Genomic DNA, 55486 nt, shown 5'->3' on the forward strand with positions numbered 1-55486 from the left:
GTGCGGCTCACGAACATCACGTACTCTGGGTGCGTGGCGGTCGTTACCATGGTCGGATTGGATAGGGTCGCCTGGATGCTAGCCAGTCGTCCAACCACCTCAGGGTGGAAGGGTTGAATTTTCTCATTCCATGTGTTTTCCCACAGCGTCGCGCTCGGTACGGTGGGAAATGGCGTCTCGACGGTGAAAACCGCCTTGTGCCTAGGCCTTGCAGCCATTACTTGGACTTCTGGGTTGCAGCTCGGCGTTTCGTGGCTTGCTTCTTAGGCGCCACCTCAGTTGCCCTCATCTTCGTCTCAACGCGCTCAACGAATGAGGGATCGAGGCCGATTGAGCCCCAACGCTCTTCGTACTGCTTCACAGCATTCGCCAAAATGATGAGCAATTGCTTTGCTGCGGGTGGGCTCAAGCTGACGGCTGATGAGTACTCGGTTGCCGTTGCGATTTGCTTCCCCTCCTGATCGTACGCCTGCCGCGTTTGACCGAAGGCGATGGTCACATCCGTGTTGTTCATCGTCAATGCGAGCCGATTGGCAGCGGCTACCGGCGGGGCGGATGTTGCAGGCTGAGATGCTTGGTCGGACATGCCTTCCTCCTTGTTTGTCACAATATTTTACCAGTCCAGGAGGTAGCCGAGGGTTGGCGTTTTCCCCCGCCAATCCCAGGGCGCCACCGGCGCCTGATCGGCCCACAAGTCCGCGCATGATGCGCGTGCTACCTCAGCCGGCCGCGTGTTGGTAGTGCCGGGATAGTTAGTGACCCCGCGGCTTGGGCCGAGGCAGAAGGCGGCGCCGGGTGATTGAGCGCCTATTCCTTGATGAGCAAGCTCCAATCGTCATCGGTTGCTTCGACAACGATGTTGACGCCACATCCCTTCTGGCCATCGGCTCCCACCCAGTAGTTGAACAGGCGAGATCTGACACGGCCCTGGAAATTCGCGTAGTCGCCGTTGGCCGACATGATGTTCACGTAGTCCCCGACATTCGGGATCGGCGGCGGAGCGTCGTCTTCGCCCTCAATGCCGACGATGACCCCATCGTCGATGGGGCGCGACGCCCCCTTGGGCAGATACTGAAAATCGACTCCGTACTTCATGGACGCTCCCGGTGGGTTGATTGAGTCCGGAATGTAGCGGAGGTAGATGACCTCCCGCAGCGCCCCACCGTGCCGCGCAGCAGCAGGTGGGCCTGCTGCAGGTTGATCCGGTCGATCCTTTGCGTGGTCATGCGTAGCTTCAAACCTCGCTACGATGAAGAAAAAATTGCCCGCATAGCCAATATCGCCCATGACTGACAGATCCGACCCTCTCATCAATAGGATCGCTCGCTCCATGGGCGCAGCGGCTCGCACCCGCGAGGAGTTCGCTGCTTTTGTCGAAGGCAAGCAATTGCCTGAAATCAAGGCGCTACTGGCAAACGAGAAATTTTTCGGCGAAGCCAACACCGCAGCAATGCAATGGATTGCGGAGCAGGAGCACGCTACAGCGCGCGACGACTTCCACGCGATGCTCGACAGCTCTCGACGTGCAGCACAAGCCGCAGCTTCGTCTGCCCACTGGACAGCTTGCGCGGCAGTCGCTGCTGCCATCGGCGCGCTCGCAACAGCAGTGGGAGTACTTTTCCAGGTCTTTACCGTCGCACCCACACCGGCTGCGCCTACAGTCGCAACGTCTTCCCCGTCATCGCCTCCAGCAGTGTCTGCGCACTGCCCAGATGCTGCCGGATCTGCTTCAGGGATTAACCGTTTGCCTGCAACCAGCATCGAACCTCGTCGAAGCGCCATGCCGTGACCCGTGAACTGAGTTTGACCGGCTTCGGGAAGGCATCCTTGTTCACCCAGCGCCACAGCGTAGCGGGGGAGATTGGGAGCACCTCCAGTAAGCCGGCCTGCCGGATATACCCAGCCTGAGGCATTTCGACTTGCAGCGCCTGAAGCTTCTCAATCGGGGTGAGTGGCTTGTCAGTTTGGGCTGCGGCGGGGGTGCCCGCCAAGATGGCTTGCTTCAGTCGTTTCTGCATCATTGAGACTCCATGAGTTGAGGTGGAGCGGAGTCTCTTTGCAGTCATCGCGGGCGGAAACGAACCTGCTCCGCAGGTGCATCCATATGCGGCGCGACTGGGGCCATTTGCATGGCAGATGTGTGTCTATCCGGCTTTGCGCTTGTTTGCCGGCTTCCAGTTCGCAGCCTTCAACCATTCTTCGATTGCTCGACGGCTGAAGAAGGTGTTCTTAACCGGGTCTTGAACAAGGTTCTGCTCTATGTAGTCGATCGCAGCCCGCTTGGTTGCGAACGGCTGAGAGTTGGCCATATCGATCGCGGTTGCTCTCTTGTGCGCAATCGCGTCGTGTCTCGCCCGCGCTGCTGCCGTGCCGCGCCTTGAGCCTTCAAGCATTGACGCCCTCAGTGAATGTGCAATCTGTAGCGCTCGCGTCGCCTCTATCGCGTATCCGCCTGCATCGTTGTAGGCCAGTGCCTGAATGGGGAAGTCATCGATCTTGTCCAAGTATGCGAGGCACTCTCGCATTGAGAGTGCAGCGAACACTGCATAGCGCTCCCACCGAGCTGTCTTCGTACTGTGATGGTCCCAGTTCCACTGCGGCTCTCTCGCTGCAAACAGGCCAAGCTGGCTTGGCCTGTTGACGAGATAAGGGAATGGCGTTCCTTCCGACCGAGACGGGTTGTTCTGCAGAAGTAGACCTTGCCACTCCTCGTCGCTGGCGGAAGGGCTGGACTGGAGCAACTGCACGACCTGACCTGCCACGTCATTCAGCCAAGCCGCATCTTGGTGGCCTAGAAGTGACGCTATCTCAAGATGAACTTGGGATGCCCAGCCGAAGAAGGCGCCGGTGTAGGTTTTGGCGAGCGGTGCGCCGCTTTCAAAGGGAGTGCTGAATGCCATGGAGCCACATTGGCGTTGGCGCGCCACCACAACTTGCCGGCTCTAGACTGTCTCGCTAGGTCTTATGCGGGATGGCACCTGGGATGGTGCATTTTGGTTTGAACCCCGCTGGAAGCCGCATAAATGCTAGGGGGTTGGCGGAGAGGGCGGGATTCGAACCCGCGGTGGGGATTAACCCACACACGCTTTCCAGGCGTGCGACTTAAACCGCTCATCCACCTCTCCGCGAAGCGCGGGATTGTAGCTCACTCGCGCGCGGGCTCAGCCGGTGTGGCTGCCGTCCTCGGCCTTGCGCCAGGCGTGGCGTTGCAGCACCTCCAGCGAGACGTGCTGCAAGGCGTTCTGGTGCGTGGCCTCGAGCACCACGGGCGGGGCCACGCCGGCCTGCAGCGCCTCCAGCCAGCGGCTCACGCACAGGCACCAGCGGTCGCCAGCCTTGAGGCCCGCGAAGCGCTGCTCGGGCCGGGGCGTGGCGAGGTCGTTGCCACGCTGGCTGGAGAAGTCGAGGAACTCGCGCGTGACGCGCGCACAGACCACGTGCGTGCCTTCGTCGTCGGCGCCGGTGTGGCAGCAGCCGTCGCGGTAGAAGCCGGTCAGCGGGTCGAACGAGCAGGCTTGCAGCTCGCCGCCCAGCACGTTGTGCGCGAGGTCGTCCATGTCAGGCCCCTGTGGGCTTGCCCGTCTGCACCATCTTCATGGCCGAGCCGATCAGGGCCGAGACCTCGGTCATGTTGCTCGGCACGATGAGCGTGGTGGTGGCGTCGGCCGCCACGCTGGCGTAGGCCTCGACGGCCTTCTCGGCCACCTTCAGCTGCACGGCCTCCTGGCCGCCGGGCTGGCGGATGGCCTCGGCCACCTGCCGGATCGCGCCGGCCGTGGCCTCGGCCACGGCGAGGATGGCGGCCGCCTCGCCCTGGGCCTTGTTGATCTCGGCCTGTTTCTCGCCCTCGGAGCGCGCGATGAAGGCCTCGCGCTCGCCGGTGGCGATGTTGATCTGCTCCTGGCGGCGGCCTTCGGAGGCAGCGATCAGGGCGCGCTTCTCGCGCTCGGCCGTGATCTGGGCCTGCATGGCGCGCAGGATTTCGGCCGGCGGCGTCAGGTCCTTGATCTCGTAGCGCAGCACCTTCACGCCCCAGTTGAGCGCGGCCTCGTCGATGGCCGAGACCACCTGCGCGTTGATCATGTCGCGCTCCTCGAAGGTCTTGTCGAGTTCGAGCTTGCCGATGACCGAGCGCAGCGAGGTCTGCGCCAGCTGCGTGACCGCGACGATGTAGTTGGACGAGCCGTAGCTCGCGCGCATGGGATCGGTCACCTGGAAGTAGAGGATGCCGTCCACCTGGAGCTGGGTGTTGTCGCGCGTGATGCAGACCTGGCTGGGCACGTCCAACGGGATTTCCTTCAGGCTGTGCTTGTAGGCCACCTTGTCGATGAAGGGCACGATGATGTTCAGGCCGGGCGCGAGCGAGGCGTGGTACTTGCCCAGGCGTTCGATCACCCAGGCGGTCTGCTGCGGCACGATCTTGACGGCGCGCGTGACGAAGATCGCGGCGACGACGATGAGCAGGATGGCGATTTCCATGGTCGGGTCTTGTTCTTTCTATGGAGCGGTTGCAGGGCGGCCTGGACTCAGGCCTTCTCGACGAGCAGGCGGTTGCCCACGAGTTCGGTGACGCGGTAGGCGCCGGGTGTGGGCGCGTTGCCGGGTCGCTGGATCACGGTCCAGGCGGCGCCGCGGTATTTGACCGTGGCCGTGCCGTCGTTGTTCCACTGCTCGACGTGAATGACCTCGCCGATGTCGAGGTTGACGCTGCGCAGGCTGCGCACCGAAGGATCGCCGGGCCGGCGGCGCGAGTGCCAGTGCCATCCCGCCACCGCGGCCGCGCCCACCAGGGCGGCCACCACCAGCTGTCCCGTCAGGGGCAGCCCCAGGTGCGCGGCGATGGCGCCGGCCGCGGCGCCCAGCGCCAGCATGAGCAAGTAGAACGTGCCGGTGAGCAGCTCGGCGCCCACGAGCACGCCCGCCAGCAGCCACCACCAGGTCGAATCGGCCATGTGCCTTGTCCTCCATGTAGCGGTCCCCCGTCGGGACCGCTTCGCATTCTGCGCCAATCCAGGCCCGACAAGGCCGGACGGACATGCGTTTTCCGTACACTTGCGCGCTTCGCCAGGAGAGCCGCATGAAGTTCCGTTTCCCCATCGTCATCATCGACGAGGATTTCCGCTCCGAGAACACCTCGGGCCTGGGCATTCGCGCGCTCGCGCAGGCCATCGAAAGCGAGGGCATGGAGGTCGTGGGCGTCACGAGCTATGGCGACCTGTCGCAGTTCGCGCAGCAGCAAAGCCGCGCCAGCGCCTTCATTCTGTCCATCGACGACGAGGAGTTCAGCCAGGGGCCGGACCTCGACCCCGCGGTGCTGAACCTGCGCAACTTCATCGAAGAGGTGCGCCGCAAGAACGCCGACGTGCCGATCTATATCTACGGCGAGACCAAGACCAGCCGGCACCTGCCCAACGACGTGCTGCGCGAGCTCCACGGCTTCATCCACATGTTCGAGGACACGCCCGAGTTCGTGGCGCGCCACATCATCCGCGAGGCCAAGAGCTACCTCGAAGGTATTCAGCCGCCGTTCTTCAAGGCCCTGCTGGACTACGCCGAGGACGGCTCCTATTCCTGGCACTGCCCGGGCCATTCGGGTGGCGTGGCCTTCCTCAAGAGTCCCGTGGGCCAGATGTTCCACCAGTTCTTCGGCGAGAACATGCTGCGCTCGGACGTGTGCAACGCGGTCGAAGAGCTGGGCCAGCTGCTCGACCACAACGGCGCCATCGGCGCCAGCGAGCGCAACGCGGCGCGCATCTTCAACGCCGACCACTGCTTCTTCGTCACCAACGGCACCAGCACCAGCAACAAGATGGTCTGGCACCACACGGTGGCCCCGGGCGACGTGGTGGTGGTGGACCGCAACTGCCACAAGTCCATCCTCCACAGCATCATCATGACGGGCGCCGTCCCCGTCTTCCTCAAGCCCACGCGCAACCACTACGGCATCATCGGCCCGATCCCGCAGAGCGAGTTCGAGATCGAGGCCATCCAGGCCAAGATCCGCGCCAACCCGCTGCTCAAGGGCGTGGACGCCGCCGCCGTCAAGCCGCGCATCCTCACCCTCACGCAGAGCACCTACGACGGCGTGCTCTACAACACCGAGGCCATCAAGCAGATGCTGGACGGCTACGTCGGCAACCTGCACTTCGACGAAGCCTGGCTGCCGCACGCGGCCTTCCATCCCTTCTATGGCAACTACCACGCCATGGGCAAGAAGCGCGCGCGGCCCATGGAGTCGGTGGTGTACGCCACCCAGTCCATCCACAAGCTGCTGGCCGGCATCAGCCAGGCCAGCCATGTGCTGGTGCAGGACTCGCAGAACGTCAAGCTCGACCGGCACCTGTTCAATGAGTCCTACCTGATGCACACCAGCACCAGCCCGCAGTATGCGATCATCGCGAGTTGCGACGTGGCCGCGGCCATGATGGAGCCGCCCGGTGGCCGCGCGCTGGTCGAGGAAAGCCTGCTGGAGGCGCTGGACTTCCGCCGCGCCATGCGCAAGGTCGAGGACGACTTCGGCGCCGACGACTGGTGGTTCAAGGTCTGGGGCCCGGACCGCCTGGCCGACGAGGGCGTGGGCGAGGCCAAGGACTGGGTGCTCAACCGCCGCCGCGACGACGCCGCCGAGCACCACACCGAGCGCGACTGGCACGGCTTCGGCGACATGGCGCCGGGCTTCAACATGCTGGACCCGATCAAGGCCACCATCGTCACGCCCGGCCTCAACATGGACGGCAGCTTCGGCGAGACCGGCATCCCCGCGTCCATCGTCACCAAGTTCCTGGCCGAGCACGGCGTGGTGGTGGAGAAGACCGGCCTCTACAGCTTCTTCATCATGTTCACCATCGGCATCACCAAGGGCCGCTGGAACACGCTGCTCACGGCGCTGCAGCAATTCAAGGACGACTACGAGAAGAACCAGCCGATGTGGCGCATCATGCCGGAGTTCTGCGCCAAGCAGCCGCGCTACGAGCAGATGGGCCTGCGCGACCTGTGCCAGCACGTGCACGCGCTCTACGCCAAGTACGACATCGCGCGCCTGACCACCGAGATGTACCTGAGCGACCTCACGCCGGCCATGAAGCCCAGCGAGGCCTTCGCCCACATCGCCCAGCGCACCACCGAGCGTGTGCCCATCGACGAGCTGGAGGGCCGCATCACCACCAGCTTGGTGACGCCGTACCCGCCGGGCATCCCGCTGCTGATCCCGGGCGAGGTGTTCAACCGCAAGATCGTTGACTACCTCAAGTTCAACCGCGAGTTCGCGCGCGAGTGCCCGGGTTTCGAGACCGACATCCACGGCCTGGTGGAGACCGTGGGCGAGGACGGCCGCAAGGCCTATTTCGCGGACTGCGTGAAGGCCTGAGCGGCCCGCGCGCATCCAGCAAAAAGGCCCTGCGCTGCAGGGCCTTTTTTGTGGCTGAGGCCCGGGGGTCAGGCTTCGGCGTTGGCCGAGTCGCCCACCACGTGGCTGAAGCCGCCGTCGACGTAGATGATTTCGCCCGTGATGCCCGAGGACAGGTCGGACAACAGGAAGGCCGAGGCATTGCCTACGTCCTCGATGGTGACGTTGCGGCGCAGTGGCGACACGGTGGACACCAGGTTCATGAGCTTGCCGAAGCCCTTGATGCCGCTGGCGGCCAGGGTCTTGATGGGGCCGGCGCTCACGCCGTTGACGCGCATGCCCTTGGGCCCCAGGGATTCGGCCAGGTAGCGCACCGAGGCCTCCAGGCTGGCCTTGGCCAGGCCCATGGTGTTGTAGTTGGGCACGCAGCGCTCGGCGCCCAGGTAGCTCAGCGTGAGCAGGGCGGCGCGATCGTTGAGGTAGGGCAGGGCGGCCTTGGCCATGGCCGGGAAGCTGTAGGCGCTGATGTCGTGCGCGATCTTGAAGGCCTCGCGCGACAAACCCTCCAGGAAGTCGCCCGCGATGGCCTCGCGCGGCGCGAAACCGATGGCGTGCACGAAACCATCGAAGGTGGGCCAGGTCTGAGACAGGTCGCTGAACAGCTTCTCGATCTGGGCGTCGTCGCCCACGTCGCAGTCGAAGACCAGCGTGGAGCCGAAATCGGCGGCGAACTCGGTGATGCGGTCCTTGAAGCGCTCACCCACGTAACTGAAGGCCAGTTCAGCGCCTTGTTCGTGGCAGGCCTTGGCGATGCCGTAGGCGATGGAACGGTTGGACAGCACCCCAGTGATGAGCAGCTTCTTGCCAGCGAGAAAACCCATTGATCGGACTCCAGGAAAAAATCACGCAGAATTGTCGCATGCACGTCACGCCCCTTTCCTTGCTGCGCCGGCTGTGCCGCTGGGGCGTGGCGTGGACCCTGGGCCTGGCGGCGCCGGCGCTGTGGGCCGCGCACGGGTATGCGATCTGGGGCGAACTGAAGTACCCCGAGGGATTCACCCACTTCGATTACGTCAATCCGCAGGCGCCCAAGGGCGGCGAACTGCGCCTGGTGAGCAACCTGCGCGTCAGCAATTTCGACAAGTACAACCCGTTCACCCTGCGCGGTACCGCCCCGGCCTACCTCAGCGGCCTGATGTTCGATTCGCTGCTGACCGGGGCGCTGGACGAGACCGGGTCCGGCTACGGTCTGCTGGCCGATGACGTGCAGGCCGCGCCCGATGGCCTGTCCGTGGTGTTTCGGCTGCGCGACACGGCCAAGTTCCACAACGGCGACCCGGTGCTGGCCGCCGACGTGAAGTTCAGTTTCGACACCCTGTTGGGCCCTTACACCTCGCCGGCCTACAAGACCATCCTGGCGGACGTGGCGGGCCTGGACGTGCTCGGCGAGCGCACCGTGCGCTTCCGCTTCAAGCGGCCCAACCGCGAACTGCCGCTCACCGTCGGCGCCATACCCATCTTCAGCCGGCAGTGGGGCAATGAGACCGACCCCGCCACCGGCCAGCGCAAGACCTTCGACAAGGTCGTGATGGACCCGCCCATCGGCAGCGGCCCATACACCATCGGGCCGGTGAAGTTCGGACGCGACATCACCTATGTGCGCGACCCGGGCTACTGGGCACGCGACCTGCCGGTGCGCCGCGGCACGGCCAACTTCGACCGCATCTCGGTGAAGATCTACAAGGACAACACGGCGCGGCTGGAGGCGCTCAAGGCGGGCGAGTTCGACCTGATGCGCTTCTTCTCAGCCGGCGACTGGGCGCGCCGCGTCAATGGCCGCAAGTTCGACAGCGGCGAGCTGGTCAAGATCGAGCTGCCCCACAAGCTGCCCACGGGCTTCCAGAGCTACGTGCTCAATACCCGGCGCAAGCCGCTGGACGACATCCGCGTGCGCGAGGCCCTGGACCTGGCGGTGGACTACGAGTGGATGAACCGGCAGATGTTCTATGGCGCCTACCAGCGCGTGCGGGGCCTGTTCGGCAACACCGAGTGCGCGGCCGACGGCCCGCCCTCGCCCGAGGAGCTGGCGCTGCTCGAGCCCGGCCGCGCGCAGCTGCCGCCGGCCGTGTTCGGGCCCATGTATGCGCCGCCGCGCACCGACGGCGGGCAGTCGCTGCGCGACAACCTGCGAAAGGCCCAGGCGCTGTTGCGCGAGGCGGGCTGGACGGTACAGGACGGCGTGCTCAAGAACGCCCAGGGCGAGCCCTTGGTGCTGGAGTACCTCGACAGCAACGAGACCGGCGCGCGCGTGGTCTCGCCCTGGATCCGCAACCTGCAAAAGCTCGGCATCACGCTGCGCTTCCGGCCCGTCGACTTCGCGCTCTACCAGCAGCGCCTGCGCACCTTCGACTTCGACATCATTTCGATCGCCTTCCAGGGCACGACCAACCCCGGCGCCGAGTACGCCGACCTGTTCGGCAGCGAGGCCGCGAAAACGCCCGACACGGGCAACTACGCGGGCATCGCCAACCCGGTGGTGGACCGGCTCATCGGCCGCATGGTGGGCGCCAAGACCAAGCCCGATTTCCTCGCCGCCTGCCGCGCGCTGGACCGCGCGATCGCCCACAGCCACATCCTGATTCCGCAGTGGTCGGCGTCCACGCACCGCCTGGCCTACAACGCCTGGCGCCTTCAGCGCCCACCCGAAATGCCCCCGTACGCCACCGGCGAGGCCTGGGCCATCGACACCTGGTGGGCCAAACAATGAACACCCCCGCGCCGCGCTTCGCGCGTCACCCCCTCGAGAGGGCAACCGCTGCGGCCTGGCAAAGCCGGCGCCGCGGTGTTTCCCGCCTGGGCTTCTTCTGACGTCCTATGTGGGTCTACATCCTCAAACGCCTGCTGCTCATGCTGCCCACGCTGTTCGGCGTGCTGCTGATCACCTTCGTGGTGATCCAGTTCGTGCCCGGCGGCCCGGTGGAGCAGTACCTGGCCGAGGCCCGCGCCGCGGGCGGCACCGGCGCTGAAGGCGGGGCGCTGTACCGCGGCGGGCAGGGCGTGGACCCGCAGCGCATCGAGCAGATCAAGGCGCTCTATGGCTTCGACAAGCCCGCGCACCAGCGCTTCGTTGAGATGATCGGCCGCTTCGCGCGTTTCGACCTGGGCACCAGCTTCTTCCAGAACAAGCCGGTGTCCCAGCTCATCGCCGAGAAGCTGCCGGTGTCCATCAGCCTGGGGCTGTGGACCTTCCTCATCAGCTACGGCGTGGCCGTGCCGCTGGGCGTGGCCAAGGCGGTGCGCGCCGGCACGCGCTTCGACCTGGTCAGCACGCTGATCGTGCTCGTGGGCTACGCCATCCCGGGTTTCGTGCTGGGCGTGGCGCTGCTGGTCGTCTTCGGCGGACAGCTGCAATGGTTCCCGCTGCGCGGCCTCACCTCGGCCAACTGGGACGAACTGAGTTGGGGCGCGCGCATCGTGGACTACCTGTGGCACATCACCCTGCCGGTCACGGCCATGGTGCTGGGCAGCTTCGCCGTCATCGCCATGCTGACCAAGAACGCCTTCCTGGAAGAGATCCGCAAGCAGTACGTGATGACCGCCAGAGCCAAGGGCCTGGGCGAGCGCCAGGTGCTGTGGAAGCACGTGTTCCGCAATGCGCTGATCCCCATCGTCACGGGTTTCCCGGCCGCTTTCATCGGGGCCTTCTTCACCGGCGCGCTGCTCATCGAGACCCTGTTCTCGCTCGACGGCCTGGGCCTGCTGAGCTACGAGAGCGTGATCCGCCGCGACTACCCGGTGGTTCTGGGCACGCTGTTCCTGTTCACCCTGATCGGCCTGGTCACCAAGCTGATCTCCGACCTCTGCTACGTGTGGGTGGACCCGCGCGTGAAATATGACTAAGCCCCCCGCAACGCCCGCGCGCGGCGCGGACGTTTCCCCCCCTTCGGGGGGCGATGCGAGCGGCCCGGCCCAGCCGGTTGCGCCGCATCGCTCGCTGCCGCGGGCTTCTATCGGTCCCGGCCGGCGCGCCTGGCAGCGTTTCCGGCGCAACCGCCTGGGCTACTGGAGCCTGCTGGTGTTCTGCGCGCTGGTGGTGGCCAGCCTGTTCGCCGAGGTGCTGTCCAACGACCGGCCGCTGGTCGTGCGCTACGAGGGCAAGACATATTTCCCCATCGTGCAGGACCTGCCAGAGACCGTGTTCGGCGGCGACTTCCAGACCGCCACCGACTACCTCGACCCGTTCATCCGCGAGCAGATCACCCGGGACGGCAACTGGGCCCTCTACGCGCCCAACCCCTACGGCTCGCAGACCATCAACTACTTCGCGGAACAGCCCAATCCCTCGGGACCCAGCGCCGCCAACTGGCTGGGCACCGACGACCGCGGGCGCGACCTGCTGGCCCAGCTCATCTACGGTTTCCGCGTGAGCGTGCTGTTCGCGCTGGCGCTCACGGCCATCGGCGTGCTGCTGGGCGTGCTCACCGGCGCCATCCAGGGCTTCTTCGGCGGCAAGACGGACCTGGCCTTCCAGCGTTTCATCGAAATCTGGGGCGCCATGCCCGAGCTGTACCTGCTCATCATCTTCTCGGCCGTGTTCGCGCCCAGCGTGGGCCTGCTGCTGGTCCTGCTGAGCCTGTTCGGCTGGATGGGCCTGTCCGACTACGTGCGCGCCGAGTTCCTGCGCAACCGCCAGCTCGACTACGTGCGCGCCGCGCGGGCCATGGGCCTGAGCAACGTGCAGATCATGTGGCGCCACATCCTGCCCAACAGCCTGACGCCGGTGGTGACCTTCCTGCCATTTCGCATGAGCGCGGCCATCCTGGCGCTCACCTCGTTGGACTTCCTGGGCCTGGGCGTGCCGCCCGGCACGCCCTCGCTGGGCGAGCTGCTGAGCCAGGGCAAGAACAACATCGACGCCTGGTGGATCTCGCTGTCCACCTTCGGCGTGCTGGTGCTGACCCTGCTGCTGCTCACCTTCATGGGCGACGCGTTGCGCGATGCGCTCGATCCTCGAAAGGCCGACCGATGAGCGAACGACCGGCGCTGCTGGACGTGCAGGACCTGCGCATCGCCTTCGGCGGCCAGCCGGTGGTGCACGGCATTGGCTTTGCCATCGCCGAGGGCGAGAAGCTCGCGCTGGTGGGCGAGTCGGGTTCGGGCAAGACGGTGTCGGCGTTGTCGCTGCTCAGGCTGGTGGTCAACGCCGAGGTCTCGGGCCGGGCCCTGCTGGGTGGGCGCGACCTGCTCGCTCTGGGCGAGCGCGAGCTGCGCGGGGTGCGCGGCGACGAGGTGGCGGTCATCTTCCAGGAGCCCATGACCGCGCTCAACCCGCTCTACAGCGTGGGCAACCAGATCGGCGAGGTGCTGCAGCTCAAGCGCGGCCTGACGCCGCGCCAGGCGCGGGCCGGGGCGGTGGAGCTGCTGGCGTCCACCGGCATTCCCGAGCCCGAGCGCCGGGTCGACGCCTTTCCGCACCAGCTCAGCGGTGGCCAGCGCCAGCGCGCCATGATCGCCATGGCACTGGCCAGCCGGCCCAGGCTGCTGATCGCCGACGAACCCACCACCGCGCTGGACGTGAGCCTGCGCGGCCAGATCCTGGCGCTGCTGTCGGATCTGCAGCGCCAGCACGGCATGGCGGTGCTGCTCATCACGCACGACCTGCACCTGGTGCGCCGCTTCGCCGACCGCGTGGCGGTGATGGAGAAGGGCCATCTGGTGGAGCAGGGCGGCGTGACCGAGGTGTTTCAGCGCCCGCAGCACGCCTACACCCGCAAGCTGCTGGCCAGCCAGCCCGAGCGCGCCGTGGTCGAGCCCCCGGCCGGCGCCGCGCCGGTGATGCGCGCCGAGGGCCTGCGCGTGAGCTACCCCGTGCCCCTGCCGGGCTTCAAAGGCTGGTTCCGCAAGGGGGCGTTCACGGCGGTGCAGGGCGCCGACCTGGCCGTGCCCGCGGGTGGCACCCTTGGGGTGATTGGCGAATCGGGCTCGGGCAAGAGCACCCTGGCCCTGGCCGCGCTGGGCCTGCTGCCTTTCGAGGGCCGGCTGGATGTGGCCGGCAGCGACTGGGCCGAGGCCCGGCGCAACAAGCGCCTGCGCGAATTGCGCCAGCGCGTGCAGGTGGTGTTCCAGGACCCGTTCTCCTCGCTCTCGCCGCGACTCACCATCGAGCAGATCGTGGGCGAGGGGCTGGCGGTGCACCGGCCGGACCTGTCGGCCGCCGCGCGCCGCGAGCGCGTGAGCGCGCTGCTCGCCGAGGTGGGCCTGGTCGACGACCCGCAGCGCGGCGCCGATTGGCTGCAGCGTTACCCGCACGAGTTCTCTGGCGGCCAGCGCCAGCGCCTGGCCATCGCGCGCGCGCTCATCGTGGAGCCGCAGCTGCTGGTGCTCGACGAGCCCACCAGCGCGCTCGACGTGACCGTGCAGAAGCAGGTGCTGGCCCTGCTGCAGCGTCTGCAGCGCGACCGGGGCCTGAGCTTCCTGCTGATCACGCACGACGTGGACGTGATCCGCGCCATGGCGCACGAGGTCATCGTCATGAAGGACGGCGCCATCGTCGAGCGCAGCCCCGCACTGCAGGTGCTGGCCGCGCCCGCCCACCCCTACACGCGCCTGCTGGTGCAGGCCGCGGCTTGATCCAGGTCAGCCCCGCGCCGGCGCCCCCAGCCCAGAATCGCCCGCACGCCATGGCCGAGACGATCCCGCCCATCACCCCCCGTTCCTGCCTGCGCTGGCTCGCCCTGGGCTGGCGCGACCTCTGGGCCCAGCCGCTGCCGGGCCTGCTGCACGGCGCGCTGATCGCCGGCTTCGGCCTGCTGCTGCTGGCCCTGGCGCGCGACCGCTTCTGGCTGCTGGCGGGGGCGTTCTCGGGCTTCCTGATCGTCGCGCCCATCCTGGCCACCGGCCTGTACGTGGTGAGCCAGGCCCTGGCGGCCGGGCGCCGTGCTCCGCTGTCCGAGGTGCTGGGCCTGTGGCGCTCGGGCGATGGGCGGCTGGTGCGTTTCGGTCTGCTGCTGGCGCTGGCCGGCACCGGCTGGGTGCTCACCTCGGCCGGGCTGATCACCCTGGCCTCGCCGGTGCCGATCGAAAAACCCCTGGATTTCCTGCGTTACGTGGTGCTGGCGCCCGAGCCCGGGCTGTTCGAGGTCTGGCTGCTGCAGGGCGCCTTGCTGGCGGCGCCGGTCTATGCCAGCACCGTGGTGGCCCTGCCCATGCTGGTGGCCCGGCCGGTGCCGGTGCACACCGCCGTGGGCGCCAGCTGGCGCGCCGTGGCCAGCCACCCGCTCACGCTCACCCTGTGGGCGGTGCTGATTGCGGCGCTGGTGGCCCTGGGCATGGGGCTGGCCTTGCTCGGGCTGGTGGTGGCGATCCCCTGGCTGGCGCACGCCAGCTGGCACGCGGGGCGCGAGTTGCTGGCCGACGCGGAGCGTTGAGGCGCCATGGCCACCGGCACCCTGTGGGGCTTTACCGAGGCGCAGATCGCCCAGTTCGGCATGACCGTGGGCATCGGCGCCTTCATCCTCTACATGCTGTTCATCGTGTTCAACCTGGCCCGGGAGTCCAAGGCTGGGCGCTTCGGCACCTTCGTGCTGTTCATGGTGCTGTCCTTCGGCATGCTGGGTTTTCTGGCCAAGAGCGTGATCCAGTGGCTGCTGGGCATCTGAGCCTGGCTCGCAGCTTGCTAGGCCAGGTTTGGCGCGCTACAATGCGCGCTTCACGACCAAATGGGCGGGTACTTACCGGCCCTTTTTTTTTGGCCGGGCGGGAAACCGATGCCGGCCTGATGCATTTCAACCATGGGCTGGCAAGACACCGTCGCGCAAACCGTCACCGCGCTGGGCTTCGACCTGGTGGACCTGGAACGGTCCGCCGGCGGCCTGCTGCGCGTCACGGTGGATTGGCCCTGGCAGCCCCCGGCCGACGGCCAGCCCCGCCCGCCCGAGCGCTTCGTCACGGTGGAGGACTGCGAGCGCATCACCCGCCAGATGCAGTACGCGCTGGAGGTCGAGGGCACGGACTACCGGCGCCTGGAAGTCGGCTCGCCGGGCATCGACCGCCCGCTGCGCCATGAGAACGACTTCCTGCGCTTCGAAGGTCACGTGATCGACATCACGCTCAAGGCGCCGCTGGGCGCCAATGGCGCCGTGTCGGCCAACCGCAAGAAATTCCGCGGCACGCTGGAGCGCGCCGCCGACGGGCGCTGGCAGATCGTCTGGAGCGACGAGCCGCCGGTGAAGCCGGGCCAGCGCGTGAGCAAGAAGCGCGAGCCCGCGCCGCTGCAGGCGCTGGGCTTCACGCTCGACGAAATCGCTCAGGCGCGGCTGGCGCCGATCGTGAACTTCAAGGGCCGGGGCACTGCCGGCGAGGCGGGCGCCGAGCCGGCCGACAGAACATAACAACGGACCGTATTGGATTGGAAAGGTGGGCTGAACGATGAACCGCGAAATGTTGATGCTGATCGATGCCATCTCGCGCGAGAAGAACGTCGAGCGCGACGTGGTGCTCGGCGCGGTCGAGCAGGCGCTGGCTTCGGCCACCAAGAAGCTCTACAAGGGCGAGGTCGACATCCGCGTGGCGATGGACCCGGACACGGGCGCCTACGAAACCTTCCGCCGCTGGCTGGTGGTGCCCGATGAGGCCGGCCTGCAGAACCCCGACGCCGAGGAAATGCTGTCCGACGCGCGCGACGAGATCGCCGACATCGAAGAGGGCGACTACATCGAGAAGCCGGTGGAGAGCGTGCCCATCGGCCGCATCGGCGCCATGGCCGCCAAGCAGGTCATCCTGCAGAAGATCCGCGACGCCGAGCGCGAGATGCTGCTCAACGACTTCATGTCGCGCGGCGACAAGATCTTCGTCGGCACCGTCAAGCGCATGGACAAGGGCGACCTGATCGTCGAGAGCGGCCGCGTGGAAGGCCGCCTCAAGCGCGGCGAGATGATCCCCAAGGAGAACTTCCGCACCGGCGACCGCGTGCGCGCCATGATCATGGAAGTGGATCTCACGCTGCGCGGCGCGCCCATCCTGCTGTCGCGCTCGGCACCCGAGTTCATGATCGAGCTGTTCCGCCAGGAAGTGCCCGAGATCGAGCAGGGCCTGCTGGAGATCAAGAAGTGCGCCCGCGACGCCGGCTCGCGCGCCAAGATCGCCGTGCACAGCTTCGACAAGCGCATCGATCCCATCGGTACCTGCGTGGGCGTGCGCGGTTCGCGCGTCAACGCCGTCACCAACGAGCTCGCGGGCGAGCGCGTGGACATCGTGCTGTGGTCCGAGGACCCGGCACAGTTCGTGATCGGCGCGCTGGCGCCGGCCAACGTGGTCTCCATCGTGGTCGATGAAGAGCGCCACGCCATGGACGTGGTGGTGGACGAAGAGAACCTGGCCATCGCCATCGGCCGCGGCGGCCAGAACGTGCGCCTGGCCAGCGAGCTCACCGGCTGGCGCATCAACATCATGACGGCCGACGAATCGGCCCAGAAGCAGGCCGAGGAGGCCAGCTCGATCCGCACGCTGTTCATGTCCAAGCTGGACGTGGACCAGGAGATCGCCGACATCCTGATCGAGGAAGGTTTCACCAGCCTTGAGGAAGTGGCCTACGTGCCGCTGCAGGAGATGCTGGAGATCGAGTCCTTCGACGAAGACACGGTCAACGAGCTGCGCACCCGCGCCAAGGACGCGCTGCTGACCATGGAGATCGCCCGAGAGGAAAGCGTCGAGGAAGTCTCGCAGGACCTGCGCGACCTGAACGGCCTCACGCCCGAGCTGATCGCCAAGCTGGCCGAGGCCGGCATCCATACCCGCGACGACCTGGCCGATCTCGCGACGGACGAACTCACCGAGATCACGGGCCAGTCGGAAGCGCAAGCCACCGAGCTGATCATGCAGGCGCGCGCGCACTGGTTCACCGGTGACGAAACGCAGTCCCCGTCCTGATCACCCGGAGGCCCACGGAGCACAGAACACATGACCAGTAATACCGTCGCCGAATTCGCCGCCGAACTGAACAAGCCCGCCGCCGTGCTGCTGGAGCAGCTGGCGGCCGCCGGCGTGCGCAAGTCCACGCCATCCGACCCCATCACCGAGACGGACAAGCAGCAGCTGCTCGGCCACCTCAAGGCCGCGCACGGCACGGCCGGGGGCGAGCGCAAAAAAATCACGCTGGTCAAGAAGTCCACGTCCGAGATCAAGCAGGCCGACGCCATGGGCCGCGCGCGCACCATCCAGGTGGAGGTGCGCAAGAAGCGCACCTTCATCAAGCGCGACGATGAGCCGGCGGCCGCGCCCGCCGTGGCCGAGGAGCCGGCGGCACCCGCCGCCCCTGTGGTCGATGAAGGCGAACTGGCCCGCCGCGAGGAAGAAGCGCGCCGCCAGGCCGAGCTGATCCGCCGCCAGGAAGAAGAGCTGGCCGCCAAGCGCGCCGCGCGCGAGGCCGAGGAGGCCAAGGCCGCCGCCGAAGCCGCCGCCAAGCAGGAGCGTGAAGCGGCGGCCGCTGCTGCCGCAGCCGCCGCGGCGGCTCCGGCGGTCGAAGAAGCGGCCCCCGCCAAGCCCGCGACCACGGCCGTGAAGGTCAAGGGTCCGGACAAGGAGGCCGCCGCCAAGGCCGCCGCCGACAAGGCGGCCGAGGAACGCAAGGCCGAAGAGCTGCGCGCCGCCGACCTGCAGGAGCGCCGCCGCAAGGCCGAGGCCGAGGCCGCGAACATCCGCGCCATGATGGCCGCGCCGGCCAAGACCCTGGTGGCCAAGAAGCCCGAGCCCCCGGCCGACGCCAAGGCCGGCCTCAAGGGCACGCTGCACAAGCCCGCGGGCACCGCCGCCAAGGCCCCCGCCACTGCGGCGGCGGGTGCGGCCGCGGGTGCCGGCAAGAAAGAGGTCAAGTCCGAGAACCTGTCCTCCACCTGGAAGGACGACGCGGCCAAGAAGAAGGAAATCAAGACCCGTGGCGACACCAGCTCGGGCCGCGGCAACTGGCGCAGCGGCCCGCGCGGCGGTGGCCGCCGTGGCGACTCGCGCGATTCGCGCGACGGCCAGAGCAGCTTCCAGGCACCGGCCGAGTTCAAGCAGATCGAGGTGCACGTGCCCGAGACCATCACGGTCGCCGAGCTCGCGCACAAGATGGCGGTCAAGTCGTCCGAGCTGATCAAGCAACTGATGAAGCTCGGCCAGATGGTCACCATCAACCAGTCGCTGGACCAGGACACCGCGATGATCCTGGTCGAGGAACTGGGCCACAAGGCCGTGGTCGCCGCGCTGGACGACCCCGAGGCCTTCACCGACGAAGAGGTGTCGCAGCAGCAGGCCGAGGCCAAGCCGCGCGCGCCCGTGGTCACCGTCATGGGCCACGTGGACCACGGCAAGACCTCGCTGCTCGACTACATCCGCCGCAGCAAGGTGGCGGCGGGCGAGGCGGGCGGCATCACGCAGCACATCGGCGCCTACCACGTCGACACGCCGCGCGGCATGGTCACCTTCCTCGACACCCCGGGCCACGAGGCTTTCACGGCCATGCGCGCCCGTGGCGCCCAGGCCACCGACATCGTCATCCTGGTCTGCGCTGCCGACGACGGCGTGATGCCGCAGACCAAGGAAGCCATCAAGCACGCCAAGGCGGCCGAGGTGCCCATCGTGGTGGCCATGACCAAGGCCGACAAGCCCGAGGCCAACATCGAGCGCGTGAAGTCCGAGCTCGTGGCCGAGCAGGTCGTGCCCGAGGAGTTCGGCGGTGAGTCGCCCTTCGTGGCCGTGTCGGCCAAGACCGGCATGGGCATCGACGACCTGCTCGAGCAGGTGCTGCTGCAGGCCGAGGTGCTGGAACTCACCGCGCCGGTGGACGCCATGGCCAAGGGCCTGGTGATCGAGGCGCGTCTGGACAAGGGCCGCGGTGCCGTGGCCACGGTGCTGGTGCAGAGCGGCACGCTCAAGGTGGGCGACGTGGTGCTGGCGGGCCAGACCTCGGGCCGCGTGCGCGCCATGCTCGACGAGAACGGCAAGGCCACCAAGGAAGCCGGCCCCTCCATTCCGGTGGAGATCCAGGGCCTGGCCGAGGTGCCGCAGGCGGGCGACGAGTTCATGGTGATGGCCGACGAGCGCCGCGCGCGCGAGATCGCCACCTACCGCGCCGGCAAGTTCCGCAACACCAAGCTGGCCAAGCAGCAGGCCGCCAAGCTGGAGAACATGTTCGCGGACATGGCGGCCGGCGAGGTCAAGACCCTGCCCATCATCATCAAGGCCGACGTGCAGGGCTCGCAGGAAGCGCTGGCCGCTTCGCTGCTCAAGCTCTCCACCGACGAGGTGAAGGTGCAACTCGTGTACGCGGGCGTGGGTGGCATCAGCGAAAGCGACGTCAACCTGGCCATCGCGGCCGGCGCTGTGGTGATCGGCTTCAACGTGCGCGCCGATGCCGGCGCGCGCAAACTGGCCGAGGGCAACGACGTCGACCTGCGCTACTACAACATCATCTACGACGCGGTGGACGAGTTGAAGGCTGCCATGTCGGGCATGCTCGCGCCGGAGAAGCGCGAAGAGGTCATCGGCATGGCCGAGATCCGCACGGTGTTCGTGGCGTCCAAGATCGGCACGGTGGCGGGCTGCATGGTCACGCAGGGCATGGTCACGCGCAGCGCGCACTACCGCCTGCTGCGCGAGAACGTGGTGGTGCACACCGGCGAGCTGGAGTCGCTCAAGCGCCTCAAGGACGACGTGCGCGAGGTCAAGGAAGGCTTCGAGTGCGGTATCAAGCTGCGCAACTACAACGACATCAAAGAGGGCGACCAGCTGGAATTCTTTGAGGTCAAGGAAGTGGCGCGCACGCTGTAATCCACCCGAACCGACAGAGACACACCATGCCCCGCAAGGCCTCGTCCGTTCCCAACCGCGGCTACCGTGTGGCCGACCAGATCCAGCGCGATCTGGCCGAGCTGATCGCGCGCGAGTTGAAGGACCCGCGCGTGGGCATGGTCACGCTCAACGCGGTCGAGGTCACGCCCGACTACGCGCACGCCAAGGTGTTCTTCAGCCTGCTCACGGGCAACCCCGAGGAAACCGCCGAAGGCCTGAACGCCGCGGCGGGCTTCCTGCGCAACGCGCTGTTCAAGCGCCTGCACATCCACACCGTGCCCACGCTGCATTTCGTGTTCGACCGCACCACCGAGCGCGCGGCCGACATGAACGCCTTGATTTCCAAGGCGGTGGCTTCGCGTTCCAAGAACGAGGACTAGCCATGCAGCGCCAACGCACGAGGGTGCAACGGCGCCCCGTGCATGGGGTGCTGCTGCTCGACAAACCGCTGGGCCTGTCCAGCAACCAGGCCTTGCAGAAGGCCAAGTGGCTGCTGCGCGCTGAAAAAGCCGGCCACACCGGCACGCTCGACCCCCTGGCCACGGGCGTTCTGCCGCTGTGTTTTGGCGCGGCCACCAAGTTCAGCCAGCTGCACCTGGACGCCGACAAGACCTACGAAACCACCGTGCGACTGGGCGTGCGCACGCGCACGGCCGACGCCGAGGGCGAGGTCATCGACACCCGCCCCGTGTCGTGCTCCGCCGGCCAGGTGGTGGAGGTGCTGGACCGCTTCATGGGCGAGATCGACCAGGTGCCGCCCATGCACAGTGCGCTCAAGAAGGACGGCAAGGCCCTGTACGAATACGCGCGCGAAGGCGAGACCGTGGCGCGCGAGCCGCGCCGCGTGCGCATCCACGAGATCGAACTGCTCGACATGCGGCTGCAGGGCGAAGCCCCCCAGCTGCGCCTGCGCGTGGTCTGCAGCAAGGGCACCTACATCCGCACGCTCGGCGAAGACATCGGCGAGGCCCTGGGCTGCGGCGGCCACCTGATCGCGCTGCGCCGCGTGGCCACCGGGCCGTTCGGCGTGGCCGACGCCGTCACGCTCGACGCACTTGAGGCGATGGGCGAAGCCGAGCGGCTGGGCGCCCTGAAACCGGTCGAGGCCCTGCTCGAGGGCCATGAACGGATCGCGCTCGACGCCGAGCATGCCGGGCGCTTCCTGAGCGGCGTGCGCCGCCGTGGCGACTGGCCCAACCGCGAGCGCGTGGCCGTCTTCGGCCCTTCGCCCGCCAACCCCACGCCCACCGTCCTGCTGGGCACCGCCCACGTACAGGGCGGCGAACTCATCCCGGGGCGCCTGTTGAGCCCCACCGATATCCAGCAAATCCTCGAAACAGAGGCCCCCGCACCATGAGCAGACCCATCCGCAACATCGCCATCATCGCCCACGTCGACCACGGCAAGACCACCATGGTCGACCAGCTCCTGCGCCAGTCCGGCACCTTCGCCGAGCACGAGAAGGTCGTCGACACCGTGATGGACAACAACGCCATCGAACGCGAGCGTGGCATCACCATCCTGGCCAAGAACTGCGCCGTCAGTTGGAAGGGCACGCACATCAACATCGTCGACACCCCCGGCCACGCGGACTTCGGCGGCGAGGTCGAGCGCGCGCTGTCCATGGTCGATGGCGTGGTGCTGCTGATCGACGCCCAGGAAGGCCCGATGCCGCAGACGCGCTTCGTGACCAAGAAGGCGCTGGCCCTGGGCCTCAAGCCCATCGTGGTGGTGAACAAGGTGGACAAGCCCGGCGCCAATCCCGACAAGGTGATCAACGCCGCCTTCGACCTGTTCGACAAGCTCGGCGCCACCGACGAACAGCTCGACTTCCCCGTGGTCTACGCCTCGGGCATCAACGGCTGGTCCTCGCTGGAGGAAGGCCCGGCGGGTGAGCAATGGGGCCCGGACATGTCGGCCCTGTTCGAGACCGTGCTCAAGCACGTGCCCGCGCACGAAGGCGACCCCGATGCGCCGCTGCAACTGCAGATCTCGGCGCTGGACTACTCCAGCTTCGTGGGGCGCATCGGCGTGGGCCGCATCAACGCCGGCACGCTCAAGCCGTCCATGGACGTGCTGGTGATGGAAGGCCCCGATGGCAAGAGCTTCAAGGGGCGCGTCAACCAGGTGCTGACTTTCCAGGGCCTGGACCGCGTGCAGACCAGCGAGGCCCGCCCCGGCGACATCGTGCTCATCAACGGCATCGAGGACATCGGCATCGGCGTGACCCTGACCGACCCGGCCAATCCCGCGCCGCTGCCCATGCTCAAGGTCGACGAGCCCACGCTGACCATGAACTTCTGCGTCAACACCAGTCCGCTGGCCGGCCGCGAAGGCAAGTTCGTCACCAGCCGCCAGATCTGGGACCGCCTGCAGAAGGAACTGCAGAGCAACGTGGCCCTGCGCGTGAAGGACACCGATGAGGACGGCATCTTCGAGGTGTCGGGCCGCGGCGAACTGCACCTGACCATCCTGATCGAGAACATGCGCCGCGAGGGCTACGAACTGGCCGTGAGCAAGCCGCGCGTGGTGTTCAAGGAGATCAATGGCGAGCGCTACGAGCCCATCGAACTGGTGACGGCCGACGTGGAAGAGCAGCACCAGGGTGGCGTGATGCAGGCCCTGGGCGAGCGCAAGGGCGAGCTCATCAACATGGAGCCTGACGGCCGTGGCCGCGTGCGCCTGGAGTACCGCATCCCGGCGCGTGGCCTGATCGGCTTCAGCAACGAGTTCCTCAACCTCACGCGCGGCTCGGGCCTGATCGCCAACATCTTCGACGGCTACGAGCCGCACAAGGGGGAGGTCGCCGGCCGCAAGAACGGCGTGCTGATCAGCATGGACGACGGCGAGATCTTCAACTACGCCCTGGGCAAGCTCGACGACCGCGGCCGCATGTTCGTCAAGGCCAACGACCCGGTGTACGAAGGCATGATCGTCGGCATCCACAGCCGCGACAACGACCTGGTGGTGAACGCCACGCGCACCAAGCAGCTCACCAACTTCCGCGTCAGCGGCAAGGAAGACGCGATCAAGATCACGCCGCCGATCCAGCTCACGCTGGAGTACGGTGTCGAGTTCATCGAAGACGACGAACTGGTCGAGATCACGCCCAAGAGCATCCGTCTGCGCAAGCGCTTCCTCAAGGAGCACGAGCGCAAGCGCGCCAGCCGCGACAGCTGATCCCGCCATGCCCTTTCGCCTGCTCAGTCGCCTGACGCACACGCAGGCGGTGTTCCTGATGGTCGCGGTGACCTTGATGTGGTCCATCGCCGGCGTGGTCGCGCGCCAGCTCGAATCGGCCGCTCGCTTCGAGGTGACTTTCTGGCGCAGTGCCTTCACCGCGCTGTCGCTGCTGGTGATCTTGCCGCTGTGGCGCTCGGCCGACCGCGCGGCGGGCAGCCTCGAGGACGAACCAGGGCAGGGCCCATGGCAGCGCCACTGGGGCATGCAGCCGGGGTCCGGGGCATTCTGGATGAGCGGTGTGTGCTGGAGCGTGATGTTCACCGCCTTCATGCTGGCGCTGACCTTCACCACCGTGGCCAACGTGCTCGTCATCATGGCGGCGGGACCGCTGTTCACCGCGCTGCTGGCGCGCTTCACGATCGGCCAGACGCTGGCGCCACGGACATGGGCCGCCATCGTGGTCGCGGGCCTGGGCATTGTCTACATGTATGGCAGCCAGTTCCTGCTGGCCTTTGCCCGGCCCGACATCGACACCCGCGCGCTGGTGATCGGCTCGCTGGTGGCGCTGTGCGTGCCCATTGCCGGCGCCATCAACTGGACGGTGATGCAGCGTGGCAAGTCTCAGGGCCGTCACATCGATCTGGTGCCGTCGGTGCTGCTCGGCGGGCTCATCTCGTCCTTGTTCACGCTGCCCATGGCCTTGCCCTTCGAGGCCACGGGCCGCGACATTGCCTGGCTGGCACTGCTGGGCCTGGTGCAGCTGGCCATTCCCTGCGCGCTGGTCGTCGTCTGCTCGCGCGCCCTCAAGGCGCCCGAGGTGTCGCTGCTGGCCCTGTTGGAGGTGATCTTCGGCATCCTGCTCGCCTGGCTGGGTGCGGGAGAAGAGCCCGGTGCCGAGGTGCTGATCGGCGGCAGCCTGGTCATGGGCGCGCTGCTCACCAATGAACTGCTGGGCTGGCGCTCGCGCAGCGTCACCCCCCGCCTACAGACCCTGGACGCCCGCGACGCCCGCGACTCGCGCGGCGCCTGAGGAAGAACCACCATCGCCTGGAGCAACCGCATGTCTTCGACCGAACCGCTCGTGATCACCGAAGTGCAGGGCCGCGTGGGCCTGATCACGCTCCACCGTCCCAAGGCGCTGAACGCCCTGTCGCTGGAGATGATCCGCGCGCTCACGGCCGCGCTGCTGGCTTGGCGCGAGGACCCCGCGGTGCTGGCCGTGGCGATTCGCGGCGTCAACAAGGAAGGCCCCTTCGGCGCCTTCTGCGCGGGCGGCGACATCCGCTTCTTCCACCAGGCGGCGCTGGCCGGCAACCCCGAGCTCGAGGACTTCTTCACCGAGGAGTACGCGCTCAACCACCTGATCCACACCTACCCCAAGCCCTACATCGCCTTCATGGACGGCATCTGCATGGGCGGGGGCATGGGCATTAGCCAGGGCGCCAGCCTGCGCGTGGTGACCGAGCGCAGCAAGCTGGCGATGCCCGAAACCAACATCGGCCTGTTCCCCGACGTGGGTGGTGGCTACTTCCTGAGCCGTTGCGCGGGCCACCTGGGTGAGTACCTGGGCCTCACCGGCCGGATGCTGCAAGGCCGCGAAGCGCTGAGCGCGGGCCTGGCCGACGGCCACATCGAATCGCAGCGCCTGCCCAAGCTCTGGGACAGCCTGGGCGCCACGCCCTTCGAGAACGGCGAGGCCGTGCAGCGCTGGGTGGAAAGCCACCTGCAGGCGCAGGCGCCCGCCGCGCCCTGGCCGGTGGACGAGGTCAACACCGTCTTCGGCCTGGGCTCGGTGCCCGCCATGGTGGCCGCGCTGGGGGCCAGCGGCAGCGAGTGGGCCAAGGAGACGCTGCAGGTGCTGCGCCAGCGCTCACCGCTGATGCTGCACGTGGTGCTGGAGCAGATCCGCCGCGCGCGCCGGGTGGGCCTGGCCGAGGACCTGCGCATGGAGCGCGACCTGGTGCGCCACTGCTTCCACCTGCGCCCGGGCGCGGCGAGCGAAACCGTGGAAGGCGTGCGCGCGCTCGCCATCGACAAGGACCACGCGCCGAAGTGGAACCCGGCGCGCATCGAGGACGTTACGCCCGAACAGGTGGCGGCCTTCTTCGTCTCGCCCTGGCCGGCGCACGCGCACCCGCTGCGCTCGCTGGGCTGAAACCGGCGGACCCACGCGCCAGGCGCGGGGCCCGGCGCGCCCTCAGGGCGTGTAGCGTTCGGTCGAGTTGACCTCGGCCCCGGCGTCAAAGCCGCTCACCACCAGCACCTGGCCGTTGTCGAGTCGACTGGCCACGGCGGACTGACGCACATGGGCCATGGAGGCGGCGCTGGTCCAGACCTTGAGGTCCGGGTTGTAGATCTCGGCGGTGTTCTGGCCGGAGCCACCAGCCAGAAGGACGCGGCCATCGGCCAGCAGCGTCATGGTGGGCAGGCTCCGGCTGCTGTTTCGCGTGCTCGTGGTCCAGGTCGACGTGTGCGGGTCGAATCGCCACGCCGTGGTGCCGGCATCGCTCGTCACGAGCACGCTGCCATCGTCCAATGGCACCGACAGCATGACGTTGCCGCTGCCGCCAAAGGCGATCGGCGTGGTGCCGCTGCCGTCCACCGCGTAGAGCTCGGCCGAGGTGACAAAGCCCCCGCTATTGACCCCGCCCGCGACGAGCAGCGTGGTGCCGCCCGGCAGCAGCTGCGCCGCGTGCTGCGCCCGTGCGGTGGACAAGGGGGTGGGCAGCAAGGTCCAGGTGCCGGTGGCCGGGTCGTACACCTCGGCCGTGCTCGAGAAGCTGGTGGGCGCCGGGCTGCGGAATCCGCCGACGACCAGGACCTTGCCATCGGGCAACACGCTGGCGGTGGGCCGCGTGCGCGCTTCGTTCATGCTGCCCGTGGCCGTCCAGGTATTGGCCACCGGGTCATAGAGTTCGGCGCTGGCCAGTGTGCTGAAGCCGGCGGCATCGCCGCCGAAGACCAGGACACGGCCATTGGCCAGGACCACGGCCGCCGGATCCGCGCGCGCGACGAGCATGGGGGCCGCCGCGCTCCAGCTGCTGCTGGCGGGGTCGTAGATGTCGGCCTCGAAGGACGGGCCGCCGAGGGCATAACCGCCCGCCAGCAGCTGGCGGCCATCGGGCAGGCGCGACAGGGTCGCGTAGTGGCGGGGCGTCGGAACGGTCGCGACGGACGTCCACGCACCGCGCCCCGTGACGGTCAGGCGCAACTGCGTCTGGACCGAGCCCGCGGGGTGGTTGGCGCTGACCGTGTGGCTGGTCTCGCGCTGCAGCGCGGTGGGCGTGCCGGTGATCGCTCCAGTGATCGCGTCGAGGGTCAGCCCGCTGGGCAGGGCCGGCGAAACGGTGAATCCGTTGGCGGAGCCGCCGCTGAGCCGCGCGTGGTTGGTGGCAATGGACTCGCCCACCACGTACAGCGCCCTTGGGGTGTCGTAGGTCAGCGCAGTCGGGCTGGGTGTGCTGGAGTGATTGCCCCCGCAAGCGGCCAGCAGGGCCGCCGCCGACAAGGCCAGGGCCCGCAGCCAGGCCGCGGGCCCTGTTTGATGTTGCACTATGGAATTTGGAGCAATCGAATAGGCCATGGCCGAATCTACCATCGGCGGCCCGCGTGCCCCCATCGCTCGCGCACCAGCAACTGGCCGGCGTGTGCGGTCGACCCTTCGCGCGCTGGCGCCTTCAGGCGCTCGCCGCCAAGCGCCCGAACCGCCCGCTCTGGAAGTCGTGGAAGGCCTGCACGATCTCCTCGCGCGTGTTCATCACGAAGGGACCGTGGCCCACCACGGGTTCCTCGATCGGCTCGCCGCCCAGGAACAGCAGCTTGGCGTCGGTGTTGGCCTCGATCTCCAGCGCGTCGCCGTCGCGCTGGAACTGCACCAGTTGGGCCTCGCGGGCCACGGCCTCGCCGTTGACCAGCACGGTGCCCGCCAGCACCACCAGCGCGGCGGTGTGGCCTTTGATCAGCGGCAGGCGCGCGGTCTTGCCCTGGTTCAGTCGCACGTCCCACACGTCCATGGGCGTGTGCGTGCGCGCCGGGCCGGCGTGGCCGCCGTAGGCGCCCGCGATCACGCGCACGCGGCCCGCGCCCTCGGGCAGGTCCACGCCGGGGATCTGCGCGTCCAGGATGTTCTGGTAGCCGGGCGCTTCCATCTTGCTGCGCGCGGGCAGGTTCACCCACAGCTGCACCATCTCCAGCTGGCCCCCGCGCTGCGTGAACGCGGGCGAGTGGAACTCCTCGTGCAGGATGCCCGAGGCGGCGGTCATCCACTGCACGTCGCCGGGGCCGATGGTGCCGCCCGCGCCGGTGGAGTCGCGGTGCGCCACCTCGCCGTCGTAAACGATGGTCACGGTCTCGAAACCGCGGTGCGGGTGCACCCCCACGCCGCGCGGGCGATCGCTGGGCGGGAATTGCGCCGGGCCGGCGTAGTCGAGCAGCAGGAAGGGGCTGAGCTGGGCGCCGTGGTCACCGTAGCTGAACAGCGAGCGCACGGGAAAACCGTCGCCCACCCAGTGCGGGCGGGGCGCGCTGTAGACCCCTTGGATCGGCTTGAGCATGGATTTCTCCTGAGATCACCACCCCGGTGCAACGGGGAATGGTGAGAGGATATGTGTGGAACGATACCCTGGGTAGATGGCGATAATCGGTCGCAATGTTCTATAGGTGGAACGATGAAGCTGCCCGACCTGAACGACCTCTATTACTACGCCCAGGTGGTGGAGCACGGCGGCTTCGCGGCGGCCAGCCGCGCCCTGGGCGTCCCGAAGTCGCGCCTGAGCCGGCGCATCGCGCTGCTGGAAGAGCGCCTGGGGGCGCGGTTGATCCTGCGCTCCACGCGCAGCTTCTCCGTCACCGACGCGGGTCGCGGTTACTACACGCACTGCCGCGCCATGCTGACCGAGGCCGAGGCGGCCGAGGAGTCCATCGCCGTGGCGCGCGGCGAGCCGCGCGGCGTGGTGCGCATGAGCTGTCCGGTGGCGCTGCTGGCCACGCGCATGGGCGGCATGCTGGCCGACTTCCTGGCGCGCCACCCGCGCGTGGAGCTGCACCTGGAGGAGACCAACCGCCGCGTGGACGTGGTGGCAGAGGGCATCGACCTGGCCGTGCGCGTGCGCCCGCCGCCACTGGAGGACAGCGAACTGGCCATGCGCGTGCTGTCCGAGCGCAGCCAGTGCCTGGTGGCCAGCCCGGCGCTGATCGAGCGCCTGGGCAACCCGCAGGGGCCCGGCGACCTGGCGCGTTTTCCGAGCATGGACCTGGGCCAGCCGCAGGAGGTGCATCAGTGGGTGCTTGAGGGCCCGAACGGCGCACGCGCCGAGGTGCGGCACCAGCCGCGCTATGTCACGCGCGGCATGCTGGCGCTGCGCGCCGCGGCCGTGGCGGGCGTGGGCATCGTGCAGTTGCCGCGCATGATGCTGGCGGCCGAGTTCGGGCCGGGCGAGCTGGTGCCGGTGCTGCCGGGCTGGGCACCGCGGCGCGAGATCGTGCACGCGGTGTTCGCCTCGCGGCGCGGCCAGTTGCCCGCGGTGCGGCTCCTGATCGATCACCTGGCCGAGCGCTTCGCCGCGCTGAGCGAGGACTGAGCCACGAGCGAGCGACAAGAAGGCGGCGGCCTCAGGCCGACGCGGTGGCCCTCGCGGCCAGCCAGGCCTGCAGCGTGGTTGGCGCCAGCCAGGCGCCCGGGCCGGGCAGCAGCGAGTCGGCTTGGAGCGGTGCGCCGAAATAGCCCGCGCCCTCGTCCGTCACGACCTCGCGCCCATCGCCGCGCTGGCGCAGCAGGTCACGCAGCAGCTCGTCCATGGGCCAGGCCTGGGGGCCGGCGATCTCGGTGAGGCCATTCAGGGGTTCTGCCGTGGCGGCGCGCGCCACGGCCGCGGCCACGTCGGACGCGGCGATCGGCTGGATGCCCGCCGAGGGCGCGTGCACGCGCCCGTCCCGGGTGGCGGCGTCGGCGATGGCGCCGAGAAACTCGTGGAACTGCGTGGCGCGCACGATGGTGTGGGGCAGGGCGCCGCCGCGGATCATCTGTTCCTGCGCCAGCTTGGCGAGGAAATAGCCGCTGTCGCGCAGGCGATCGGTGCCGACGACGGACAGCGCCACGACATGGCGCACGCCGGCCGCGGTCGCTTCGTTCAGGAGCTGGCGCGTGGAGGTTTGGAAGAAGTGCATCACCGCCGCCGGCTCGAACGAGGGCGAGTTGCTCACGTCCACCACCACCCGCGCGCCCCGCAGCGCCTGGGGCAGGCCGTCGCCGGTGAGGGTGTTGACGCCGGTGGAGGGAGCGGCGGCCAGCACGTCGTGCCCGCCCTGGCGCAGCAGCGCGCCGACCTGTTGGCCGATGAGGCCAGTGCCTCCGATGATCACGACTTTCATAGGGGTCCTTTGTGTCTGGGGATGGCGAGGACCCGCGGTCTCGGCGCAGGCCGAAGCGGCGTCCTCAGCCCCAAGACGGCGCCGTTGCCCCGCTTGTGACCGGCGCAGCCGACCATCCGTCGGCGGGGCCTTCGCCGCCGGCCCGCATCACATCCAGAGCGCGCGCCACAGCAGCCGCGGCAGCTCGCTCTTGTCGACGGTGACCCGCTGGGCCCAGCTGCGGTGCTGGATGGCGGCGATGCGGTCGAGCACGCGCAGGCCGCCTTGCACCACGAGGCGCAGCTCCCAGCCCGCGCGACCGCCGACCTGGTGCACCAGCGGCGCGCCCATCTGCATCAGGCCGCGCGCCTGCGTGCACAGCTCGGCCACCACGGCCTGGCGCTCGCGCTCGCGTTCGCCGGCGCCGGGCAGGAAGTCCTCCACCGCCACGCCGTGGCGGCGCAGCGTGTCGGCCGGCAGGTACACGCGCTGGCGCGACAGGTCGACACCCAGGTCCTGCCAGAAGTTGATCAGCTGCAGGGCGCTGCAGATGCGGTCGCTGCGTTCCAGCGCGGCGGCGTCCGTCACGCCCCACAGGTGCAGCAGCAGCCGCCCCACCGGGTTGGCCGAGAGCCGGCAGTAGGCGAGCAGCTCGGCCGTGTCGGCGTAGCGGTGGCCGCTGGCGGTGTGGCGCACGTCCTGCTCGAAAGCGCTGATCAGGTCGCGCAGCAGGTCCGCGGGCCAGGCGTGGCGCTGCACGGCGGCGGCCAGGGGCGCGAAGACGGCCTGCCAGCGCGGTGGCACGGGGCGGCCAGCCAGGGCCTCGTCCAGCGCCGCGCGGTAGGCGGCCAGCTCGGCCAGGCGCGTGGTGGCGTCGGCATCGCCTTCGTCGGCGATGTCGTCGGCCGTGCGCGCGAAGCGGTAGAGCGCGGCCACCGCCGGGCGCAGCGGGGCGGGGCAGAGCCAGCTCGCCACCGGGAAGTTCTCGTAGTGCTCGACCGAGGCGCCGAAGGCGGCCGATGCCCCGGGCGGCGCGGTGGCGCCGGGCGCTCTCGCCGTGTCGGGCGCGGCCGTGTCCGTGTCCCCGCTGGGAGGGGCGGTGTCGGAGGGGTGGGGTGTTTGCACTAGAATTTCGGTTACTAACCGGTCAGTCATTAATATCTGGTGCCGCATCCGGCCCGAACGCGGGGGAACTCCATGAAAACGACGCTGATTGTCTGCGTATTGGCCAGCACCGCCGCGCTGGCCGCCTGCGCCCGGCCCGAGCCGGCGCCCGAGCCGGTGCGCGCCGTGAAGCTGCTCACCGTGGGTCCGTCGGTGCTGAACGCCAACAGCGAATACGCCGGCGAAGTTCGTGCCCGGGTCGAATCGCGCCTGGGGTTTCGCGTCGGCGGCAAGCTGGTGGAGCGCCCGGCCGAGGTGGGCCAGCGCGTGAGGGCGGGTCAGCTGCTGGCGCGGCTGGACGCGCAGGACCTGGCGCTGTCCGGCCAGGCCGCGCAGGCCGCGGCCACCGCCGCGCTCACCCAGCGCGACCTGGCGCGCGCCGACCTGGAGCGCTTCAAAGGCCTGCTGGCCCAGGGCTTCGTGAGCCAGGCCGAGATCGACCGTCGCCAGGCCGCGCTGGAAGCGGCCGAGGCCTCCTTGCGCCAGGCCCGCGCACACAGCGCGGTGCAGGGCAACCAGGCGGGCTACGCCCGCCTGCTGGCCGACGCGCCCGGCGTGGTGACGGCCGTGCCGGCCGACCCTGGCCAGGTGGTTCAGGCCGGCAGCCCGGTGGTGGTGCTGGCGCAGGACGGCGAGCGCGACGTGGTTTTCGCCGTGCCCGAGGACCGGCTGGCCCTGGTGCGCCCCGGCACGCGCGCGCGCGTGCGGCCCTGGGCCCATGCCGATGGCAAGGAACTGGAGGCCACCGTGCGCGAGGTGGCGGCCAGCGCCGACCCGGCCACGCGCACCTACCAGGTGAAGCTGGCGCTGCCGGCCGACGCGAAACTGCCGCTGGGCGCCACCGCCTACGTCACGCTGGCCACGGCGCACACCGGTCAGGCCGCCATCACCCTGCCCACCACGGCGGTGATGCAGTCGGCCGAGGGCGATCGCCGCGGCAGCGTGGTGTGGGTGTTCGACGAGGACAAGGGCACCGTGCAGCCGCGCCCCGTGCAGGTGGCCGGCGCCGACGGCAACCGCGTGGTGATCGCGGGCGGCCTGGAGCCGGGTGACGAGGTGGTGGCCACCGGCGGCCATGTGCTCAGCGCGGGCCAGAAGGTCGTGCGCTTCGTGGCGCAATAAGGGCGCGGGCGAATCAACATGCAAGAAACGCCACCTGGCCAGACAGGCCCGTTCTCGCGCTTCAACCTCTCTCGCTGGGCGCTGGACCACCCGGCCTTCACGCGCTACCTCATGGTGGTGCTGATGCTGTTCGGCATCGCCTCCTATTTCCAGCTCGGGCAGGACGAAGACCCGCCGTTCACCTTCCGCGCCATGGTGGTGCGCGTGTTCTGGCCCGGCGCCACCGCGCCGCAGGTGGCCGAACAGGTGGCCGACCGCATCGAGCGCACCCTGCAGGAAGTGCCCTACGCCGACAAGATCCGCAGCTACACCAAGCCGGGCGAGGCGCTGATCCTTCTGCAGCTGGACGACGCGTCGCCGCCGGGCGAAGTGCAGGACATCTGGTACACGGTGCGCAAGAAGGTGGGCGACATGCGCGGCGAGCTGCCGCAGGGCGTGATCGGCCCCTTCTTCAACGACGAGTTCGGCGACGTCTACGGCGTGATCTACGCCCTGCAGGGCGAGGGCTTTTCCGATGCCGAGCGCAAGGACGTGGCCGAGGCCGTGCGGCAGCAGCTGCTGCGCGTGAACGATGTCGCCAAGGTCGAGCTGTTCGGCGTGCAGGACCAGAAGATCTATGTGGAGGTCTCGCAGAAGCGCCTGGCCACGCTGGGGCTGAACCTCAACGCCGTGCTCGACCAGATGGGGCAGCAGAACGCCGTGGCCTCGGCTGGCGCGGTGCAGACGCCGCTGGACGTGGTGCAGGTGCGCGTGGACGGCGGGTTCAACTCGGTGGACGAGCTGCGCGCGATGCCGATCCGCTCGGCCGCCAGCGGGCGCACCATCCGGCTCGGCGACATCGCCGACATCGCGCGCGGCACCATCGACCCGCCCGAGGTGCTGGTGCGGCACGACGGCCAGGACAGCATCGCGCTGGGCATTTCCATGGCCAAGGGCGGCGACATCATCGCCCTCGGCCAGGCGCTGAAGGCGGCGGTGGCGGGCATCGGGCCCACGCTGCCCGCGGGCATGCACCTGGTGCAGGTGCAGGACCAGCCGGCCGCCGTGGCGGCCTCGGTCAACGAGTTCGTGAAGGTGCTGATCGAGGCCGTGGTGATCGTGCTCGCGGTGAGTTTCCTGGCGCTGGGCCTGCATCGGCGCCCCGGCGGCCGGGGCCTGCGCCGCTACGTGCTGGACATGCGGCCCGGCCTGGTGGTGTTCATCACCATCCCGCTGGTGCTGGCCATCACCTTCCTGGCGATGAACCACTACGGCATCGGCCTGCACAAGATCTCGCTGGGCTCGCTCATCATCGCCCTGGGCCTGCTGGTGGACGACGCCATCATCGCCGTCGAGATGATGGTGCGAAAGCTGGAGGAGGGCTACGACATGGTGCGCGCGGCCACCTTCACCTGGGACGCCACCGCCATGCCCATGCTCACGGGCACGCTGATCACGGCCGCGGGCTTTCTGCCCATCGGCCTGGCCCAGTCGGTCACGGGCGAATACACCTTCGCCATCTTCGCGGTCACGGTGATCGCGCTGCTCGTTTCCTGGGTGGTGGCGGTGCTGTTCGTGCCTTACCTGGGCGTGAAGCTGCTGAAGATCAAGCCCAAGGTGGAAGGAGAGCCGCACGAGGTCTTCGACGGCCCTTTCTACCAGCGCTTTCGCCGCGCCGTGGACTGGTGTGTCGAGCACCGCTGGCTGACCATCGGCGCCACGGTCCTCACCTTCGTGCTGGGCCTCGCGGGCATGGGCCAGGTGCAGCAGCAGTTCTTCCCCGATTCGAGCCGGCCCGAGATCCTGGTCGACATCTGGCTGCCGGAGGGCAGCAGCATCCGCGCCATGGACGAGGTGGCCGAGCGCGTGGAGCAGCGCCTGCTGAAAGAGACCGGCGTGAAGAGCGTGACCACCTGGGTGGGCTCGGGCGTGCCGCGCTTTTACCTGCCGCTGGACCAGATCTTTCCGCAGAGCAACGTGGCGCAGTTCATCGTGCTGCCCGCCGGCCTGAAGGAACGCGAACGCATCCGCCGCGACCTGCCGGCGCTGCTGGCCACCGAGTTCCCCGAGGTGCGTGGCCGCGTGAAGCTGCTGCCCAACGGGCCGCCGGTGCCGTATCCCGTGCAGTTCCGCGTGGTGGGCGACGATCCCGTGGTGCTGCGCGGCTTGGCCGACGAGGTCAAGCGCGCGGTGGCGCAGAACCCCCACGCGCGCGGCGTGAACGACAACTGGAACGAGGCCGTCAAGCAGATCCGCCTGGAGGTGGACCAGGCCAAGGCGCGCGCCCTGGGCGTGAGCAGCGCCAGCATCGCGCAGGCGGCGCGCACCATCCTCGTGGGCAGCACCGTCGGCCAGTACCGCGAGGGCGACGAGCTCATCGACATCGTGCTGCGCCAGCCGCTGGAAGAGCGCGACACCATCACCGACCTGGCCAACGCCTACCTGCCCACCGCGAGCGGGCAGGCTGTGCCCTTGCTGCAGGTGGTGCGGGTGAACTTCGGCTGGGAGCCGGGCGTGATGTGGCGCGAGAACCGCGAGTACGCCATCACCGTGCAGAGCGACGTGGTGGAGGGCCTGCAGGGCGCCACCGTCACCGCCCAGTTGCAGCCCCGGCTGCAGGAGATCCAGCGCCGCTGGCTGAGCGAAGGCCTGAGCGGCTACCGCATCGAGGTGGCCGGCGCGGTGGAGGAGAGCAGCAAGGGCTCGGCCTCCATCGCCGCGGGCGTGCCGCTGATGCTGTTCATCGTGTTCACGCTGCTCATGGTGCAGCTGCAGAGCTTCAGCCGCGCGATGCTGGTGTTCCTGACCGGCCCCATGGGCATGGCCGGCGTGGCCGGCGCGCTGCTGCTGCTCAACCGGCCTTTCGGCTTCGTGGCACTGCTGGGCGTGATCGCGCTCATGGGCATGATCCAGCGCAACTCGGTGATCCTCATCGACCAGATCGAGCAGGACCGCGCGCGCGGCGTGCCGGCCTGGGACGCGATCGTGGAGGCCGCCGTGCGCCGCATGCGGCCCATCGTGCTGACGGCCGCCGCGGCGGTGCTGGCCATGATCCCCCTGTCGCGCAGCGTGTTCTGGGGACCGATGGCCGTGGCCATCATGGGCGGCCTGATCGTGGCCACGGTGCTCACGCTGCTGGCGCTGCCGGCGATGTACGCGGCCTGGTTCCGGGTGAAGCGGCCGCGGGGAGCCTGACTTGACGGGCCGGCGTGCCGCGTCGATATTTTCCGATGTGAAAACCACCGAGGCCGCCATGCCCCTCCCGACGCTGCACTACCACCCGCTGTCCTCGTACTGTCACAAGCTGCTGATCGCGCTCGACGAGCTGGGCGTCGAGGTCGACAAGCGCCTGCTGAACCTGGGCGATCCCACGCAGCGCGAGGCCTTCTTGGCGCTCTGGCCCCTTGGCAAGATGCCGCTGCTGGAGGACCAGGGGCGGGTGATCGCCGAGACCAGCATCATCATCGAGCACCTGCAGCGCCGCCATGCGCCGCCCGGGCGGGCGCTCATCCCCGCCGACGCCGAGCAGGCGCTTGAGGTGCGTCTGTGGGACCGCCTGTTCGACCAGTACGTGATGACGCCCATGCAGGCGTTCACGGCCGACCTGCTGCGCCCCGAGGCCCAGCGCGACCCGCTGAACGTGGCCCAGGCCCGCGAAGCGCTGCTCAAGTCCTATGCGCTGATCGACAGGCACCTGCAGGGCCGCCAGTGGGTGGCCGCCGATGGCTTCAGCATGGCCGATTGCGCGGCGGCGCCGGCCCTGTTCTATGCGGTGACCTACGTGCCGCTGTCCGAAGACCAGCCCCGCCTGGCGGCCTACTTTGAACGCCTCATGGACCGCCCCTCGGTGGCGCGCACCGTGGAGCAGGCGCGGCCTTTCTTCAAGTTCTATCCGGGGCGCGCCGGCCTGGCGCGGCGCTTCTTCGAGCCGGAGGGGCGTTGAGAGGCGCGCGGCGAGCCGGCGTTGTTTGATCGCCCGCCCGTCGCACTGCAGACCGTGCGCGTGAACGCATGAACCGGGCCGAAGCCCCCTCCACCGCCCACGGCACCCCCGAGGCCATCGGGCTCACCGCGGCCGAGGCGGCGCGGCGGCTGGCGCAGGAGGGCCCCAACGCGCTGCCGGGCGGTGAGCGGCACACCCTGCTGGCGATCGCGCGGGAGACCTTGCGCGAGCCGATGTTCCTGTTGCTGCTGGCCGCGGGCCTGCTGTACCTGGCGCTCGGCAATCTGCAGGAGGGCCTGACGCTCCTGGGCTTTGTGGTCGTCACGCTGGCGCTGACCTTGTACCAGGAGGGCCGCACGGAACGCGCCATCGAGGCGCTGCGCGAGCTCACCAGCCCGCGCGCGCTGGTCATCCGCGACGGGCAGGCGCAGCGCATCGCGGGCCGCGAGGTGGTGCGCGGCGACCTGCTGGTGCTGAACGAGGGCGACCGCGTTTCCGCCGACGCCTGGCTGCTGACGGCCGACAGCGTGCAGGTCGATGAGTCGCTGCTCACGGGCGAATCCGTGCCGGTCGGCAAGCGCCAGGCCCGCGCCGAAGAAGGGGCCGATCCCGCCACGCCGGCGTCGGCGCGCACCGCCCCCGGTGGCGACGACCAGCCGATGGTGTATGCCGGCACGCTGATCGTGCAGGGGCACGCGATGGCGCGCGTCGCGGCGACCGGTGCGCGCAGCGCGATCGGCCGCATCGGCGAGGCGCTGGGCACGCTGGCCAGCGAGCGGACGCCGCTGCAGCGGCAGACGGACCGGCTGGTGCGCCGCCTGGCTCTGCTGGCCTTGCTGTTCAGCCTGGCGCTGGTGCTCATCCTGGGCGCGTCCAGCGGCGACTGGCTGCAGGCGCTGCTCGCCGGCATCGCGCTGGCCATGGCCATGCTGCCCGAGGAGTACCCCGTGGTGCTGACCGTGTTTCCCGCCCTGGGGGCGCGCCGCCTGTCGAAGGAGGGCGTGCTGACGCGGCGGCTCACCGCGATCGAGACGCTTGGGGCCACCACGGTGCTGTGCGTCGACAAGACCGGCACCCTGACCGAGAACCGCATGGCGGTGACGCACCTGGTGGCGGGCGGACCCGCGGTCAGTGAGCGCCTGGTGCTGGACCCGCTGGCCGACGGCGAGCTGCCGGAGGCGTTCCACGGCCTGGTCGAGGTCGCGATTCTGGCCAGCCAGATCGATCCCTTCGACCCGATGGAGAAGGCCTTCCACCGCCTGGGCCAGCGCTTCCTCGCCCACACCGAGCACCTGCACCGGGACTGGCGCTTGGTGCAGACCTACGCCCTGACACCGGCGCTGCGCGCCATGTCCCACGTTTGGGCCGATGGCCGCGACGGCGCCCGCACGGTGGTGGCCAAGGGCGCGCCGGAAGCGGTCGTCGACCTGTGCCACCTGGGCCCGGCGGACCGGCAGCGCATCGCCGCCGCGGTCGATGCGCTGGCCGCCCAGGGGCTGCGCGTGCTGGCGGCGGCCCGCGGTGTGGTCGCGGGCCACGAACTGCCCACCCACGAACACGGCTTCGACTTCGAGTTCGTGGGCTTGCTCGGCCTGGCCGATCCGGTGCGGGCCGAGGTGCCGGCCGCCGTGGCCGAGTGCCGCGCGGCCGGCATCCGTGTGGTGATGATCACCGGCGACTACCCGGTGACGGCGCGCGCCATCGCCCGCCAGGCCGGCCTGGACGACGGCGGCGCGGGCGTGCTGTCGGGCGATGAGATCGCCACGCTCAACGAGCCGGCCTTGCGTGAGCGCATGGCCGAGGTCAGCGTGTGCGCCCGCATTGCCCCCGAACAGAAGCTGCGCATCGTCCAGGCGCTCAAGGCGCGCGGCGAGGTGGTGGCGATGACCGGCGACGGCGTGAACGACGCGCCCGCCCTGCGGGCGGCGCACGTCGGCGTGGCCATGGGCGGGCGCGGCACCGACGTGGCGCGCGAGTCGGCGTCCCTGGTGCTGGTCGACGACAACTTCGCGGCCATCGTGCGCGCGGTGCGGCTCGGGCGCCGCATCTTCGACAACCTGCGCAAGGCCATGTCGTACATCCTCGCGGTGCACGTGCCGATCGCCGGCATGGCCCTGCTGCCGGGGCTGTTCGGCTGGCCGGCGCTGCTGTACCCGATGCACATCGCGCTGCTCGAACTCATCATCGACCCGGCCTGTTCCCTCGCGTTCGAGAACGAGCCGGCCGAGCGCCGGGTGATGCAGCGCCCCCCGCGGCGGCCCGAGGCGCCGCTGTTTGGGGGGGCGACGCTGTGGCTCGCGCTGCTGCAAGGCCTGGGCGTGTTGGCCGCGGTCCTGCTGGCCTTCGCCTGGGCCCGTGGGTCGATGGCGGAGGAGCAGGCGCGGGCCTTCGGATTCGCGACGCTCGTGACCGGCAATCTCGCGCTCATCCTGTCGAACCGCTCCGCCAGCGGCTCGTTGTGGGCCTCCCTGCGCACGCCGAACCGCACGCTGTGGTGGGTCATCGGCGCGGGGTTGGTGCTGCTGGCGCTGGCCTTGTACCTGCCCTGGGCGGCGGGCGTGCTGCGTTTTGCGCCGCTGGCCCCGCTCGAACTGGCCGCGGCCGTGGCTGGCGGCCTGGCGAGCGTGGTCTGGTTCGAGGTGGTCAAGTGGGTGCGCCGGCGCGCGCCCGACCCGGGCCAGCCCGAGCCCCGTAATGGACAGGGTGTCGCGCCGCCCGGGTGACGGCGCCCGGCGCAACTGCTATGGTTGCCGGGCTAGGAGGTTCATGCGTGAAGATCCTGATCGCGGCCGATGGCAGCGCTTGCACCAAGCGCATGCTGGCCTTCATCGCGGCCCACGGCGAATGGCTGGGCCCGCAGCACCGCTACACGGTGCTGCATTGCGTGCCGGCAATTCCCCACCGCGCGGCGGCTTTTGTGGGCAAACCGCAGGCGCAGGCCTTGTACCGGGACGATGCCGAGACGGTGCTGAGGCCGATACGGACCTTCCTGAATCGGCACCTGCAGGGCGTCACCTTTGTCCACCGGGTCGGCTCCCCCGGTTCGACCATCGCCAGGTTCGCCAGCGAGCGCCGGTTCGACCTGGTCATGATGGGCACCCACGGCCATGGCGCGATGGCCGGGCTGGTGATGGGGTCGGTGGCGACGAAGGTGCTGTCCTTGTGCCGCACGCCGGTGCTGCTGGTGCGGTAGCGCCGGGGCTCAAGCCCCGCCGATCACCAGCCGCTTGCGCCTGCCGCTCGCGCCCGTCTTGATGCCCACCTCGGCCTTGGCGCAGCCGAAGCGCCTGGCCACCAGCGCGATCAGCTCCTCGTTGGCCTTGCCGTCCACCGGCGGCGACTTCAAGCGGGCGGTCCAGTTGCCGTCGCCGTTGTCCACCAGCTCGCTCACGCGCGCGTTGGGTTTCACCTGCACCTCGATGATGCGAGTCGCCACGGGGCAGGCCGCTCCGTTCAGATCGTGCGGTTGCGCGCCAGCGGTGGGTTGGCCTCGAAGTACTTCACGATGCCGCGCAGCAGGGCGTCGGCCAGGTCGTCCTGGTACTTCGGGTCGCGCAGGCGGCGTTCTTCGTCGGGGTTGCTGATGAAGGCGGTTTCCACCAGCACGCTGGGAATGTCGGGCGCGCGCAGCACCGCGAAGTTGGCGTGCTCCACCTGCGGCTTGTGCAGCTTGCCCAGGCGGCCCACCTCGCCCAGCAGCTTGGTGCCGATCTTGCGGCTGTCGTTGATCTGGGCCGTGGTGCTCATGTCGAGCAAGGCGCGCTGGATGGTGGCGTCCTTGGCGCGCACGTTCAGGCCGCCCACCAAGTCGGCCTTGTTTTCCTTGTCGGCGATCCAGCGCGCCGCGGCCGAACTGGCGCCGCGCGTGCTCAGCGCGTAGACGCTGGCGCCCTGCGGCCGGGCGTTGTAGAAGGCGTCGGCGTGGATGCTGATGAACAGGTCGGCGCGCACGCGCTGGGCCTTGGCCACGCGGGTCTGCAGCGGCACGAAGAAGTCGGCGTCGCGCGTCATGAAGGCGCGCATGGGGTTGCCGTTGACGGTGGTGGCGTTGATGCGGTCGCGCAGCTTGCGCGCGATCTGCAGCACCACCTGCTTTTCCTGGGTGCCCTTGGGGCCGATGGCGCCGGGGTCTTCGCCGCCGTGGCCGGGGTCGAGCGCCACGATGATGAGGCGCTCGGTGGGCGCCTGCCTGGCTCCGCCACCGGGGCGCTGCTTGCTCGGGCCGGGCGGCAGGGGGGCCTTGGCCACGGGCGGCGGTGCGGACGGGGTGTCGGCCGGGGTCTCGGGCGGTGACGCCTCGCCGCGCTGGCTGCGTGCGATCAGATCGCCCAGCGGGTCGGGCTGGGTGCGGGCCAGGCCCTCGGTCTCCTTGCCCAGCAGGCGGGCGGCGCGCTCGCTGGCCGCCTTGTCGGCCTGGGACTGCTGCTCCACCAACTGCAGCAGCGGGTCGGGCGGGGCGCTGGGGTAGAGGTCGAAGACCAGGCGGTGCTGGTAGGCCGCCACGGGCTGCAGGTTGAAGATCTGCGGCTTGATCGGGTGCTTGAGGTCGATCACCAGGCGCACCACGTTGGGCGCGTTTTGGGCCACGCGCAGGCCGGCGATGTTGGGGTCGTCGGACTGGAGCTGGCCCACCAGCTCGCGCAGGCCGGGCAGCAGGTCCACGCCCTCGATGTCCACCGCCAGGCGCGGCGGGTCGTTGACCATGAAGGAGTTGGTCTTGAGCAGCGCGTCGCTTTCGATGGTGACGCGGGTGTAGTCCTCGGCCGGCCACATGCGCACGGCCACCACCTTGGCGCCGCGGGCGAGGTGGGCGGTGCCCAGCAGCAGCACCAGGGTGCCGGCCTGCAGCAGCCTGCGGCGGGGCAGGGGGGAGTGATGCATCGGCCCCGTCATTGGACTGCGGCCAGCAGCAGCTGGCCGGCGGGGGTTCGGGCCTCGGCGCGCACCTGGCGCGCGTCGTCGTGCTCGGGGTCGGTGTTCATCGGGTCGGGCGTGATGTACAGGTCCAGGTCGATGGGGGGCAGGAAGCCCGCGGCGCGTTCGGGCCATTCGACGAGCTTGAGGCCAGGACTGGCGAACAGTTCCCGAAAGCCCGCTTCCTCCCATTCGCGCGGGTCGTTGAAGCGGTAGAAGTCGAAGTGCCAGATGGACAGCGCCTCGCCCGGCGGCATGAGGGGGCAGTCGATGGCGCTGTGCGGTTCGATCACGGCGTAGGTGGGGCTCTTGATGCGGCCGTTGACGCCGAGCGCGCGCAGCAGGTGGCGCACGAAGGTGGTCTTGCCGGCGCCGAGGTCGCCGTGCAGGGCCAGGGTGGCGTGGGCGACGGCGGGGCACAGGGCCAGGCGCTGGGCGAAGGCCTGGGTGTCGGCCTCGTGGGCCCAGCGGCCCTGCCAGGTGGCGGGGGCCGTTGCTACCATCGGCGCCCCATGAAGGCTGTGTTGGATGCTGCTCAACTCGTCTCGCAGTTGCGTGCTTGGGGACGACAGCTCGGATTCTCCCAAATCGGGGTGGCCGGGGTGGATCTGAGCGCCGCAGAACCGGGATTGATGGCCTGGTTGTCGGCTGGATGCCACGGTGAGATGGCCTACATGGCCGCGCACGGCCTCAAACGCGCCCGTCCGGCCGAGCTGGTGCCCGGCACGCTGAGCGTGATCACCGCGCGCATGGACTACCTGCCGCGCGACACGGCGCCCGACTGGGTGGCGCAGGAATGGGCCCGCCTGCAGCGCCCCGGCGAGGCCATCGTCTCGGTCTACGCGCGGGGGCGGGACTACCACAAGGTGCTGCGATCGCGCCTGCAGCGGCTGTCCGAGCGCCTCGCCGAGGCCGTCGGCCCCTTCGGCCACCGCGTGTTCACCGACTCCGCCCCCGTGCTGGAGGTGGAGCTGGCGGCGCGCAGCGGCATCGGCTGGCGCGGCAAGCACACGCTGACGCTGCACCGCGAGGCGGGCTCCATGTTTTTCCTCGGCGAGATCTACGTGGACCTGGCCCTGCCACCCTCCGAGCCGGTGACGGAGCACTGCGGCAGCTGCAGCGCCTGCATCGACGTCTGCCCCACCCAGGCCATCACCGGCCCGCGCCGCGTGGACGCGCGCCGCTGCATCAGTTACCTCACCATCGAGCACGCCGGGCCCATCCCGCTCGAGCTTCGCCCGGCCATGGCCAATCGCATCTATGGCTGCGACGACTGCCAGCTGGCTTGCCCCTGGAACAAGTACGCCCAGCGCTCGCCGCTGCCGGACTTCGACCCGCGCGAGGGCCTGGGCGGCGCCACGCTGATCGAGCTGTTCACCTGGGGCGAGGCTGAGTTCCTGCGCCGCACCGAGGGCAGCGCGATCCGCCGCATCGGGCACGAGCGCTGGCTGCGCAACCTGGCGGTGGGCCTGGGCAACGCGCTGCGGGCCACCGGGGACGAGGCCGTGCGGCGGGCCTTGCGGGCGCGCGCCGACGACTCCAGCGCGCTGGTGCGTGAACACGTGGCCTGGGCGCTGGCGCAGGGCTGAAAACAGGGCCGGCAAGCGGTTAGCCACCGGGCAGGTTGTCCTGCAGCCGGTCGAGCAGGGCAAGCAGGGTGGCGCGCTCCTGCGCGCTGAGCCCGGCCGTCAGGGCCTTCTCGAAGCGGGCGCGGTGCTGCTGCAGGCGGCGCTGCAGGGCCTGGCCGGCGGGGGTCAGGCGCAGGCGCTGGACGCGACCATCGGCCGGGTCGGCCTGGCCCTGCAGCAGGCCGCGCTCGTGAAGGCCCTTCACCAGGCGCGCGATCTGCGCTTTGTCGCGCCCCGCGTGCTGCACCAGGTCGCTCTGCGTGTGGTCCTCGTGGAGCGCGAAGTAGTTGAGGCAGCGGGCCTCCATCGGGTTCAGGCCCTCGGCGTCCTCGCGCAGGGCCTGCTGCAGGTGGCGGCGAAGGCCGTGCATGACGGCGTGCAGCCGGTCGGTCACATCGGTGGTCGTGGGGCGGATCATGATGTCCACATGGTTGATGTGGTCAACCAGTTTGAGAAATGATGGTTGTCATTGTCAACCAAAACACCTTCATGAACACCAACACCCCTTCTTTCCTGAGCGTGGAGCGCGTGCGCCACGCGCTGAAAGTGCGCCGCCTGCGGGTGAGCGACATCCGGCGCCTGGGCGCGAACTTCCTGCGCCTGCGCTTCACGGGCGATGGGCTGGGCGATTTCGTCAGCGCCTCCTTCGACGACCACCTCAAGCTCATGCTGCCCGCGCGGGCTGGCGCGCCGCTGGTGCTGCCCGAGCCCGGCCCGGACGGCCTGGCCCTGCCGCCGGGCGCCGAGAAGCCCCGGATGCGCGACTACACGCCGCGCGCCTTCGACGCCGCCGCCGGCTGGCTGGACATTGAGTTCCTGCTGCACGGCGATGGCGCGGCCAGCGAATGGGCCGCCGGCGCCCGGGTGGGCGACGAGGTGGGCGTGGGCGGGCCACGCGGCTCATTCGTGGTGCCCACGGGGTTCGATTGGCACCTGCTGGTGGGCGACGAGACCGCCTTGCCGGCGATCTCGCGGCGCATCGAGGAGCTGCCCGAGGGCGCGCGCGTCCTGGTGGTGGCGCAGACCGCCGACGAAGCCGACCGCCGCGGCTTCGGGGACCGGGCGCTGGCCGAGGTTCATTGGGTCCGGGCCGGCGCCGCCGACGCGCTGGCGCGCGAGGTGGCCGCGCTCACGCTGCCCGCCGGCGCGGGCTTCGCCTGGGCCGCGGGCGAGGCCGCCAGCATGGCCGCCGTGCGCCAGGCCCTGGTGCAGGGCCATGGCCTGGACAAATCGCGCGTGCGCGCCTCGGCCTACTGGAAGCGCGGCAGCGCGGGCCACCACGAAACCCTGTGAGCGCGCGCCGGCGCGGGCGCGCGCTCAGCCCGTCGCGTAGCGCACCCGCAGCTCGCGTTTGAGCAGCTTGCCGCTGGGGTTCTTGGGCAGGGCGTCGGTGAACAGCACGCGCTTGGGGGCCTTGAAGCCGGCCATGTTCGCGCTGCAGTGCGCGATGACCTCGTCCTCGCTGAGCGACTGGCCGGCCTTGACCACCACCACCGCCGTCACGGCCTCCACCCACTTGGCGTCGGGCAGGCCGATCACCGCCACCTCGCTCACCGCGCCCAGGCGGTAGATCATTTCCTCGACCTCGCGGCTGGCCACGTTTTCGCCGCCGGTCTTGATCATGTCCTTCTTGCGGTCGACGATGGTGATGTAGCCCTCGGCGTCAATGGTGGCGAGGTCGCCGCTGTGGAACCAGTCGCCCGAGAAGCTGGCGGCGGTTTTTTCGGCGTCGTTGAAGTAGCCCAGCATCAGGTGCGGCGAGCGGTGCACCACCTCACCCACCTCACCGGGCATGACGTCTTCCATCAGTTCGTTGACGACGCGCGTCTCCACGTTGAGCACCGCCTTGCCGCAGGAGCCGGGCTTGCGCAGCTGGTCCTCGGGGCCGAGCATGGTGGCCAGCGGCGCGATCTCGGTCTGGCCGTACAGGTTCCACAGCCGCACCGCCGGCAGGCGCGCGGCCAGTTCCTTGAGCACCTCCACCGGCATGATGGACGCGCCGTAGTAGCCCTTGGCCAGGGTTGTCAGGCGCGCCGCGTCGAAGGCCGGCGAGCGCAGCAGGGCGATCCACACCGTGGGCGGGGCGAAGAAGCTGGTGATGCGGTGTTTCTCCAGCAGGTTCAGCAGGTGGTCGGGCACCGGCTTGCCGGTGATGACGTTGCTGCTGCCGATGTAGATGGCGGGGCCGAAGAACACGTCGAGCTGGGCGCAGTGGTACAGCGGCAGCGCGTGCAGGGCCACGTCGGCCTCGGCGATCTCGGCGTTGATGACGCAGCTCACGTACTGCCACAGCACGGCGTCGTGCGTGAGCATGGCGCCTTTGGGCATGGACTCGGTGCCGCTGGTGTAGACGATCTGCGCCAGGTCGGTGCTTTGCAGCCGCACCTCGGGCAGCGGGTCCGCGCAGGCCGCGAGGTGGTCGAAGCGGTGCATGGCGGCGTCGGGCTCGCTGGGGTCTTCGCTGGGCAGCCAGATGAAGCGCTCCACGGCGGTGTCCTGCGCGGCGGCGGCGCGCGCCAGCTCGGCCAGGCCGCTGTCGGTGGCCAGGGTCCTGGCGCCGGCGTGGCGCAGGATGTAGGCGACCTCGTCGGCCTTGAGCATGAAGTTGATGGGCACCAGCACCGCGCCCCGGCGCGCGATGGCGAAGCGCAGCGCCGCGAAGCCGTGCGAGTTGCGCGCCAGCACGGCCACGCGGTCGCCTTCCTCGACGCCGAGCTGGGCCAGGCCGGCCGCCAGGCGCGTGACCAGGGCGTTGAAGTCGGCGTAGCTCCAGCGGGTGTCGCCGCAGGCGATGGCGAGCTTGTCGGGCAGGCGCTGGGCGGTGCGGTGCAGCGCGTCGGCGATGGTCTGGCGGCGCACCACGGGTGCGATGGCGGTGGTCATTCTGGGTGTCTCCTGGGAAGGGGGCGGCGGCAACGGGCTTCGATTGGAGCGGCCGTGCGCATCTTGGCCATCGGCGTTTTCACCATGTTGTCGCCGGGGCGACCCGGGTTTTCTCAGCTTGAGACACGCGGGGCCGACACCGGCGCTGGCTATCATGCGCCGCATGCGTGGCATCACCTCCCATGTGGACCAGGGCTTCAAGCGCCAGACGCGGCTGCGCCGCGCCCAGCTGGTGGCCTGGTGGCACACGCTGCAGATGGGCGCGCAGATCACGGTGCTGATGCTCTCACCCAGCAGCTACACGGGCGGGCGCGCGCGCTCGGTGCTGTCGCACCTGGTGGTGGCGGTGCTGCCGCTGCTGCCGTGGTTCCTGGTGCTGTCGGCCCTCATCAGCCTGGTCATCATCCGCATCGTCACGGCCACGGCCGGCAGCTATGGGCTGTCTCAGTACGCGCTGGAGGTGCTGGTGCGCACCCTGGTGCTGGAGCTGATCCCGCTGTTCGCGGCCCTGTTCGTGGCGCTGCGCCACGCCATGCCGGGCGCCGAGCTGCTGCGCCACCAGCTGGACCAGCGCCAGCGCGCGGGCCGGCGCATCCCCGGCATCGCCGGCCTGGCCGGCACCCTGCTGCCGCGCGCCCTGGCCAGCGTGCACGCGGTGGTGCTGCTGGCCGCGCTGTCGGGCGTGGTGGCCCTGGTGCTCACCTACCTGACGGTGCACGGGCTGTCGCCCTGGGCGGTGCCGTCCTACACCTACGACGTCGGGCGCGTGTTCAACTCGGTGGTTTCGCTGATCTTCGTGCTCAAGACCGCGTTCTTCAGCCTGGCGGTGGCCGTGGTGCCGCTGGCCGCCGCGGCCGAACCCGACGAGCACGGCCGCTACGTGGCGCGCAGCGAAATGATGGAGTTCGCGCGGCTGTTCTCCGTGCTGTTGATGGTCGAGATCGGATCCCTGGTGGGCAACTACTACTGAGCGCATGAACGAACACGAGCGATCACCCGCGTCCGAGGAACCCCTGGTGCCCGAGCCGCCGCCCGTGCGCGGCCTGGAGTTCAAGGCCGCGCTGCTGATGGCGCTGACCCTGCTGCTGGTGGTGGGCTCGGCGCTGTACGTGATGTTCGCGCGCGGCGTGTTCGAGCCCACGCAGCGCGTGGTGCTGATCGCCGACGACGCCGAGGGCGTCACCGTGGGCATGGACATGACCTTCGCCGGCTTTCCCATCGGCCGCGTCACGCGCGTGGAACTGGCCGCCGACGGCAACGCGCGCATCCTGATCGACGTGCGCGAGCGCGACGCCAAGTGGCTGCGCACGTCCAGCATCTTCACCATGGAACGCAGCCTGGTGGGCGGCACGCGCATCCGCGCCTTCAGCGGCGTGCTCGACGACCCGGCGCTGCCCGACGGCGCCGAGCGCACCGTGTTGCGCGGCGACGCGGCGGCCGAGATCCCGCAGATCACGGCGGCGGCGCGCTCGCTGCTGGACAACCTCAACGCCATCACGCGCGAGGACGCGGCACTGCAAGGCACGCTGGCCAACCTGCGCGCCACCACCGAGAAGCTCAACGGTCCGCACGGCGCCATGGGCGTGCTGGTGGGCAACGAGGCGGACGCGAAACAACTCAGCCTGGCGATCGAACGCAGCAACGCGCTGATCGCGCGCGCCGACGCCCTGGCCGCCCGCCTGGACAGCCTGGTGGCCAACGCCGACCGGCAGGTCTTCGGCCAGGGCGCCAAGCCCGGCGAGGGCAGCGTGGTGGGCGATGTGCGCGCCACCGTGGTGCAGATGAACGGCCTGCTCGAGCAGGCGCGGGGCAGCCTGCAAAAACTCGACGCCGTGCTGGTGGAGGCCCAGGGCGTGGCCAGCAACGCGCGCGAGGCCACCACCGACCTGGGCCCGCTGCGCGCCGACGTGGAAAGCAGCCTGCGCAAGATCGACGGCCTGATCGACGACATCAACCGCAAGTGGCCCTTCGCGCGCGACACGGAGATCAAGCTGCCATGAGCCGGGCCGTCGTTTCCCTGCTGCTCGCGCTGGCGCTCGCGGCCTGTTCCAGCGGACCGCCCACCCCGGCCTGGCAGATGAGCGCGCGCAGCGGGCTCGACGCCGCCGCCCTGGCCTGGCTGGAAGGGCGCACCGCGACCGAGGCGGTGGAATTCACGCGCGCGCGCGCCGCCATCGCGCGCACCGGCCGCCTGGACCTGCTGGCGCGCGCCGAGCTGCACCGCTGCGCGCTGCGCACGGCGACGCTGGTGTTCGAGCCCTGCGCGGGCTTCGAGGCCCTGGCGGCCGACGCCTCGCCCGAGGACGCGGCCTACGCGCGCTACCTCGCCAACCGCCTGCGGCCGGGCGATGCCGAGCGCCTGCCGGCCGCGCACCGCGCCGCGCTCGCGGCGGCCGACCCGGCCAGCGCGCTGGCCGGCGTGCAGGACCCGGTGACGCAACTGGTGGCCGCCGGCGCCGCCCTGCAGCGTGCTCAGGCCAACCCGGCGCTGGTGCAGCTGGCGGTGGACACCGCCTCGGCCCAGGGCTGGGCCCGGCCGCTGCTGGCCTGGCTGCTGGTGCAGCAGCGCGCGGCCCAGGCCGCGGGCGACACGGCCAGCGCCGAGCGCCTGCAACGGCGCATCGACGCGGTGGCGCCGCGCGGGCGCTGAGCGCGGCGGATCGCCCGTTCGACCGGCCGCGCGGCGAACCGCTGCCCGGCCCTGTGCCCTTCAGTTCACCTTGCCGATGCGCTGCACCACGCTCTTCATGGCCGCGGCGTCGGCCTTGACGAAGGCGTCGAACTCGGCCGCGTCCTGGTACTGGAACTGCGTCCCGGCGGTGGTCATCACCTGGATGGTGCGCTCGTCGCGCGCCGCGGCGCGCGCGGCCTCGCGCAGCTTGTCGATCACCGGCTGTGGCGTGCCGGCCGGCGCGAACAGCCCGGCCCACTGCGAATAGCCGATGTTCACGCCCAACTCCTTGAAGCTGGGCACGTCCGGCAGCAGGGCCAGCCGGCCTTCGCCCCAGTGCGCCAGCGCGCGCATGCGCCCGCTCTTGATGTGGCCCACGATGCTGGCCGGCCCGCTGGCCAGCGCGTCCACCTGGCCGCCCAGCAGGCCCACGATGGCCGGGCCCGCGCCGGTGTAGGGCACGTGCAGCATGAAGCTGCCCGTGGCGGCCTTGAGCTGCTCCATCGGTACCTGCATGGTCCCGTAGTTGCCGGACGAGCCGAAGCTGACGCGTCCCGGGTTGGCCTTGGCGTAGGCGATGAACTCGGCGTAGGTCTTCCAGGGGCTGTCGGCGCGCACCACCAGCACGGTGGGGTCGGCCGTCATGCGCGCGATGGGGGCCAACTGGTTCACCTCGAACTGCGGCGGGCGGTTGAGGATGCGGTCGGCTTCGGGCAGCACCACCAGGGACGACAAGGCCATCAGCACGGTGTAGCCGTCGGCCGGGGCCTTGGCCACCTGCGCCATGCCGATGGCACCGCCCGCGCCGCCGCGGTTCACCACCACCACCGACTGGTTCAGGTGGCGCGCCATGGCCTCGGCCACCGGCCGGCCCACGGCGTCGGCCACGCCGCCGGGTGGGAAGGGCACCACCATGGTGATGGGCTTGCTCGGGAACGGGTCCTGCGCGAAGGCGGTGGCGGTGCCGCCCAGGCCGCCGAGGCCGAGGGCCGAGGCGCCCAGCAGGCGGTGGAAGTCGCGTCGTTGCATGCTGTCTGTCTCCTGTGGTTGTGGGGAAGGGCGCGGGCTCAGGCGAAGCGGTTTTCGATGAAGCCGATGCCGTCGATCTCGACCCGCACCACGTCGCCCGCCTTCAGGAACTGCGGCGGGCTCAGGCCCATGCCCACGCCGGCCGGCGTGCCGGTGGCGATCACGTCGCCCGGGTAGAGCGTGATGCCGCGCGAGACCGTCTCGATCAGCGTGGGGATGTCGAAGATCAGGTCTTCGGTGCGGCCGTCCTGGCGCTGCTCGCCGTTGACCCAGCAGCGCACGCGCGTGTGCTGGCCATCCAGCTCGTCGGCCGTGACGATCCAGGGGCCCATGGGGCAGAAGGTGTCGAAGCTCTTGCCCATGTCCCACTGCTGGTGGCGCATCTGCACGTCGCGCGCGGTCACGTCGTTGACGGCGGTGTAGCCCCAGACGTGCTTCATGGCATCGGACTTGGCGATGTTCTTGCCGCCGGTGCCGATGACCACCGCCAGTTCGGCCTCGTAGTCGATCTGCGACGAAATGGCCTCGCCGGGCAGGGTCACGGTGTCGGTGGGGCCGACCACGCACTCCGGCACCTTGGTGAAGACGATGGGCCACTGGGCCGGGTTGGCGTTGTTGTTCTTGAAGACCGAGCCCTGCAGTTCCTTGGCGTGCTCGTGGTAGTTGCGGCCCACGCACCAGAGGTTGCGCCGGGGCCGCGGGATAGGCGCCTCCAGCCGCACGGCCGACAGGGCGATGGGCTCGCCGCGGGTGGGCGGCAGGGCCAGTCCCTGGGCCTGGGCCTCGACCAGGGCGAGGGCGCCGCGCTGGGCCTCGGCGGGCGACAGGTCGAAGGGGGTCACGGACCGGGCGTCGGCCGAGACGAGGCCGACGCGGCGTTGGCCCTCATGGGCGAAGGTGGCGATGCGCACGAAATCTCCTGATGGTTCAGTTCAAAATACCAATAAATACCATTTGGTACCAGAGCGGCAATGGTAGGACGTCATAGAACGGATTGAGTGGGGGAATACCCTGGGGCCGGGTTGGGTCGATGAATTGGTCTGATTTGGTACAGTGCCGCGCATGAGCCTGTCCCACCAGTTGCACCAGAGCCTTCTCGATCAGGTCCAGAGCGGCCAGTGGCGCGCGGGCGATCGCCTGCCCACCGAGCGCGAGCTGTCCGAGCAGCACGGCGTGAGCCGCACCACGGTGCGCAAGGCGCTGCTGGCGCTCAAGCAGCAGGGCCTGATCGAGCAGACCGTGGGCAGCGGCACCTACGTCACCGAGCGGGCCGGCGAGCGCCTGGGGCACCGCGCCGCGCAGGACTCGTCGCGCACCACCAGCCCGGCCGAGCTGATGGAGGCGCGCCTGGCGATGGAGCCGGCCATCATCGACATGGCCATACGCAACGCCAACGCGGCCGACCTGCAGCGCATGGACCGCTGCTGCGACGAGGCCGAGCGCGCGACCACGCTGGAGGCCTTCGAGCACTGGGACGCCGAGCTGCACCAGGCCATCGCCGACGCCGCGCACAACAGCTTCGTGGCCAACGTCTTCGAGCTGATGAAGACCGTGCGCGCCCAGGGCGACTGGGGTCAGCTCAAGAAGAAGAGCGTGACGCCCGAGCGCCGCCTGGCCTACCAGGCCGAGCACCGCGAGATCGTGAACGCCCTGCGCGACCGCGACGCGGCGCGCGCGAAGGAGATGACGCGAGCGCACCTGCTGCGCGTGCGGCAGAACCTGCTGGGGCACTGAGCAGGGGCGAGGCCTCGGGGCGCGGGAATAATCCCGGCTTCTTCACGACGCCTTCGCTCATGGCAGATCCCGTCATCGTTCTCGGCGCCGGCATGGTCGGCGTGTGCACCGCGCTGCACCTGCGCCAACGCGGCCACGCCGTCACCCTGGTCGACCGGCGCGGGCCCGGCCGCGAAACCTCCTACGGCAACGCCGGCATCATCCAGCGCGAGGCGGTGGAGCCCTACGCCTTCCCGCGCGACTGGGCCATGCTCGCGCGCGTGGCCCTCAAGCGCGGCGCCGACGTCAACTACCACCTGGGCGCCTTGCCCGCGCTGGCGGGGCCGCTGGGCCGCTATTGGTGGAACTCGCGCCCCGCCAGCCACCAGCGCATCGCGCGGTCCTACGCGCGCCTGATCGAACACTGCCTGAGCGAGCATCAGGCGCTGATCGAGCGGGCTGGCGCGCAGGACCTGGTGCGCCGCGAAGGCTTTCGCGACGCGTTCCGCGAGGCCGGCTCGATGCGACAGGCCGTGGCCGACGCGCGCCGCGTGGCCGACGGGTACGGCGTGCGCTACGCCGTGCTCGACAGCGAGGCGCTCGCGCAGGCCGAGCCGGCGCTGCGCCGGCGCCTGGCCGGCGCCATCCACTGGCTGGACCCCTGGTCGGTGAACGACCCGGGCGAACTCGTGGCGCGCTACGCCGCGCTGCTGCGCCAGTCGGGCGGGCGCGTGCTGCGCGGCGACGCGGGCACGCTGCGCCAGGTGGGCGCGGGTTGGCGGGTGGGCACCGACGAGGGCGAGATCGACGCGGCGCACGCCGTGGTGGCACTGGGCCCCTGGTCCGACGGCCTGCTGCGCCCGCTGGGCTACCGCTACCCGCTGTTCGTCAAGCGCGGCTACCACCGCCACTACAGCGGCGGCGAGCCGCCGCGCCTGCCGATGCTCGACGCCGACGGCGGCCTGGTCATCGTGCCCATGCGCCAGGGCGTGCGCGTGACCACGGGGGCCGAGTTCGCGCGCCTGGACAGCCCGCCCACGCCGGTGCAGGTGCCGCGCGCGCACGCGCTGGCGAGCGAGTTGTTCGACCTGCCGCGGCCGGTGGAGGACCAGCCCTGGATGGGCTCGCGCCCCTGCACGGCCGACATGCTGCCCGTCATCGGCGCCGCGCCGTGCCACCGGGGGCTGTGGTTCAACTTCGGCCACGCGCACCAGGGCTTCACCCTGGGGCCGGTGAGCGGTCGGCTGCTGGCCGAGCTGCTGGGTGGCGAGACGCCGCTGGTGGAGCCGCGGCCGTACGCGCCGGCGCGCTTCGGCTGAGCCGGGTCTAGCGGCCTTGCGGCGTTGGGGGGCCGATGGCGAAGACCTGGTCCCTCAGCCAGGGCTTCAGCTTCAACCAGTTGGCGTCACGGTCATCGGTTGACGCGGCACACGCGATCAGGTGCGCGCCGTAGGCGACCGGGTGGGCGTCGGACAGTTCGGCGGTGGTGCCGTCGTTGTTGGGCGGTCTCGCGTCCGCCGCACCGTGCTCGCTCGGGATCTCGTCGCGGTAGTTGCGAAAGCCGGTGATGCGGCCCCGATCCTTCAGCCGTGCGGCCTGCGGATGCTCGCGGTTGGCGTGGCTGAGAGAGAACGAGTCCTGCACCGTGTGCAACAAGGCGCCCAGCGCGATCTGGCGGACGTGGTCGGGGTCGGGCGCGCCCTTGGTGCCCGCGAACAGGCGCCCGACGCTGGCCTTGCCGTAGCCGCTGAAGCCCAGGTTGTAGGCCTTCTGGCGACCGGGTTCCAGATAGGGCGGCACGGCGGTCAAGGCCGTGGTCGACGGGATGGTGCCGTTGGCCACCTTCATGGCGAACTCGGCCCAGGTCATCAGCTTGTGCTGGGTCACGCCTGGCGTCTCGGCATTGTTCTTGTTGGACCCGAAGCCCACCGATTTCATCGCGTGCAGGAACTGCTTGTGGTGGTAGTGGCTGCTGTAGTTCGCGTTGGCGTACCGGCGGTACCCCGGGTCCACCATCCAGGCCGCCCAGGCGGTGACGGTGTCGGGGCGGACCGACATATGGCAGGGGTCGTCGGGCCAGCGTGTGCCGGCGATCAGGGGTGCCAGGCGATCCGGGAAGTCCGTGTAGCGGACCCGGTCGACCACCCCGTTGCACCAGATCGATTTAGCGGTCGTGTCGCAGCAGACCCGGTTGCCGACGCGTGCCGCGTCAATCTTGCGCGCGAAGCGCTCGATGTCTTGCGCCGACACCTTGCACAGCAGTTCCCCGGGCCGCTGCCGGGCGAGCTTCAGCGAGGCCAGCGTCATGTCCTCGTGGATGGCATCGCCGAACTTGGAGCCCACGCCCTGGGTGCGTTCGTAAACGGTGTGTCCTTCGGCGTCCCGGCCGGCGATGGTGCGGTCCTCGACGGCGCGGTACTCCTCCTCATGACCCATCTTGAACGCCTGGGCGGAGCCGGCCGCCAGGCCCAGCAGCAACGCGACCACGCGGACCGTCCCGTTCATTGCCCGGCTCCCGGTTGGCCTTGCTTGGCCGCGTCCTTGGAGCCTTTGGCCTGACCCGTCTCGTCGCTCTTCAAGGCGGGCGCGGCCATGGCCGGCTGGATGGCGCCCTTGATGCCGGCGATCTCGGGGATCTCCTGGCTGATGAGCGCCACGGCCTTGTCCAGCAGCATGTCGTGCTTGCTGGCCAGCTCTTGTTGGCTGATGACGCCGTTGAGGTAGAGCGTGCACAGAAAGAAGGTCGAGGCCCGGTAGAGCTCCAGGCCTTGCGACCGGTGCGACAGCTGCAGGAGCGAGGTGGCGAGCTGTTGTTGCAGCTGGGCTTCCAGTCCGGTGATCTTGCCGGTTCCCTGCGCGTCCAGCGAGGTGCTGAGGGCGCTGGACACCGCCTCGCCCACGTCGGGCGGCGCTTCCGCGCAGAACCGCTTCTCGGGCATGCTGACCAGCACCACCCGGCGCTCGGCGGTGGTGGCCAGGACACCGATCTTCTTGACGCCCCAATCGGACACGCGGTCTTCGATGACCGGCTTGGCCTTGGGCGGTGTGAACACGGAACAGCCTGGCACCAGGCAAGCCACGCTGAGCAGGGAGACCGTTGCACCGTACGCCTTGAACATCGCGCCACTCCCCAGGGCACACCCATGGCCCGGTGCGCAACATAGCGCGGCGCTTGGGCGGCCGGCATCCCCCATCCGAGGGAGGTTCCACGCGCCGGCGCTTTGGCGCTTGACAGGCCCGGCGGGCCGCGGCCTCAGAGGGCCACGCGCTCCAGCACCGCCACGTTGACCTTCGTTCGCACCCGAAAACCCAGCGTCTCGTACAGCGCGATCGCCGGCGTGTTGGTCTCCCAGGCGTGCAGGAAGGGCTGCTCGCCGCGCGCCTGGATGCGCGCCGCCACCGCCGCCGACAGGCGCCGCGCCAGGCCCAGGCCGCGCGCCTCGGGGTGCGTGCACACGCCACTCACTTCGGCATGGCCCGGCACGCGGAAGCGCTCGCCGGCCATGGCCACCAGGCGGCCTTCGCGGCGCACGCCGATGAAGTCGCCCATCGCATGGGTGCGTGCGAGGAAGGGTCCGGGCTCGGTCAGGGTGGCCAGCATGAGCATCTCGGGCGCGTCGGGCTCGCCCAGCGCGGCGATGCCCTCGCCGATGTCCTCGCCGCGCAGATCGCGCGTGGCCCCCATCTGCACGCCCAGGGCGCGCTTGACCACCCGCAGCCCGGGCGGCGCCTCGATCGGCGGCACCTGCAGCAGGAGCACGCTCTCGCCCGGCGCCAGCAGGGCCGCCAGCGCGGCCAGGGACTCGGGGCCGTCGTCGGGCGTGGCCGCGAAGCGGTTGACGTCGGGCAGGTAGCGGCGCGCCCGCGCGCCGCCCATGGAGAGGGGCGCGTGCGCGCCGGTGAGGCTGGCCCAGACGGGGTGGTCAAGCGGGTGCATGCGGGTCTCCGGCGGTGCGCTGGTGGCGGTTCACGCGCGCCAGCAAGTCTTGCGCGTCCAGGGCCTCTTCCAGGGCCTGGAGCAGGGCGAGCAGGGCGGGGCCGTGTGGCGCGCAGGCCTCGGCCACGGCGGCCTCGATGGCCGGCCAGGTGTAGCGCCAGGCATGGGCCACATGGCGCTGGCCGGCCTCGGTCAATTCGATGGTGCGCAGCCGCAGGTCGCCGGCCGATTGGCGCGCGATCACCAGGCCGGCCTCCTGCAGCTTGCCCAGCTGTCGTGTCACGCCGGGCTGGCTCACGCCCAGCGCCAGCGCAATGTCGCCCACCGTGAGCGGCCCCAGGCGCTGCAGCGTGGCCAGCACCGGCAGGTGGGACGAGGGCAGGTCCACGCCCTCGGCTTCGATGACGGCCTGCGTCTGCGCCTGCAGCCGCTCGCCGACGCGCTTCAGGCGCGTGCCCAGGGTCAGCAGCCCAAGCGCTTTGACAACGTCTTCCATGGCATAAATATAACAAGATATATGCCTGTGAATTGATTTAATTAAGCGATCGGGAAAAATCGATTCGCACCTGGACCATTCCCGCCGCCAGCGCCGGAAACGGCGGACCCTCTACCATTCGAGCCCACCGCCCACCGGAGATACCCCTTGGTTCCCCTGAACGACTGGCTGCTGTTCGCGGCCGCCGCCCTGTTCGTGGCCATCACGCCCGGCCCCAACATGGTGTACCTGCTGTCGCGCTCGCTCTGTCAGGGCAAGCGGGCGGGCGTGATCTCGCTCCTGGGCGTGGTTGTGGGCTTTCTG

Annotated in this window: 53 protein-coding genes and 1 tRNA gene (1 of these 54 cut by a window edge); 29 read left to right on the forward strand and 25 right to left on the reverse strand. The window is 69.7% G+C overall.

Annotated elements, in window-relative coordinates; translation table 11 throughout:
- The 9 genes from BGO22_RS17690 to BGO22_RS17730 all read right to left on the reverse strand — a co-directional run.
- On the reverse strand, window positions 1–218 hold a 218-nt coding region (locus BGO22_RS17690; RefSeq protein WP_286852015.1), incomplete at its 3' end, for a hypothetical protein.
- Window positions 218–586, reverse strand: coding sequence for a DUF3467 domain-containing protein (locus BGO22_RS17695; RefSeq protein WP_286852017.1), 369 nt, complete (start codon window positions 584–586; stop codon window positions 218–220). The genes BGO22_RS17695 and BGO22_RS17690, both read right to left, overlap by 1 nt.
- Window positions 587–807: 221 nt before the next feature.
- A complete protein-coding gene (locus tag BGO22_RS17700) occupies window positions 808–1332 on the reverse strand; it encodes a hypothetical protein (RefSeq protein WP_286852018.1) in 525 nt (174 codons plus the stop codon).
- Window positions 1333–1736: 404 nt separating this feature from the next.
- The gene (locus BGO22_RS17705) at window positions 1737–2021 is read right to left on the reverse strand and encodes a helix-turn-helix transcriptional regulator (RefSeq protein ID WP_286852020.1); all 285 of its coding nucleotides are present in this window, start codon (window positions 2019–2021) and stop codon (window positions 1737–1739) included.
- 123 nt (window positions 2022–2144) lie between these two features.
- Complete coding sequence (locus tag BGO22_RS17710) at window positions 2145–2900, reverse strand: hypothetical protein (protein WP_286852021.1); 756 nt, start codon at window positions 2898–2900, stop codon at window positions 2145–2147.
- Between the two features lie 135 nt (window positions 2901–3035).
- Window positions 3036–3125 (reverse strand) — tRNA-Ser (locus BGO22_RS17715).
- A 36-nt stretch (window positions 3126–3161) separates the two neighbouring features.
- On the reverse strand, window positions 3162–3557 hold the full coding sequence (locus tag BGO22_RS17720) for a DUF2237 family protein (protein ID WP_070398633.1): 396 nt from the start codon (window positions 3555–3557) through the stop codon (window positions 3162–3164).
- Between the two features lies 1 nt (window position 3558).
- Window positions 3559–4479: an SPFH domain-containing protein gene (locus tag BGO22_RS17725; protein WP_070398632.1), complete on the reverse strand. Its 921-nt coding sequence runs from the start codon at window positions 4477–4479 to the stop codon at window positions 3559–3561.
- A 47-nt stretch (window positions 4480–4526) separates the two neighbouring features.
- Window positions 4527–4952: an NfeD family protein gene (locus BGO22_RS17730; RefSeq protein ID WP_070398631.1), complete on the reverse strand. Its 426-nt coding sequence runs from the start codon at window positions 4950–4952 to the stop codon at window positions 4527–4529.
- A 125-nt stretch (window positions 4953–5077) separates the two neighbouring features.
- On the opposite strand from BGO22_RS17730, the gene BGO22_RS17735 reads away from it, so the two are divergent.
- Window positions 5078–7366: an arginine/lysine/ornithine decarboxylase gene (locus tag BGO22_RS17735; protein ID WP_070398630.1), complete on the forward strand. Its 2289-nt coding sequence runs from the start codon at window positions 5078–5080 to the stop codon at window positions 7364–7366.
- A 68-nt stretch (window positions 7367–7434) separates the two neighbouring features.
- On the opposite strand, the gene fabI is transcribed toward BGO22_RS17735, so the two are convergent.
- On the reverse strand, window positions 7435–8226 hold the full coding sequence (fabI, locus tag BGO22_RS17740) for an enoyl-ACP reductase FabI (protein WP_070398629.1): 792 nt from the start codon (window positions 8224–8226) through the stop codon (window positions 7435–7437).
- Between the two features lie 38 nt (window positions 8227–8264).
- On the opposite strand from fabI, the gene BGO22_RS17745 reads away from it, so the two are divergent.
- The 14 genes from BGO22_RS17745 (at window position 8265) to BGO22_RS17810 (ending at window position 25511) form a co-directional block, all read left to right on the forward strand.
- The gene (locus BGO22_RS17745) at window positions 8265–10112 is read left to right on the forward strand and encodes an extracellular solute-binding protein (protein WP_070398628.1); all 1848 of its coding nucleotides are present in this window, start codon (window positions 8265–8267) and stop codon (window positions 10110–10112) included.
- A gap of 107 nt (window positions 10113–10219) precedes the next feature.
- Complete coding sequence (locus tag BGO22_RS17750) at window positions 10220–11245, forward strand: microcin C ABC transporter permease YejB (RefSeq protein ID WP_070398627.1); 1026 nt, start codon at window positions 10220–10222, stop codon at window positions 11243–11245.
- Window positions 11238–12374 (forward strand): ABC transporter permease, encoded by a 1137-nt coding sequence (locus tag BGO22_RS17755; protein ID WP_502686478.1) that lies wholly within the window; start codon window positions 11238–11240, stop codon window positions 12372–12374. The genes BGO22_RS17750 and BGO22_RS17755 overlap by 8 nt, the downstream gene beginning before the upstream one ends.
- The gene (locus BGO22_RS17760; protein WP_070398626.1) at window positions 12371–13975 is read left to right on the forward strand and encodes an ABC transporter ATP-binding protein; all 1605 of its coding nucleotides are present in this window, start codon (window positions 12371–12373) and stop codon (window positions 13973–13975) included. Before BGO22_RS17755 ends, BGO22_RS17760 begins: the two co-directional genes overlap by 4 nt.
- 50 nt (window positions 13976–14025) lie before the next feature.
- Window positions 14026–14772, forward strand: a complete 747-nt coding sequence (locus BGO22_RS17765; protein WP_070398625.1) for a DUF2189 domain-containing protein — start codon at window positions 14026–14028, stop codon at window positions 14770–14772.
- Window positions 14773–14778: 6 nt separating this feature from the next.
- Entirely contained in the window at window positions 14779–15003 is a 225-nt protein-coding gene (locus BGO22_RS17770; RefSeq protein WP_070398624.1) for a DUF2788 domain-containing protein, read from the forward strand.
- 132 nt (window positions 15004–15135) lie between these two features.
- Complete coding sequence (gene rimP, locus BGO22_RS17775) at window positions 15136–15735, forward strand: ribosome maturation factor RimP (RefSeq protein ID WP_070398623.1); 600 nt, start codon at window positions 15136–15138, stop codon at window positions 15733–15735.
- A 37-nt stretch (window positions 15736–15772) separates the two neighbouring features.
- Complete coding sequence (gene nusA, locus BGO22_RS17780; RefSeq protein ID WP_070398622.1) at window positions 15773–17272, forward strand: transcription termination factor NusA; 1500 nt, start codon at window positions 15773–15775, stop codon at window positions 17270–17272.
- Between the two features lie 30 nt (window positions 17273–17302).
- Entirely contained in the window at window positions 17303–20152 is a 2850-nt protein-coding gene (gene infB, locus BGO22_RS17785; protein WP_070398621.1) for a translation initiation factor IF-2, read from the forward strand.
- A 26-nt stretch (window positions 20153–20178) separates the two neighbouring features.
- Window positions 20179–20553 carry a 30S ribosome-binding factor RbfA gene (rbfA, locus tag BGO22_RS17790; RefSeq protein ID WP_070398620.1) on the forward strand — a complete coding sequence of 125 codons (375 nt, stop codon included), beginning with the start codon at window positions 20179–20181 and terminating at the stop codon, window positions 20551–20553.
- Window positions 20554–20555: 2 nt separating this feature from the next.
- Window positions 20556–21530, forward strand: a complete 975-nt coding sequence (gene truB, locus BGO22_RS17795) for a tRNA pseudouridine(55) synthase TruB (RefSeq protein WP_070398619.1) — start codon at window positions 20556–20558, stop codon at window positions 21528–21530.
- Window positions 21527–23353 carry a translational GTPase TypA gene (gene typA / locus BGO22_RS17800; protein ID WP_070398618.1) on the forward strand — a complete coding sequence of 609 codons (1827 nt, stop codon included), beginning with the start codon at window positions 21527–21529 and terminating at the stop codon, window positions 23351–23353. The genes truB and typA overlap by 4 nt, the downstream gene beginning before the upstream one ends.
- 7 nt (window positions 23354–23360) lie before the next feature.
- Entirely contained in the window at window positions 23361–24386 is a 1026-nt protein-coding gene (locus BGO22_RS17805) for a DMT family transporter (RefSeq protein WP_070398617.1), read from the forward strand.
- Between the two features lie 30 nt (window positions 24387–24416).
- A complete protein-coding gene (locus BGO22_RS17810; protein ID WP_204744960.1) occupies window positions 24417–25511 on the forward strand; it encodes an enoyl-CoA hydratase/isomerase family protein in 1095 nt (364 codons plus the stop codon).
- A 42-nt stretch (window positions 25512–25553) separates the two neighbouring features.
- Here BGO22_RS17810 and BGO22_RS17815 read toward each other — a convergent pair whose 3' ends face one another.
- Window positions 25554–26909, reverse strand: a complete 1356-nt coding sequence (locus BGO22_RS17815; RefSeq protein ID WP_175442822.1) for a Kelch repeat-containing protein — start codon at window positions 26907–26909, stop codon at window positions 25554–25556.
- A gap of 124 nt (window positions 26910–27033) precedes the next feature.
- The gene (locus BGO22_RS17820) at window positions 27034–27909 is read right to left on the reverse strand and encodes a pirin family protein (protein WP_070398614.1); all 876 of its coding nucleotides are present in this window, start codon (window positions 27907–27909) and stop codon (window positions 27034–27036) included.
- A gap of 114 nt (window positions 27910–28023) precedes the next feature.
- On the opposite strand from BGO22_RS17820, the gene BGO22_RS17825 reads away from it, so the two are divergent.
- Window positions 28024–28935, forward strand: coding sequence for a LysR family transcriptional regulator (locus BGO22_RS17825; RefSeq protein ID WP_070398613.1), 912 nt, complete (start codon window positions 28024–28026; stop codon window positions 28933–28935).
- Between the two features lie 31 nt (window positions 28936–28966).
- On the opposite strand, the gene BGO22_RS17830 is transcribed toward BGO22_RS17825, so the two are convergent.
- Both BGO22_RS17830 and hpnC read right to left on the reverse strand, forming a co-directional pair.
- Entirely contained in the window at window positions 28967–29725 is a 759-nt protein-coding gene (locus BGO22_RS17830) for an SDR family oxidoreductase (protein WP_070398612.1), read from the reverse strand.
- Between the two features lie 147 nt (window positions 29726–29872).
- Window positions 29873–30877, reverse strand: coding sequence for a squalene synthase HpnC (hpnC, locus tag BGO22_RS17835; protein ID WP_083293076.1), 1005 nt, complete (start codon window positions 30875–30877; stop codon window positions 29873–29875).
- A gap of 24 nt (window positions 30878–30901) precedes the next feature.
- Between hpnC and BGO22_RS17840 the strand changes: the two genes are divergently transcribed.
- From BGO22_RS17840 to BGO22_RS17860, 5 genes are all read left to right on the forward strand, one after another.
- The gene (locus BGO22_RS17840) at window positions 30902–31990 is read left to right on the forward strand and encodes an efflux RND transporter periplasmic adaptor subunit (protein ID WP_070398611.1); all 1089 of its coding nucleotides are present in this window, start codon (window positions 30902–30904) and stop codon (window positions 31988–31990) included.
- 18 nt (window positions 31991–32008) lie between these two features.
- Entirely contained in the window at window positions 32009–35164 is a 3156-nt protein-coding gene (locus BGO22_RS17845) for an efflux RND transporter permease subunit (RefSeq protein WP_286852029.1), read from the forward strand.
- 58 nt (window positions 35165–35222) lie between these two features.
- Entirely contained in the window at window positions 35223–35912 is a 690-nt protein-coding gene (locus BGO22_RS17850) for a glutathione S-transferase family protein (protein WP_070398747.1), read from the forward strand.
- Window positions 35913–35980: 68 nt separating this feature from the next.
- Window positions 35981–38635 (forward strand): cation-translocating P-type ATPase, encoded by a 2655-nt coding sequence (locus BGO22_RS17855; protein ID WP_070398609.1) that lies wholly within the window; start codon window positions 35981–35983, stop codon window positions 38633–38635.
- Between the two features lie 47 nt (window positions 38636–38682).
- Entirely contained in the window at window positions 38683–39105 is a 423-nt protein-coding gene (locus BGO22_RS17860; protein ID WP_070398608.1) for a universal stress protein, read from the forward strand.
- Between the two features lie 9 nt (window positions 39106–39114).
- On the opposite strand, the gene BGO22_RS17865 is transcribed toward BGO22_RS17860, so the two are convergent.
- Genes BGO22_RS17865 through tsaE form a run of 3 tightly spaced genes read right to left on the reverse strand, consistent with a single transcriptional unit; the run spans window position 39115 to window position 41329 of the window.
- The gene (locus tag BGO22_RS17865) at window positions 39115–39348 is read right to left on the reverse strand and encodes a DUF167 domain-containing protein (RefSeq protein WP_070398607.1); all 234 of its coding nucleotides are present in this window, start codon (window positions 39346–39348) and stop codon (window positions 39115–39117) included.
- A 17-nt stretch (window positions 39349–39365) separates the two neighbouring features.
- Window positions 39366–40793, reverse strand: coding sequence for an N-acetylmuramoyl-L-alanine amidase (locus BGO22_RS17870; protein WP_286852031.1), 1428 nt, complete (start codon window positions 40791–40793; stop codon window positions 39366–39368).
- Window positions 40794–40801: 8 nt separating this feature from the next.
- The gene (tsaE, locus tag BGO22_RS17875; RefSeq protein WP_286852032.1) at window positions 40802–41329 is read right to left on the reverse strand and encodes a tRNA (adenosine(37)-N6)-threonylcarbamoyltransferase complex ATPase subunit type 1 TsaE; all 528 of its coding nucleotides are present in this window, start codon (window positions 41327–41329) and stop codon (window positions 40802–40804) included.
- 9 nt (window positions 41330–41338) lie between these two features.
- Between tsaE and queG the strand changes: the two genes are divergently transcribed.
- Window positions 41339–42415: a tRNA epoxyqueuosine(34) reductase QueG gene (gene queG / locus BGO22_RS17880; protein ID WP_083293073.1), complete on the forward strand. Its 1077-nt coding sequence runs from the start codon at window positions 41339–41341 to the stop codon at window positions 42413–42415.
- A 19-nt stretch (window positions 42416–42434) separates the two neighbouring features.
- On the opposite strand, the gene BGO22_RS17885 is transcribed toward queG, so the two are convergent.
- Complete coding sequence (locus tag BGO22_RS17885) at window positions 42435–42872, reverse strand: MarR family winged helix-turn-helix transcriptional regulator (protein WP_070398745.1); 438 nt, start codon at window positions 42870–42872, stop codon at window positions 42435–42437.
- A gap of 71 nt (window positions 42873–42943) precedes the next feature.
- Between BGO22_RS17885 and BGO22_RS17890 the strand changes: the two genes are divergently transcribed.
- On the forward strand, window positions 42944–43747 hold the full coding sequence (locus tag BGO22_RS17890; RefSeq protein ID WP_070398744.1) for a siderophore-interacting protein: 804 nt from the start codon (window positions 42944–42946) through the stop codon (window positions 43745–43747).
- A 24-nt stretch (window positions 43748–43771) separates the two neighbouring features.
- Here BGO22_RS17890 and BGO22_RS17895 read toward each other — a convergent pair whose 3' ends face one another.
- A complete protein-coding gene (locus BGO22_RS17895) occupies window positions 43772–45337 on the reverse strand; it encodes a fatty acyl-CoA synthetase (protein WP_070398604.1) in 1566 nt (521 codons plus the stop codon).
- Window positions 45338–45500: 163 nt separating this feature from the next.
- Between BGO22_RS17895 and BGO22_RS17900 the strand changes: the two genes are divergently transcribed.
- The 3 genes from BGO22_RS17900 to BGO22_RS17910 are packed head-to-tail and all read left to right on the forward strand — an operon-like array spanning window position 45501 to window position 47987.
- A complete protein-coding gene (locus BGO22_RS17900; protein ID WP_139146990.1) occupies window positions 45501–46307 on the forward strand; it encodes an ABC transporter permease in 807 nt (268 codons plus the stop codon).
- A gap of 4 nt (window positions 46308–46311) precedes the next feature.
- Window positions 46312–47337, forward strand: coding sequence for an MlaD family protein (locus BGO22_RS17905; protein ID WP_070398603.1), 1026 nt, complete (start codon window positions 46312–46314; stop codon window positions 47335–47337).
- Window positions 47334–47987: a hypothetical protein gene (locus BGO22_RS17910; RefSeq protein WP_070398602.1), complete on the forward strand. Its 654-nt coding sequence runs from the start codon at window positions 47334–47336 to the stop codon at window positions 47985–47987. Before BGO22_RS17905 ends, BGO22_RS17910 begins: the two co-directional genes overlap by 4 nt.
- A 60-nt stretch (window positions 47988–48047) precedes the next feature.
- On the opposite strand, the gene BGO22_RS17915 is transcribed toward BGO22_RS17910, so the two are convergent.
- Both BGO22_RS17915 and BGO22_RS17920 read right to left on the reverse strand, forming a co-directional pair.
- A complete protein-coding gene (locus BGO22_RS17915; RefSeq protein ID WP_070398601.1) occupies window positions 48048–49037 on the reverse strand; it encodes a tripartite tricarboxylate transporter substrate binding protein in 990 nt (329 codons plus the stop codon).
- 38 nt (window positions 49038–49075) lie between these two features.
- Window positions 49076–49948, reverse strand: coding sequence for a fumarylacetoacetate hydrolase family protein (locus BGO22_RS17920; protein WP_070398600.1), 873 nt, complete (start codon window positions 49946–49948; stop codon window positions 49076–49078).
- A 151-nt stretch (window positions 49949–50099) separates the two neighbouring features.
- Between BGO22_RS17920 and BGO22_RS17925 the strand changes: the two genes are divergently transcribed.
- A complete protein-coding gene (locus tag BGO22_RS17925; protein WP_070398599.1) occupies window positions 50100–50771 on the forward strand; it encodes a FadR/GntR family transcriptional regulator in 672 nt (223 codons plus the stop codon).
- Window positions 50772–50830: 59 nt separating this feature from the next.
- Entirely contained in the window at window positions 50831–52069 is a 1239-nt protein-coding gene (locus tag BGO22_RS17930; protein WP_286852035.1) for an NAD(P)/FAD-dependent oxidoreductase, read from the forward strand.
- Between the two features lie 7 nt (window positions 52070–52076).
- Here the strand turns inward: BGO22_RS17930 and BGO22_RS17935 are convergent, their stop codons facing one another.
- The 4 genes from BGO22_RS17935 to BGO22_RS17950 all read right to left on the reverse strand — a co-directional run bounded on the left by BGO22_RS17935 (window position 52077) and on the right by BGO22_RS17950 (window position 55183).
- Window positions 52077–53237: a hypothetical protein gene (locus BGO22_RS17935; RefSeq protein WP_286852037.1), complete on the reverse strand. Its 1161-nt coding sequence runs from the start codon at window positions 53235–53237 to the stop codon at window positions 52077–52079.
- Between the two features lie 14 nt (window positions 53238–53251).
- A complete protein-coding gene (locus BGO22_RS17940) occupies window positions 53252–53869 on the reverse strand; it encodes a hypothetical protein (RefSeq protein ID WP_070398596.1) in 618 nt (205 codons plus the stop codon).
- Between the two features lie 134 nt (window positions 53870–54003).
- A complete protein-coding gene (locus BGO22_RS17945; protein WP_070398595.1) occupies window positions 54004–54687 on the reverse strand; it encodes a GNAT family N-acetyltransferase in 684 nt (227 codons plus the stop codon).
- On the reverse strand, window positions 54674–55183 hold the full coding sequence (locus BGO22_RS17950; protein WP_070398594.1) for a MarR family winged helix-turn-helix transcriptional regulator: 510 nt from the start codon (window positions 55181–55183) through the stop codon (window positions 54674–54676). Before BGO22_RS17950 ends, BGO22_RS17945 begins: the two co-directional genes overlap by 14 nt.
- A gap of 147 nt (window positions 55184–55330) precedes the next feature.
- Between BGO22_RS17950 and BGO22_RS17955 the strand changes: the two genes are divergently transcribed.
- A protein-coding gene (locus tag BGO22_RS17955; RefSeq protein ID WP_070398593.1) for a LysE family translocator crosses the window boundary here: on the forward strand, window positions 55331–55486 show its beginning. It continues 483 nt past the right edge of the window; 156 of the gene's 639 nt are visible here — the first part of the coding sequence; the start codon lies at window positions 55331–55333; its stop codon lies beyond the right edge, outside the window.

This window comes from Hydrogenophaga sp. 70-12 (genome assembly GCF_001897365.1).
Classification (GTDB): domain Bacteria; phylum Pseudomonadota; class Gammaproteobacteria; order Burkholderiales; family Burkholderiaceae_C; genus Hydrogenophaga; species Hydrogenophaga borbori.

Excerpts from the sequence above, each read along its gene's own strand:
- BGO22_RS17905 (WP_070398603.1), top strand. The coding sequence starts at position 46,312 with ATGAACGAACACGAGCGATCACCCGCGTCCGAGGAACCCCTGGTGCCC.
- BGO22_RS17885 (WP_070398745.1), bottom strand. The coding sequence starts at position 42,872 with ATGATCCGCCCCACGACCACCGATGTGACCGACCGGCTGCACGCCGTC.
- BGO22_RS17925 (WP_070398599.1), top strand. The coding sequence starts at position 50,100 with ATGAGCCTGTCCCACCAGTTGCACCAGAGCCTTCTCGATCAGGTCCAG.
- BGO22_RS17720 (WP_070398633.1), bottom strand. The coding sequence starts at position 3,557 with ATGGACGACCTCGCGCACAACGTGCTGGGCGGCGAGCTGCAAGCCTGC.
- BGO22_RS17730 (WP_070398631.1), bottom strand. The coding sequence starts at position 4,952 with ATGGCCGATTCGACCTGGTGGTGGCTGCTGGCGGGCGTGCTCGTGGGC.
- BGO22_RS17940 (WP_070398596.1), bottom strand. The coding sequence starts at position 53,869 with ATGTTCAAGGCGTACGGTGCAACGGTCTCCCTGCTCAGCGTGGCTTGC.
- BGO22_RS17710 (WP_286852021.1), bottom strand. The coding sequence starts at position 2,900 with ATGGCATTCAGCACTCCCTTTGAAAGCGGCGCACCGCTCGCCAAAACC.
- BGO22_RS17810 (WP_204744960.1), top strand. The coding sequence starts at position 24,417 with ATGTCTTCGACCGAACCGCTCGTGATCACCGAAGTGCAGGGCCGCGTG.
- BGO22_RS17945 (WP_070398595.1), bottom strand. The coding sequence starts at position 54,687 with ATGCACCCGCTTGACCACCCCGTCTGGGCCAGCCTCACCGGCGCGCAC.
- BGO22_RS17840 (WP_070398611.1), top strand. The coding sequence starts at position 30,902 with ATGAAAACGACGCTGATTGTCTGCGTATTGGCCAGCACCGCCGCGCTG.
- nusA (WP_070398622.1), top strand. The coding sequence starts at position 15,773 with ATGAACCGCGAAATGTTGATGCTGATCGATGCCATCTCGCGCGAGAAG.
- rimP (WP_070398623.1), top strand. The coding sequence starts at position 15,136 with ATGGGCTGGCAAGACACCGTCGCGCAAACCGTCACCGCGCTGGGCTTC.
- BGO22_RS17845 (WP_286852029.1), top strand. The coding sequence starts at position 32,009 with ATGCAAGAAACGCCACCTGGCCAGACAGGCCCGTTCTCGCGCTTCAAC.
- BGO22_RS17750 (WP_070398627.1), top strand. The coding sequence starts at position 10,220 with ATGTGGGTCTACATCCTCAAACGCCTGCTGCTCATGCTGCCCACGCTG.
- BGO22_RS17895 (WP_070398604.1), bottom strand. The coding sequence starts at position 45,337 with ATGACCACCGCCATCGCACCCGTGGTGCGCCGCCAGACCATCGCCGAC.
- BGO22_RS17915 (WP_070398601.1), bottom strand. The coding sequence starts at position 49,037 with ATGCAACGACGCGACTTCCACCGCCTGCTGGGCGCCTCGGCCCTCGGC.
- BGO22_RS17825 (WP_070398613.1), top strand. The coding sequence starts at position 28,024 with ATGAAGCTGCCCGACCTGAACGACCTCTATTACTACGCCCAGGTGGTG.
- infB (WP_070398621.1), top strand. The coding sequence starts at position 17,303 with ATGACCAGTAATACCGTCGCCGAATTCGCCGCCGAACTGAACAAGCCC.
- BGO22_RS17695 (WP_286852017.1), bottom strand. The coding sequence starts at position 586 with ATGTCCGACCAAGCATCTCAGCCTGCAACATCCGCCCCGCCGGTAGCC.
- tsaE (WP_286852032.1), bottom strand. The coding sequence starts at position 41,329 with ATGGTAGCAACGGCCCCCGCCACCTGGCAGGGCCGCTGGGCCCACGAG.
- BGO22_RS17850 (WP_070398747.1), top strand. The coding sequence starts at position 35,223 with ATGCCCCTCCCGACGCTGCACTACCACCCGCTGTCCTCGTACTGTCAC.
- BGO22_RS17700 (WP_286852018.1), bottom strand. The coding sequence starts at position 1,332 with ATGGAGCGAGCGATCCTATTGATGAGAGGGTCGGATCTGTCAGTCATG.
- BGO22_RS17930 (WP_286852035.1), top strand. The coding sequence starts at position 50,831 with ATGGCAGATCCCGTCATCGTTCTCGGCGCCGGCATGGTCGGCGTGTGC.
- typA (WP_070398618.1), top strand. The coding sequence starts at position 21,527 with ATGAGCAGACCCATCCGCAACATCGCCATCATCGCCCACGTCGACCAC.
- BGO22_RS17705 (WP_286852020.1), bottom strand. The coding sequence starts at position 2,021 with ATGATGCAGAAACGACTGAAGCAAGCCATCTTGGCGGGCACCCCCGCC.
- rbfA (WP_070398620.1), top strand. The coding sequence starts at position 20,179 with ATGCCCCGCAAGGCCTCGTCCGTTCCCAACCGCGGCTACCGTGTGGCC.
- BGO22_RS17755 (WP_502686478.1), top strand. The coding sequence starts at position 11,238 with ATGACTAAGCCCCCCGCAACGCCCGCGCGCGGCGCGGACGTTTCCCCC.
- BGO22_RS17735 (WP_070398630.1), top strand. The coding sequence starts at position 5,078 with ATGAAGTTCCGTTTCCCCATCGTCATCATCGACGAGGATTTCCGCTCC.
- BGO22_RS17855 (WP_070398609.1), top strand. The coding sequence starts at position 35,981 with ATGAACCGGGCCGAAGCCCCCTCCACCGCCCACGGCACCCCCGAGGCC.
- truB (WP_070398619.1), top strand. The coding sequence starts at position 20,556 with ATGCAGCGCCAACGCACGAGGGTGCAACGGCGCCCCGTGCATGGGGTG.
- fabI (WP_070398629.1), bottom strand. The coding sequence starts at position 8,226 with ATGGGTTTTCTCGCTGGCAAGAAGCTGCTCATCACTGGGGTGCTGTCC.
- BGO22_RS17830 (WP_070398612.1), bottom strand. The coding sequence starts at position 29,725 with ATGAAAGTCGTGATCATCGGAGGCACTGGCCTCATCGGCCAACAGGTC.
- BGO22_RS17910 (WP_070398602.1), top strand. The coding sequence starts at position 47,334 with ATGAGCCGGGCCGTCGTTTCCCTGCTGCTCGCGCTGGCGCTCGCGGCC.
- BGO22_RS17820 (WP_070398614.1), bottom strand. The coding sequence starts at position 27,909 with ATGCTCAAGCCGATCCAAGGGGTCTACAGCGCGCCCCGCCCGCACTGG.
- BGO22_RS17725 (WP_070398632.1), bottom strand. The coding sequence starts at position 4,479 with ATGGAAATCGCCATCCTGCTCATCGTCGTCGCCGCGATCTTCGTCACG.
- BGO22_RS17770 (WP_070398624.1), top strand. The coding sequence starts at position 14,779 with ATGGCCACCGGCACCCTGTGGGGCTTTACCGAGGCGCAGATCGCCCAG.
- BGO22_RS17805 (WP_070398617.1), top strand. The coding sequence starts at position 23,361 with ATGCCCTTTCGCCTGCTCAGTCGCCTGACGCACACGCAGGCGGTGTTC.
- hpnC (WP_083293076.1), bottom strand. The coding sequence starts at position 30,877 with ATGCGGCACCAGATATTAATGACTGACCGGTTAGTAACCGAAATTCTA.
- BGO22_RS17890 (WP_070398744.1), top strand. The coding sequence starts at position 42,944 with ATGAACACCAACACCCCTTCTTTCCTGAGCGTGGAGCGCGTGCGCCAC.
- BGO22_RS17765 (WP_070398625.1), top strand. The coding sequence starts at position 14,026 with ATGGCCGAGACGATCCCGCCCATCACCCCCCGTTCCTGCCTGCGCTGG.
- BGO22_RS17745 (WP_070398628.1), top strand. The coding sequence starts at position 8,265 with ATGCACGTCACGCCCCTTTCCTTGCTGCGCCGGCTGTGCCGCTGGGGC.
- BGO22_RS17900 (WP_139146990.1), top strand. The coding sequence starts at position 45,501 with ATGCGTGGCATCACCTCCCATGTGGACCAGGGCTTCAAGCGCCAGACG.
- queG (WP_083293073.1), top strand. The coding sequence starts at position 41,339 with ATGAAGGCTGTGTTGGATGCTGCTCAACTCGTCTCGCAGTTGCGTGCT.
- BGO22_RS17760 (WP_070398626.1), top strand. The coding sequence starts at position 12,371 with ATGAGCGAACGACCGGCGCTGCTGGACGTGCAGGACCTGCGCATCGCC.
- BGO22_RS17950 (WP_070398594.1), bottom strand. The coding sequence starts at position 55,183 with ATGGAAGACGTTGTCAAAGCGCTTGGGCTGCTGACCCTGGGCACGCGC.
- BGO22_RS17870 (WP_286852031.1), bottom strand. The coding sequence starts at position 40,793 with ATGCATCACTCCCCCCTGCCCCGCCGCAGGCTGCTGCAGGCCGGCACC.